At 72.5% G+C, this 44,393-nt stretch carries 44 protein-coding genes, 7 tRNA genes and 1 pseudogene (1 of these 52 cut by a window edge); 35 read left to right on the forward strand and 17 right to left on the reverse strand.

All coding sequences use genetic code 11. The annotated features are described in order from the left end of the window. From BU52_RS12050 to BU52_RS12065, 4 genes are all read right to left on the reverse strand, one after another. Nucleotides 1-402 carry the 5' portion of an FMN-binding protein gene (locus BU52_RS12050; RefSeq protein ID WP_037932449.1) on the reverse strand. 375 nt of this gene lie to the left of the window's left edge, so only the first 402 of its 777 coding nucleotides appear in the window; the start codon lies at nt 400-402; the stop codon falls past the left edge of the window. A 51-nt stretch (nt 403-453) separates the two neighbouring features. Beyond that, nucleotides 454-1,836, reverse strand: a complete 1,383-nt coding sequence (locus BU52_RS12055; RefSeq protein ID WP_037932451.1) for a ferredoxin reductase family protein — start codon at nt 1,834-1,836, stop codon at nt 454-456. A 111-nt stretch (nt 1,837-1,947) separates the two neighbouring features. Further along, the gene (locus BU52_RS12060) at nt 1,948-2,535 is read right to left on the reverse strand and encodes a pyridoxamine 5'-phosphate oxidase family protein (protein ID WP_037932452.1); all 588 of its coding nucleotides are present in this window, start codon (nt 2,533-2,535) and stop codon (nt 1,948-1,950) included. A 132-nt stretch (nt 2,536-2,667) separates the two neighbouring features. Further along, nucleotides 2,668-3,117 (reverse strand): hypothetical protein, encoded by a 450-nt coding sequence (locus BU52_RS12065; RefSeq protein ID WP_037932454.1) that lies wholly within the window; start codon nt 3,115-3,117, stop codon nt 2,668-2,670. A gap of 215 nt (nt 3,118-3,332) precedes the next feature. Between BU52_RS12065 and BU52_RS12070 the strand changes: the two genes are divergently transcribed. The 5 genes from BU52_RS12070 to BU52_RS12090 all read left to right on the forward strand — a co-directional run bounded on the left by BU52_RS12070 (nt 3,333) and on the right by BU52_RS12090 (nt 9,416). Beyond that, complete coding sequence (locus BU52_RS12070; RefSeq protein ID WP_200881183.1) at nt 3,333-4,526, forward strand: argininosuccinate synthase; 1,194 nt, start codon at nt 3,333-3,335, stop codon at nt 4,524-4,526. A gap of 103 nt (nt 4,527-4,629) precedes the next feature. After that, nucleotides 4,630-6,060 (forward strand): argininosuccinate lyase, encoded by a 1,431-nt coding sequence (gene argH, locus BU52_RS12075; protein WP_037932458.1) that lies wholly within the window; start codon nt 4,630-4,632, stop codon nt 6,058-6,060. A 195-nt stretch (nt 6,061-6,255) separates the two neighbouring features. Beyond that, complete coding sequence (locus BU52_RS12080; protein WP_037932460.1) at nt 6,256-7,227, forward strand: aldo/keto reductase; 972 nt, start codon at nt 6,256-6,258, stop codon at nt 7,225-7,227. 87 nt (nt 7,228-7,314) lie between these two features. Continuing rightward, nucleotides 7,315-7,884: a TetR/AcrR family transcriptional regulator gene (locus tag BU52_RS12085; RefSeq protein ID WP_037932462.1), complete on the forward strand. Its 570-nt coding sequence runs from the start codon at nt 7,315-7,317 to the stop codon at nt 7,882-7,884. After that, nucleotides 7,881-9,416 carry an MFS transporter gene (locus tag BU52_RS12090; RefSeq protein WP_037932464.1) on the forward strand — a complete coding sequence of 512 codons (1,536 nt, stop codon included), beginning with the start codon at nt 7,881-7,883 and terminating at the stop codon, nt 9,414-9,416. The genes BU52_RS12085 and BU52_RS12090 overlap by 4 nt, the downstream gene beginning before the upstream one ends. A 171-nt stretch (nt 9,417-9,587) precedes the next feature. Here the strand turns inward: BU52_RS12090 and BU52_RS12095 are convergent, their stop codons facing one another. Then, nucleotides 9,588-10,259 carry a lysophospholipid acyltransferase family protein gene (locus BU52_RS12095; RefSeq protein WP_037932466.1) on the reverse strand — a complete coding sequence of 224 codons (672 nt, stop codon included), beginning with the start codon at nt 10,257-10,259 and terminating at the stop codon, nt 9,588-9,590. A 418-nt stretch (nt 10,260-10,677) separates the two neighbouring features. Here BU52_RS12095 and BU52_RS12100 point away from each other — a divergent pair, with 418 nt between their 5' ends. From BU52_RS12100 to BU52_RS12110, 3 genes are all read left to right on the forward strand, one after another. After that, the gene (locus BU52_RS12100; RefSeq protein ID WP_037932468.1) at nt 10,678-11,847 is read left to right on the forward strand and encodes a glycerophosphodiester phosphodiesterase; all 1,170 of its coding nucleotides are present in this window, start codon (nt 10,678-10,680) and stop codon (nt 11,845-11,847) included. A gap of 77 nt (nt 11,848-11,924) precedes the next feature. After that, nucleotides 11,925-12,443, forward strand: a complete 519-nt coding sequence (locus tag BU52_RS12105) for a sigma-70 family RNA polymerase sigma factor (RefSeq protein WP_037932470.1) — start codon at nt 11,925-11,927, stop codon at nt 12,441-12,443. Nucleotides 12,444-12,488: 45 nt separating this feature from the next. Then, the gene (locus BU52_RS12110) at nt 12,489-12,986 is read left to right on the forward strand and encodes a GNAT family N-acetyltransferase (protein ID WP_037932472.1); all 498 of its coding nucleotides are present in this window, start codon (nt 12,489-12,491) and stop codon (nt 12,984-12,986) included. Here BU52_RS12110 and BU52_RS12115 read toward each other — a convergent pair whose 3' ends face one another. Both BU52_RS12115 and BU52_RS12120 read right to left on the reverse strand, forming a co-directional pair. Then, nucleotides 12,987-13,415: a hypothetical protein gene (locus BU52_RS12115; protein WP_037932474.1), complete on the reverse strand. Its 429-nt coding sequence runs from the start codon at nt 13,413-13,415 to the stop codon at nt 12,987-12,989. 1 nt (nt 13,416) lies between these two features. Then, the gene (locus BU52_RS12120) at nt 13,417-13,776 is read right to left on the reverse strand and encodes a hypothetical protein (RefSeq protein WP_037932475.1); all 360 of its coding nucleotides are present in this window, start codon (nt 13,774-13,776) and stop codon (nt 13,417-13,419) included. Between the two features lie 131 nt (nt 13,777-13,907). On the opposite strand from BU52_RS12120, the gene BU52_RS12125 reads away from it, so the two are divergent. The 9 genes from BU52_RS12125 (at nt 13,908) to BU52_RS12165 (ending at nt 26,308) form a co-directional block, all read left to right on the forward strand. Next, nucleotides 13,908-14,558: an HAD family hydrolase gene (locus BU52_RS12125; protein WP_037932477.1), complete on the forward strand. Its 651-nt coding sequence runs from the start codon at nt 13,908-13,910 to the stop codon at nt 14,556-14,558. Nucleotides 14,559-14,959: 401 nt separating this feature from the next. After that, nucleotides 14,960-15,997, forward strand: a complete 1,038-nt coding sequence (locus BU52_RS12130; RefSeq protein WP_037932479.1) for a methionine ABC transporter ATP-binding protein — start codon at nt 14,960-14,962, stop codon at nt 15,995-15,997. Beyond that, entirely contained in the window at nt 15,994-16,728 is a 735-nt protein-coding gene (locus BU52_RS12135) for a methionine ABC transporter permease (RefSeq protein ID WP_037932481.1), read from the forward strand. Before BU52_RS12130 ends, BU52_RS12135 begins: the two co-directional genes overlap by 4 nt. A 77-nt stretch (nt 16,729-16,805) precedes the next feature. After that, a complete protein-coding gene (locus BU52_RS12140) occupies nt 16,806-17,633 on the forward strand; it encodes a MetQ/NlpA family ABC transporter substrate-binding protein (RefSeq protein ID WP_037932483.1) in 828 nt (275 codons plus the stop codon). A gap of 131 nt (nt 17,634-17,764) precedes the next feature. Further along, entirely contained in the window at nt 17,765-18,403 is a 639-nt protein-coding gene (locus BU52_RS12145; protein ID WP_037932485.1) for a GNAT family N-acetyltransferase, read from the forward strand. 128 nt (nt 18,404-18,531) lie between these two features. Further along, nucleotides 18,532-19,743, forward strand: coding sequence for a precorrin-6y C5,15-methyltransferase (decarboxylating) subunit CbiE (gene cbiE / locus BU52_RS12150; RefSeq protein ID WP_037932487.1), 1,212 nt, complete (start codon nt 18,532-18,534; stop codon nt 19,741-19,743). 369 nt (nt 19,744-20,112) lie between these two features. After that, a complete protein-coding gene (gene cobT, locus BU52_RS12155) occupies nt 20,113-24,039 on the forward strand; it encodes a nicotinate-nucleotide--dimethylbenzimidazole phosphoribosyltransferase (protein WP_037932489.1) in 3,927 nt (1,308 codons plus the stop codon). A gap of 180 nt (nt 24,040-24,219) precedes the next feature. After that, nucleotides 24,220-25,452: a uroporphyrinogen-III C-methyltransferase gene (gene cobA, locus BU52_RS12160; protein ID WP_037932491.1), complete on the forward strand. Its 1,233-nt coding sequence runs from the start codon at nt 24,220-24,222 to the stop codon at nt 25,450-25,452. Between the two features lies 1 nt (nt 25,453). Further along, the gene (locus tag BU52_RS12165; RefSeq protein ID WP_037932493.1) at nt 25,454-26,308 is read left to right on the forward strand and encodes a TrmH family RNA methyltransferase; all 855 of its coding nucleotides are present in this window, start codon (nt 25,454-25,456) and stop codon (nt 26,306-26,308) included. Between the two features lie 441 nt (nt 26,309-26,749). Here the strand turns inward: BU52_RS12165 and BU52_RS12170 are convergent, their stop codons facing one another. Continuing rightward, nucleotides 26,750-28,033: a serine/threonine-protein kinase gene (locus BU52_RS12170; RefSeq protein WP_037932495.1), complete on the reverse strand. Its 1,284-nt coding sequence runs from the start codon at nt 28,031-28,033 to the stop codon at nt 26,750-26,752. Nucleotides 28,034-28,228: 195 nt separating this feature from the next. Between BU52_RS12170 and BU52_RS12175 the strand changes: the two genes are divergently transcribed. From BU52_RS12175 to BU52_RS12190, 4 genes are all read left to right on the forward strand, one after another. Continuing rightward, nucleotides 28,229-28,504 (forward strand): hypothetical protein, encoded by a 276-nt coding sequence (locus BU52_RS12175; RefSeq protein WP_037932498.1) that lies wholly within the window; start codon nt 28,229-28,231, stop codon nt 28,502-28,504. Between the two features lie 198 nt (nt 28,505-28,702). Continuing rightward, entirely contained in the window at nt 28,703-28,882 is a 180-nt protein-coding gene (locus tag BU52_RS12180; RefSeq protein WP_037932500.1) for a hypothetical protein, read from the forward strand. A 429-nt stretch (nt 28,883-29,311) separates the two neighbouring features. Beyond that, entirely contained in the window at nt 29,312-30,244 is a 933-nt protein-coding gene (locus BU52_RS12185; RefSeq protein ID WP_037932502.1) for a phosphotransferase family protein, read from the forward strand. Between the two features lie 101 nt (nt 30,245-30,345). Continuing rightward, entirely contained in the window at nt 30,346-30,627 is a 282-nt protein-coding gene (locus BU52_RS12190) for a TFIIB-type zinc ribbon-containing protein (protein WP_078903206.1), read from the forward strand. 50 nt (nt 30,628-30,677) lie between these two features. On the opposite strand, the gene BU52_RS12195 is transcribed toward BU52_RS12190, so the two are convergent. The 5 genes from BU52_RS12195 to BU52_RS12215 form a co-directional block, all read right to left on the reverse strand. Further along, nucleotides 30,678-30,749: transfer RNA gene (locus BU52_RS12195), tRNA-Val, on the reverse strand. A gap of 43 nt (nt 30,750-30,792) precedes the next feature. Continuing rightward, nucleotides 30,793-30,864: transfer RNA gene (locus tag BU52_RS12200), tRNA-Val, on the reverse strand. Between the two features lie 19 nt (nt 30,865-30,883). Further along, nucleotides 30,884-30,955: transfer RNA gene (locus BU52_RS12205), tRNA-Val, on the reverse strand. Between the two features lies 1 nt (nt 30,956). Beyond that, nucleotides 30,957-31,030: transfer RNA gene (locus BU52_RS12210), tRNA-Cys, on the reverse strand. Between the two features lie 37 nt (nt 31,031-31,067). Next, nucleotides 31,068-31,140 (reverse strand) — tRNA-Gly (locus tag BU52_RS12215). Between the two features lie 177 nt (nt 31,141-31,317). Here BU52_RS12215 and BU52_RS12220 point away from each other — a divergent pair. The 3 genes from BU52_RS12220 to BU52_RS12230 all read left to right on the forward strand — a co-directional run bounded on the left by BU52_RS12220 (nt 31,318) and on the right by BU52_RS12230 (nt 34,092). Next, nucleotides 31,318-32,370, forward strand: a complete 1,053-nt coding sequence (locus BU52_RS12220) for a chorismate-binding protein (protein WP_037932506.1) — start codon at nt 31,318-31,320, stop codon at nt 32,368-32,370. Next, entirely contained in the window at nt 32,367-33,188 is an 822-nt protein-coding gene (locus BU52_RS12225) for an aminotransferase class IV (RefSeq protein WP_037932508.1), read from the forward strand. The genes BU52_RS12220 and BU52_RS12225 overlap by 4 nt, the downstream gene beginning before the upstream one ends. 79 nt (nt 33,189-33,267) lie before the next feature. After that, the gene (locus BU52_RS12230) at nt 33,268-34,092 is read left to right on the forward strand and encodes a GNAT family N-acetyltransferase (RefSeq protein WP_037932510.1); all 825 of its coding nucleotides are present in this window, start codon (nt 33,268-33,270) and stop codon (nt 34,090-34,092) included. An 8-nt stretch (nt 34,093-34,100) separates the two neighbouring features. Here the strand turns inward: BU52_RS12230 and BU52_RS12235 are convergent, their stop codons facing one another. Next, the gene (locus BU52_RS12235) at nt 34,101-34,631 is read right to left on the reverse strand and encodes a DsbA family protein (RefSeq protein WP_037932512.1); all 531 of its coding nucleotides are present in this window, start codon (nt 34,629-34,631) and stop codon (nt 34,101-34,103) included. A 182-nt stretch (nt 34,632-34,813) separates the two neighbouring features. Here BU52_RS12235 and BU52_RS12240 point away from each other — a divergent pair, with 182 nt between their 5' ends. Both BU52_RS12240 and BU52_RS35630 read left to right on the forward strand, forming a co-directional pair. After that, a complete protein-coding gene (locus BU52_RS12240; RefSeq protein ID WP_037932564.1) occupies nt 34,814-35,251 on the forward strand; it encodes a hypothetical protein in 438 nt (145 codons plus the stop codon). 151 nt (nt 35,252-35,402) lie between these two features. Further along, a complete protein-coding gene (locus BU52_RS35630; RefSeq protein ID WP_167343513.1) occupies nt 35,403-35,555 on the forward strand; it encodes a hypothetical protein in 153 nt (50 codons plus the stop codon). A gap of 95 nt (nt 35,556-35,650) precedes the next feature. Here BU52_RS35630 and BU52_RS12245 read toward each other — a convergent pair whose 3' ends face one another. Beyond that, the gene (locus BU52_RS12245) at nt 35,651-36,211 is read right to left on the reverse strand and encodes a CGNR zinc finger domain-containing protein (protein WP_037932514.1); all 561 of its coding nucleotides are present in this window, start codon (nt 36,209-36,211) and stop codon (nt 35,651-35,653) included. Between the two features lie 309 nt (nt 36,212-36,520). Beyond that, nucleotides 36,521-36,934: an SsgA family sporulation/cell division regulator gene (locus BU52_RS12250; RefSeq protein ID WP_004002642.1), complete on the reverse strand. Its 414-nt coding sequence runs from the start codon at nt 36,932-36,934 to the stop codon at nt 36,521-36,523. Nucleotides 36,935-37,125: 191 nt separating this feature from the next. Between BU52_RS12250 and BU52_RS12255 the strand changes: the two genes are divergently transcribed. The 5 genes and pseudogenes from BU52_RS12255 (at nt 37,126) to BU52_RS12270 (ending at nt 38,835) form a co-directional block, all read left to right on the forward strand. Next, nucleotides 37,126-37,584 (forward strand): TIGR02611 family protein, encoded by a 459-nt coding sequence (locus BU52_RS12255; RefSeq protein ID WP_037932516.1) that lies wholly within the window; start codon nt 37,126-37,128, stop codon nt 37,582-37,584. A gap of 79 nt (nt 37,585-37,663) precedes the next feature. Then, nucleotides 37,664-37,735: transfer RNA gene (locus BU52_RS12260), tRNA-Val, on the forward strand. A 150-nt stretch (nt 37,736-37,885) separates the two neighbouring features. Further along, nucleotides 37,886-38,164 (forward strand): annotated as a pseudogene (locus BU52_RS37135) (sugar ABC transporter substrate-binding protein); the annotation flags it as partial. A gap of 107 nt (nt 38,165-38,271) precedes the next feature. After that, nucleotides 38,272-38,721, forward strand: coding sequence for an SRPBCC family protein (locus BU52_RS12265; RefSeq protein ID WP_037932518.1), 450 nt, complete (start codon nt 38,272-38,274; stop codon nt 38,719-38,721). A 39-nt stretch (nt 38,722-38,760) separates the two neighbouring features. Beyond that, nucleotides 38,761-38,835 (forward strand) — tRNA-Val (locus BU52_RS12270). Between the two features lie 109 nt (nt 38,836-38,944). Here the strand turns inward: BU52_RS12270 and BU52_RS12275 are convergent. After that, the gene (locus BU52_RS12275) at nt 38,945-39,670 is read right to left on the reverse strand and encodes a 3'-5' exonuclease (protein WP_037932520.1); all 726 of its coding nucleotides are present in this window, start codon (nt 39,668-39,670) and stop codon (nt 38,945-38,947) included. A gap of 168 nt (nt 39,671-39,838) precedes the next feature. Here BU52_RS12275 and BU52_RS12280 point away from each other — a divergent pair, with 168 nt between their 5' ends. The 4 genes from BU52_RS12280 to BU52_RS12295 all read left to right on the forward strand — a co-directional run bounded on the left by BU52_RS12280 (nt 39,839) and on the right by BU52_RS12295 (nt 44,353). Next, the gene (locus BU52_RS12280) at nt 39,839-40,405 is read left to right on the forward strand and encodes a DUF4365 domain-containing protein (RefSeq protein ID WP_037932522.1); all 567 of its coding nucleotides are present in this window, start codon (nt 39,839-39,841) and stop codon (nt 40,403-40,405) included. Next, nucleotides 40,402-41,634, forward strand: a complete 1,233-nt coding sequence (locus tag BU52_RS12285) for a hypothetical protein (RefSeq protein WP_037932524.1) — start codon at nt 40,402-40,404, stop codon at nt 41,632-41,634. The genes BU52_RS12280 and BU52_RS12285 overlap by 4 nt, the downstream gene beginning before the upstream one ends. 93 nt (nt 41,635-41,727) lie before the next feature. Further along, nucleotides 41,728-43,704, forward strand: coding sequence for a threonine--tRNA ligase (gene thrS / locus BU52_RS12290; protein ID WP_037932525.1), 1,977 nt, complete (start codon nt 41,728-41,730; stop codon nt 43,702-43,704). An 82-nt stretch (nt 43,705-43,786) separates the two neighbouring features. Then, nucleotides 43,787-44,353: an HIT family protein gene (locus BU52_RS12295; RefSeq protein ID WP_037932527.1), complete on the forward strand. Its 567-nt coding sequence runs from the start codon at nt 43,787-43,789 to the stop codon at nt 44,351-44,353. The last annotated feature ends 40 nt before the right edge of the window (nt 44,354-44,393 follow it).

The following is a 44,393-nucleotide window of genomic DNA, read 5'->3' on the forward strand; positions in this document are numbered from 1 at the left end:
GGCGCTGGTGTACGTCGCCCCGGACACCGCGTCGATCTCTCCGCCCTGCGCCGCGACCGCCGCCTGGTTGAGCCGGGGCACGGCGGTGGAGGTGATCTGGTCGCTCTGCCCGCCCTTGGGCGCCTGGACGGCCTCCGCCCTGGTGATCCTCCCGCCGCTCACCGTCAGCCGCACCTGCACCGCGCCGTACTGGGTGCTCGCGGCGTCCCCGGTGACCGTGCCGTCACCGATGGGCCGGGAACCGCCCTGCGGGGACTGGGCCGCCGCGGGCGGGGCCGCGCCGCCCGCCGCCGCGGCCGAGCCGGGATCGGACGCCGGCTTGAGCGACAGCAGCAGCACGATCCCGGACACGGTGGCGGCGGTCGCGAGTACGGCACGCCGGACGGGGTGACTCTTCCTCATCGTTCTTCAAGCTCCTGATGGTGTGGATGGCCCGGGTGGATGACCCGTCGCTCACATCTCGAACGACTCGTGATGGATGCGGCGGGCGGGGACCCCGGCGCCGCGCAGCGCGTCGTACACCGACTGGGCGAAGCCGGGCGGCCCGCACATGAAGACGTCGTGGCGGTCGACGTCCGGGATCTTCCGTTGCAGGCTCTCCGCCGAGATGTCGGGACGTTCCCCGTCGGGGCTGTTCACCGCGTACATCAGCCGCGCGCCGCGCTCGTCGGCGATCTTGGCCAGTTCGCTCCACAGCGCCAGGTCCTGTGTGCTGTTCGCCCGGTAGAGCAGCGTGATGTCACCGGCCGCGCCGGGCAGCGTCTCGAACAGGGCCCGCATGGGGGTGATGCCCACCCCGCCCGCGACCAGCAGCACCTTGCCGCGGCTGCGGCGCTGCGCGGTCAGGGCACCGTACGGGCCCTCCGCCCACACCCGCGTGCCGGGCTCCAGCTCGCGCAGCCGCGAGCTGTGGTCGCCGATCGCCTTGACGGTGATCCGCAGCATGTCGGGACGGGGCGCCGCCGACAGCGAGTACGGGTGGGAGCTGAACCGCATCCCGGGGGCCAGGAACCGCCAGCGGAGGAACTGCCCCGCCTCCGCGCCCATCCGGTGCAGCCTGCGGCCGCTGATCAGCACCGACACGATGCCCGGCGTCTCCTCGACGACCGCCGCGACCCGCATCCGGTGCCGCAGGTTGAGCCGCACGGGGGTGATGATCCGGTACCACAGCACCAGGGCGGTCACGACGCCGTAGAGCCCGTACCAGACGGTCTTCGCGGCCGGTTCGACGGCGAACTCGTTGCCGGTGGTGATCTGGTGCCAGAACGTCAGGAAGACCGACGCGTACGTCAGCAGGTGCACGTGGTACCAGCCGTCGTACGGCAGCCGGCGCCGGACCGGGCCGATGGAGAGGAAAGCGATCACGAACAGCAGTCCGGTGCCGATGGCGGCCTTGCCCATGTCCGGCAGCGTGGTGACGGAGGTGACGGTCTGCTGCACGATGTCGCCGAGGCTCTTGCCCGCCTGGCGGGCGTAGCCCCACATGATGAGGAAGACGTGCGCGACGACCAGGCTGACGGTGTAGCGGCCGCTCATCGCGTGCCAGCGGGCGACCCGGTCCGAACCCACCCGCCGCTCCAGCGCGGGCACCCGCGCCATCTGGAGGACGACCAAGGCCATCAGGTAGCCGGCGAGCAGCCCGGTGATCCGGCCCGCGGCGACGATCTTCCCGGTGGTGTCCGCGATGGACGGTGTGTTCGTCCACCACAGCCACAGCACGGCCACCGCGCCCGCGCCCACGGCGAGCAGCAGGGGAACGGCGGGGGAGCGGCGCGGACGGATGCGGCGCATCGTCTGGCGGCGGGCGGCACGGCCGCCGGCGAGCGTGGTGGTCACGGTTCCTCCGTGGGGACTTGGCCCTTGGCCCACAGATACGTGCCGTCACGCTGGAGCGTTCAGAGGAGTTCCCGGTTCGGGGCCATCCGATCGCCGTGCCCGTGCCCCGGCTCAGACGCCGGACGGGGGAAGCGGCAGGGGCAGCCCGGGCAGTCCGTCCAGGCTGGTCGCGACGTGTTCCTTCTTGGTGAAGTAGGCGTCGAGCGAGGCGTCGTCCTCCCGTGCGAACCGCTTGGCGTGCAGGTCGCGTTCGCTCTCGTACGCCATGAAGGGCACCGCGTACCCGCAGGTGTCGCGGATCAGTTCGGCCGTCACGACGATGACGGCACGCAGGCCGTGCGTGCCGTGGTCGATGCCGGGGAAGCGGGTGAGCAACTCGGCGAAACGGGGGTCGTCCCGGAAGACGGGCTCGCCGCGGCCGTGGACGCGCACGATGTTGGGCGGGCCCTGGAAGGCACACCACATCAGGGTGATGCGGCCGTTCTCGCGCAGATGGGCGATCGTCTCGGCGTTGGAGCCGGCGAAGTCGAGGTAGGCCACCGTGAGCTCGTCGAGGACCGCGAACGACCCCTTGAGCCCCTTGGGTGAGAGATTGACCGTGCCGTCGGCGGACAGGGGGGCGGTGGCGGTGAAGAAGACCGGCTGCTCCTCGATGAACGTGCGGAGGCGGCCGTCTATGCGCTCATACGTCTTTCCCATGTCCAACGATTATGGGAGCAGTTCGTTCGTTTGTCTAAGGAATTACGGAGGATCTCGGAAGGCCCGCATCCCACGGGAAGACCGTGGCCGCCCCGGCCGGCGCTGAACGGGGCGGCCACGGCGCCTGTCACCTCACTCGGTGAGTGTGCAGGCGGCCAGGGAGTCGAGCCCCGAGGGGCGTTCGGCGGTGCGGCCGATGGCGGTGGCGATGCGGTCGAGGGCGGCGACGCGCTTGCCCTCGAGGGGGCCGAGGACGGCGTTCTGGACGAAGTGGGGTCCGCCTTGTCCGACGGTGTCGACGAGTCGCTTGTTGGCCTCGGCGATCTGCTGGTCGAGGTCGCCGAGGTTGCGGTCGACCCCGGCCCGTGCGGAGGCGGGGGCGGCGGGCGGTTCGGGAGCCACGGCGGGGCAGGAGATCGTGCCCGGCCCCGCGAGCGTCCGGGCGTCCGCCTCGCCGCCGTCTCCGGAGGACTCACCGGCGAGGGCGGTGCCGGCGATCACCACACCGGTCAGCGCCGGCGCGGCGGCACCGCCGGCGAAGCCGACGCGGCGCTTGTTGTACGTCGGAAGAGCCCTGGACATGCGGATGCCTCACTCGGGTCGGGGGTGTCTCGGTGGAACGACGCGGCGCCTGCGTCCGGTGAGGGATACGGGAAAGCGATTTCACCCGTTCACCCGTCCACCGGTTCCGGCCGCACCCCGGCCGGAACCCCCGGCCTCCGTGGAGGCGAATTGACGAATCATGCGGACTACTGCATACTCATGCATATCAGCGAATGCACTGTGAGGAGAAACCCGTGACCGAGCGCGTCGTACTCGCCTACTCAGGCGGTCTGGACACCTCCGTCGCCATCGGCTGGATCGCCGAGGAGACGGGCGCCGAGGTCATCGCCGTTGCGGTCGACGTCGGCCAGGGCGGCGAGGACCTGGACGTCATCCGCAAGCGCGCCCTCGCGTGCGGCGCCGTCGAGGCCGAGGTCGCGGACGCCAGGGACGAGTTCGCCGACGAGTACTGCCTCCCGGCGATCAGGGCCAACGCCCTCTACATGGACCGCTACCCGCTGGTCTCCGCGCTGTCCCGGCCGACGATCGTCAAGCACCTGGTCGCCGCCGCGCAGAAGCACGGCGCCACCACCGTCGCCCACGGCTGCACCGGCAAGGGCAACGACCAGGTCCGCTTCGAGGCCGGCATCGTCGCCCTCGCCCCCGACCTCAAGTGCATCGCCCCGGTCCGCGACTACGCCATGACCCGCGACAAGGCCATCGCCTTCTGCGAGGCCAAGGGCCTGCCGATCGCGACGACCAAGAAGTCCCCGTACTCCATCGACCAGAACGTCTTCGGCCGGGCCGTCGAGACCGGCTTCCTCGAGGACATCTGGAACGCGCCGATCGAGGACGTCTACGAGTACACGCAGAACCCGGCCGTGGCGCGCGAGCCCGACGAGGTCGTCATCACCTTCAAGCAGGGGGTGCCGGTCGCCATCGACGGCAGGCCCGTCACCGTCCTCCAGGCCATCCAGCAGCTCAACGAGCGCGCGGGCGCCCAGGGCGTCGGCCGGATCGACATGGTCGAGGACCGCCTCGTCGGCATCAAGTCCCGCGAGGTGTACGAGGCGCCCGGCGCCATCGCCCTGATCACGGCCCACCAGGAGCTGGAGAACGTCACCGTCGAGCGTGAACTCGCCCGCTACAAGCGGCAGGTCGAGCAGCGCTGGGGCGAGCTGGTCTACGACGGCCAGTGGTTCTCCCCGCTCAAGCGCGCCCTGGACGGCTTCATCACCGAGGCCAACCAGCACGTCAACGGCGACATCCGGATGACCCTGCACGGCGGCCGCGCCGTCGTCACCGGCCGGCGCTCCGAGTCGTCGCTGTACGACTTCAACCTGGCCACCTACGACACGGGCGACACGTTCGACCAGGCCGCGGCCAAGGGCTTCATCGACATCTACAGCCTGTCGTCGAAGATCGCCGCGAAGCGGGACCTGGCCTAGGCCGCACCGCCCGACGACCCCTCACACGCACTAGCCTGACAGCCGCCTCCTCACTCACGGGTGGGGAGGCGGCGGCACATCCGGAACCTCCGAGGAGCACCAAGTGAGCAGCAACAGCGGTGACGTACGGCTCTGGGGCGGCCGTTTCGCCGACGGCCCGGCCGAGGCCCTGGCGAAGCTGTCCGCGTCCGTCCACTTCGACTGGCGGCTGGCGCCCTACGACATCGCCGGCTCGCGGGCCCACGCGCGCGTGCTGCACCGGGCGGGGCTCCTCACCGAGGACGAGCTGAGCCGGATGATCGCCGGCCTCGACCGGCTCGAGGCGGACGTCGCCGACGGATCCTTCACCGGCACCGTCGCCGACGAGGACGTGCACACCGCCCTGGAGCGCGGCCTGCTGGAGCGGCTCGGCCCCGACCTCGGCGGCAAGCTGCGCGCCGGCCGGTCCCGCAACGACCAGGTGGCCACCCTCTTCCGCATGTACCTGCGGGACCACGCCCGGATCGTCGGCGGGCTGATCGCCGACCTGCAGGACGCCCTGATCGGCCTCGCCGAGGCCCACCCCGACGTGGCCATGCCCGGCCGCACCCATCTCCAGCACGCCCAGCCGGTGCTCTTCGCCCATCACGTCCTCGCCCACGTACAGGCGCTGTCCCGGGACGCCGAGCGGCTGCGCCAGTGGGACGAGCGGACGGCCGTGTCCCCGTACGGCTCGGGCGCGCTGGCCGGCTCCTCCCTCGGCCTGGACCCCGAGGCCGTCGCCGAGGACCTCGGCTTCGAGCACGGCAGCGCCGCCAACTCCATCGACGGCACCGCCTCCCGGGACTTCGTCGCCGAGTTCGCCTTCATCACCGCGATGATCGGTGTGAACGTCTCCCGGATCGCCGAGGAGATCATCATCTGGAACACGAAGGAGTTCTCCTTCGTGACCCTGCACGACGCCTTCTCCACCGGCTCGTCGATCATGCCGCAGAAGAAGAACCCGGACATCGCCGAGCTGGCACGCGGCAAGTCGGGCCGCCTCATCGGCAACCTGACCGGCCTGATGGCCACCCTCAAGGCCCTCCCGCTCGCCTACAACCGCGACCTCCAGGAGGACAAGGAGCCGGTCTTCGACTCCATCGACCAGCTGGAGGTCCTGCTCCCGGCCTTCACCGGCATGATGGCCACGCTCACCGTGCACCGCGAGCGCATGGAGGAACTGGCCCCGGCCGGGTTCTCCCTCGCCACCGACATCGCCGAGTGGCTGGTCAAGCAGGGCGTTCCCTTCCGCGTCGCCCACGAGGTGGCCGGCGCGTGCGTCAAGGTCGCCGAGTCCGAGGGCAAGGAACTGGACGACCTGACCGACGAGCAGTTCGCCGAGATCTCCGCCCACCTCACCCCCGAGGTGCGCTCCGTCCTGAACGTCCCGGGGGCCCTCGCCTCCCGCGACGGCCGGGGCGGCACGGCCCCGAGCGCGGTCGCGGTCCAGCTGGCCGAAGCGAAGACGGACCTGGCGGCCCAGCACGCCTGGGCGACGGCGAAGAAGCACTAGGGCAACGCCCCCAGGGGCGCGGGGCCGTATCGATGTGCGGGCTCCGCCGCGTGGGGGCGAGCAACCACAGCGCACCCGCACTCGCCGCTGCGCGGCAAGATCCGAACCCGAAGGCGCCCCGGTTCCCCGAGCGGAGCGGCGTCGCGGGTTACGTTGGTCGGAACGCCGCACCGGAACCGACCGACGGAGCCCGCGATGCCCTTCGCCCGCCTGGCGACAGCGACGACCCCCACCTGCCACATCGGTCTCGGCCTCGCCGCGATCGGCCGGCCCGGCTACATCAACCTCGGCCGCGACCACGACCTCGGAGAGGACCGCAGCGTCGAGGCACTGCGCGGTCGCACCCACGAACTCCTCGACGCCGCCTACGCCCAGGGCGTGCGCTACTTCGACGCGGCCCGCTCGTACGGCCGCTCCGAGGAGTTCCTGGCCGACTGGCTGAACGGCCACCCCGAGGCCGACGACGTGGTCGTCGGCAGCAAATGGGGTTACACCTACGCCGCCGGCTGGTCCACCGACGCCGAGCGGCACGAGGTCAAGGACCACTCGCTCGCCGCGTACGAGCGTCAGCGCGCCGAGTCCCACGCGCTGCTCGGCGACCGGCTCGACCTCTACCAGATCCACTCGGTGACCCCGGAGAGCCCCGCCCTCACCGACAAGGAGCTGCACGTCCGGCTCGCCGAGGCCGCGGAGCGCGGACTCACCGTCGGCTTCTCCACCAGCGGTCCGGCCCAGGCGGACGCCATCCGCGCCGCGCTCGCCGTCACGGTCGACGGCGAACCCCTGTTCCGTACCGTGCAGTCCACCTACAACGCCCTGGAGACCTCCGCAGGGCCGGCGCTCGCCGAGGCGCACGAGGCGGGGCTCACGGTCATCGTCAAGGAGGGCATGGCCAACGGCCGGCTGGCCGCGCCGAACGCCCCCGAGGCGCTGCGCGCCGTCGCCGAGGCGGCGGGCGTGGGCCCCGACGCAGTCGCCCTCGCCGTGGTCCTGCGACAGCCGTGGGCCGGTGTCGTCCTGTCCGGGGCCGCGACCGCCACCCAGCTCGCCTCCAATCTGCACGCCGCCGCCGTCGACCTCACCGACGACCAGGTGTCGCGCCTCACCGCCCTGGCCGAGGAGCCGGGCGTCTACTGGGAGCGGCGCGGGCAACTGCCCTGGCACTGAGCGGCCGCACTCCGGGAGCCCTCCACGCCGTGAGACTCGTACGCCTTGAATGAGACATGAATGTCTCATCTGCGGTACTGTTGTTTCATGGCTGTCGACCGTGACCACGTGCTGCGCAGTGCCGCCGCCCTGCTGACCCGTAAATCCACCGCGACCATGGACGAGGTCGCCAAGGCCGCCGGGATCAGCCGCGCCACCCTGCACCGGCAGTTCGCCGGACGGGACGCGCTGGTCCGGGCGCTGGAGGCGCTAGGGATCGCGGAGTGCGAGGCCGCCCTGGAGGCGGCCCGGCCCGGCGAGGGGCCCGCCACCGACGCCGTGCGCCGTCTGGTCGCCGAGGTCGAACCGCACGCCGGCCTGCTCGCGTTCCTCTACAGCGAGAACCAGCTGTTCGAGGGCGAGGAGCAGAACGAGGGCTGGACCAGGATCGACGAGGCCGTCGCCGGCCTCTTCCGGCGCGGCCAGGCGAGCGGCGAGTTCCGGATCGACCTCACCCCGGCCTGGCTCACCGAGGCCCTCTACGGGCTGCTCGCCTCCGCCGCCTGGGCGGTCGCCGAGGGCCGCGTCGCCCCCAAGGACTTCACCCACATGATCGTCGAGCTGCTGCTCGGCGGCGTACGACGCCAGGGCGACCCGGCGCGGAGGAACGCGTCATGACCAGCGCACTGCACCCGGCGACCACGGCCGAGGAGGCCAAGCGCCCGGGCCGGTGGCTCGCGCTCTCCGTCCTGGTGCTCGCCGTGCTGCTGGTGGCCGTCGACGCGACCGTCCTCGGTCTGGCCACCCCCTACATCAGCGAGGACCTCGCGCCCACCGGCAGCCAGTTGCTGTGGATCGGTGACGTCTACTCCTTCGTCATCGCCGGTCTGCTCGTCTCCATGGGCAGCCTCGGCGACCGCGTCGGCCGCAAGCGGATCCTCCTCTGGGGCGCCACCGCGTTCGGCGCGATATCCGTGCTCAACGCCTACGCGCACACACCCGAGGTGATGATTCTCGCGCGCGCCCTGCTCGGTGTCGCCGGCGCCACCCTCATGCCCGCCACCCTCGCCCTGATCCGCAACCTCTTCCACGACCCGCGCGAACGCAGCCTCGCCATCGGCATCTGGGGCGCGACCGCCTCGGCGGGCACCGCCCTCGGGCCGATCCTGGGCGGCTTCCTCCTCGAGCACTTCTGGTGGGGCTCGGTCTTCCTGATCAACCTGCCCGTGATGGCCGTCCTGGTGGCCGTCGGCGTCAAGCTGCTCCCCGAGTCCCGCACCCCGAACCCGGGACCGTGGGACCTGACCAGCGTGGTCCTGTCACTGGTCGGCATGATCGGCGTGGTCTACGCGGTGAAGGAGGCCGCCAGTCACGGCCTCGGCTGGTCCGTCCCGGTCGCGGGACTGCTGGGCGGGGCCGCCCTGTACGGCTTCGTACGCCGTCAGTTCAGCCTTCCGGCGCCGCTGCTCGACATGCGGCTGTTCCGCCACCGCGGCTTCAGCGGCGCCGTACTGGCCGACCTGCTGACCATCCTCGGCCTGTCCGGACTGGTGTTCTTCCTGTCGCAGTACCTGCAACTCGTCCAGGGCCGACGCCCGTTCGAGGCGGGACTGGCCGAACTGCCCGCCGCGATCGGCGCGGTGGCGGCCGGACTGGTCGCGGGCCGGGCCGCCCGGCGGTTCTCGGTGCGCTCGGTCGTCGCCGGAGGACTCGCGGCGATCGGTCTGGCGCTGGCCGCGCTGACGGTGATCGGGCAGTCCACCGGCTACCCCCTGCTCGGGGCCGCACTGCTGGTGGTCGGCCTGGGCGCCGGCTTCTCCTTCACGGTGACCGCCGACGTGATCCTCTCCAGCGTGCCCAAGGAACAGGCGGGCGCCGCCTCCGCCGTCTCCGAGACGGCCTACGAACTGGGCGCGGCCCTCGGCATCGCCGTGCTCGGCTCCGTCGTGACCGGTGTCTACCGCGGTTTCACCGGCCCCGCGGGCACCCCGGCAGCCGCGCACGAGTCGCTGGGCGGCGCGGTGGAAGCGGCGTCGTCCCTCCCCGCCCACACCGCCGGGCCCATGCTGGACGCGGCGCGGCAGGCCTTCGTCGACGGCCTCACCCTGGCCGCGGGAGCGGGAGCAACGGTCCTCCTGGCAGCGGCAGCGGCGTCGTGGTTCATGCTCCGGGACCAACGCCTGGACAACGCCCCCCACTCGGCCGACTGACGGTCACCCGGCGGGCGCGGGGGACCGCGCCACGGCAGTGTCTCCCGGCCCATTCGGGTCCAACGGCTGTGCGGCCGACCCGGGGGCGCGGGGAACCGCGCGACGAGCCACGGACGCACCCGGGACCGAAAGGCGGCCCGAGCCCGCCCGGCTCCCCTCGGGAAGCCGCCGCTACGCCGCCTTCGCCTTGCTCGCGTACATGTCGACGTACTCCTGGCCGGACAGCCGCATCACCTCGGCCATCACCGAGTCGGTCACCGCGCGCAGGACATAGCGGTCGCGGTCCATGCCCTCGTAGCGGGAGAACTCCATCGCCTCACCGAAGCGGACCGTGACCCTGCCGGGCCGGGGCAGACCCGCGCCTCCGGGCTGGAGCTTGTCCGTGCCGATCATGGCGAACGGCACCACGGGGGCGCCGGTCATCAGAGTGAGGCGGGCGATGCCGGTACGGCCCCGGTACAGCCGCCCGTCGGGGGAGCGGGTGCCCTCCGGGTAGATGCCGAAGACGTTGCCCTCCTCCAGCACCCGGCGCCCGGTCATCAGCGCCGCCACCCCGCCCCGGCCGCCGTCGCGGTCGACCGGGATCATGCCGACGCCGGTGAAGAACCACGCCATCAGCCGGCCCTTGAGACCCTTGCCGGTCACGTACTCGTCCTTGCCGATGAAGAAGACCTGACGGTCGCAGACGATCGGCAGGACGATCGAGTCGATGAACGTCAGATGGTTGCCGGCGAGGATCACGGGACCGTCGCCCGGGATGTTCTCCGCACCCTCCACCCGTGGGCGGAACATCAGGCGCATGATCGGACCGAGCACTGCCTTGATGAGTGCGAAGCGGGACAACGGACCCTCCGGTGGGGAACGGACGTCGAACGAATGCGGTATGAGTCTGTGCAGGTGAGGACATTACTCGCGGCCCGGGGGGTTGCGCACATCGGGCTCGTGGGAGTTCACCAGGGTCTTACTCACTTTTGACCCGGGTTCACCCGCGGTGGCCTGCCCGTGGGCGGCGCGCGACACGGCCGTCACGCCGTGACGCGCGTCGCCCGGGCCGGCGCGCCGCACGGGTGCCCCGGACCGGCCGGCCCAACCGGACGAGCCGTCACATCCCCGCAGGAATACGACGGGGGTACGTCATCCGCATGAGGGGCGTACGACACGCGACATCACCCGTCTGTTCGGTCCGGGGTCTCCCGCCGGTCATCCACGCCCACCTACGATCGGCCCGCACCGGACGAGCCGACACCAGGAGGACCCACTCATGGCAACGCGGGAGTCGAACGAACAGGCGGACGGAACCGGACGGCGTGCCCTCCTCGGCGCGGCCGTGCTCGGCGCCTCGGGAACGGTCCTGGGGCTGGGCGGCACGGCACGAGCGGCGGACGCCCGGCACGGCGGCGGCAGAGGGCTGAAGGGCCTGCCCGTCCCCACGATCATCGGCCACCGCGGAGCCAGCGGCTACCGGCCCGAGCACACCCTCGGCTCGTACCAGCTCGCCCTCGACATGGGCGCGGACGTCGTCGAGGCAGGCGACCTGGTACCGACCAGGGACGGTCACCTCGTCTGCCGTCACGAACCGGAGATCGGCGGCACCACGGACGTCGCCGACCACCCCGAGTTCGCCGGCCGCCGGACCACCAAGACACTGGACGGCGCCTCCGTCACCGGCTGGTTCACCGAGGACTTCACCCTCGCCGAACTGAAGCGGCTGCGCGCCGTCGAGCGCATCCCCGCCAACCGCCCGCACAACACCCTCTACAACGGCCGCTGGGAGATCCCCACCTTCGAGGAGGTGCTGCGCTGGCAGGACGAACAGACCCGCAAGCGCGGCAAGCAGGTCTGGATCTACCCCGAGACCAAGCACCCCACCTACTTCCGCGGTCTCGGACTGGGCCTGGAGGAGCGGGTCGCGGCGATCCTGCGCAAGCACGGCAAGCACCGCAGGAACTCGCCGGTCATCCTCCAGTCGTTCGAACCGACCGGCGTCCAGCGGCTCCGCGGGCTCGTGGACAACCCGCTCGTGGTCCTCCTGTCCGGTGCGAACAGCCGTCCCTGGGACTTCGTCGAGTCGGGCGACCCGCGCACCGTCGCCGATCTCGTCACGCCCGAGGGCCTGAAGGAGATCGCCTCCTACGCCCAGGGCATCGGCCCCACCCTCGACCTGGTCATCCCGCGCGACGCGGGCGGCAGGCTCACCCGGCCCACCGCGCTGGTGCGTGACGCCCACCGGGCCGGTCTGATCCTGCACCCCTACACCCTGCGCAACGAGAACCCCTTCCTGCCCGCCGACTTCCGCCGGGGCACCGACCCCGACGCCTACGGGGACGTCTTCGGCGCCTACCGGACGTACTTCGCCACCGGCATCGACGGTGTCTTCACCGACCACCCGGACACCGGGCTGCTGGCCCGCGAGGACTTCGTCAACGACTGAGGCGCCGAGCCCCCGGTGGGGGTGAACCGCGGGCCGCCCCGGGCAACCCCGCCCGGGGCGGCCGAGTCGTTGCGCGTATGACACACGAGCCGGCGTACGAACTGGTCGTCTCCCTCCGTCCGCTGCTGCGTGCGGAGGCCGCGGCCGAGGCGCCCGACTGCGGAGCCGAAGCGGGCGATCTCGAACAGGCGGTCTGGCTCCGCCTGCTGGAGCGCCTCGCCACCGACGGCCCGCCGCCCGACCCGCCGGGCTGGCTCCGCCGGGTCGTCCGCGCCGAGGCCCGCCGCGCCCGCCGTACCGCCCGCCGGGAAACGGCGCTGAGCGGCGAGCCCGCCGACACCGGCCGCCCCGGCCCCGAGGAGGTGGCCCTGGCCGCCGCCCGCCGGCGCGCCCTCCGGGACGCCGTACGGCGGCTGCCCGGCCGCTGCCCCCGGCTGATCGAGGCCCTGCTGTCCCCACGAGATCCGACATACCGGGAAATCGCAGGGGAGTTGGGTATCTCACAGGGCAGCCTCGGCCCGGAACGTTCCAGATGCCTGGGATGTCTGCGGCGTTTGCTCACACCGGAGGTTGCGGCGCGCCGAGGACGGGGATAGGAGTGGGGGACGACAGGTGATCAGGTGAGCGGGAGGCATGCGCACATGGGCATGAGCGTGACCATCTCTGCGGCGGCCGAGCAGGACGCGGAGCAGATCTTCAGGTTGCAGTACCTGTGCTTCCAGAGCGAAGCGGCGCTCTACGGCAACTACCGCATCGATCCCCTCGTCCAGACCCTCGACTCGGTGCGCGAGGAGGTCGCCGGCGACTGCGTGGTCGTCGCCCGTCTCGGCGACGAGATCGTCGGCTCGGTCCACGGCAGGATCACCGAGGACGGCGCCGCCGCGATCGGCAAGCTCTGCGTCCACCCGCGCCTCCAGGGGCACGGCATCGGCGCGCGTCTGCTGCGGGCCGCGGAGTCCGCCCTCGCCGGAGAGGGCGGCGCCAGGACGTTCCGCCTGCACGCCGGGCACCGCAGCGAGAGCAACCTGCGGCTGTACAGCAGGGTCGGCTACCAGCGGGTGGGCACGTCCCGGGGCGCGGACGGCGTACCGATGATCGTCCTGGAGAAGGACGCGGAGACCTACGCGACGACCGCCTGATCAGTCCCCGGGCCGCCGCGGCCGCGCGGCGCGCAGCCAGTACACGGCGGTCAGGGGCAGCAGCACGGGGATGAAGAGGTACCCCATCCCGTACTCCGACCACACGGTCGCGTCCGGGAAGGCGGACGGGTCCAGCAGCGTCCAGGTGCCCACGGTCAGTACGCCCACGAGCTCGGCGGCGCAGCACACCAGCGCCGCCCTGCGGGCCGTCTCCCCGCCCCGCACCAGCGTGTAGGTGATGAAGCCGTAGACCACCCCGGCCAGCGCGGACAGCGTGTAGGCGAGCGGAGCGCGGTCGAACTCGGTGGCGATCTGGTACGCCGAGCGCGACACCGCGCCGACGACCATCACCCCGTACAGCCACACCAGCAGCAGCCCGGGCCCGCCGATCAGCCGCGTGCGGTTCGGCTTCTGCTGTGTCGCGGCCATCTCAGCCTCCCCAGATGTCGAAAAGGCGCACCTCGAGCACGGCCAGCACGACACCGCTCGCGGCGACCGTCAGCGATCCCCAGCGGGAGCGCTCGCCCAGCGACAGGAAACCCGCCGCGGGGACGCACGCGAACGAGCCGAGCAGATACGCCACGAAGACGGTCGTGCCCTGTTCCGGCTTCTCGCCCTGGGCCAGTCGCACGATCCCGACGACGAGCTGCACGAGCGCCAGCAGCGTGACCACGGCCATGCCGATGAAGTGCCAGTCCTTCGTCGGCTGATCACGGTAGGCGGCCCACCCGCACCAGGCGGCGAGCGACAACGCGGCGACACCGGTCACCACCGTCAGGACATCAAGCATGGCAGCGACCCTATTACGCCGGAAAAGCCCCGCCGCGCCCGCCCCCGGGGGCGACCGCTCCGGCGTCCCGCGGCGAGCGGCCCGGCGGTCGCCGCCCGGCACGGTCCGGCCGACCCCGTAGGGTCGATGGCATGACCATTCATGCGCGCGCCCTGCTCTTCGACAACGACGGGACCCTCGTGTCCTCCCTCGAGTCCGTGAACCGGTGCTGGACGCGGTGGGCCGTCGAGTACGGCATCACGGCCGAACAGTTCGGGCGGATCGAGCTGCACGGGCGGCCGGCCGCCGAGATAGCCGCCGACCTGCTGCCCGCCGACGTCGTCCCGGAGGCCGTCGCGCGGATCGAGAACCTGGAGGTGGAGGACGTACCGGGCGGCGGGGTGCACCTGCTGCCGGGCACCCGGGACGTCCTCGACGCCCTGCCGGCCGAGCGCTGGGCCGTGGTCACCTCCGCCACCCGGCGGCTGGCCGAGGCCCGACTCGACGCCGTCGGCATCCTGCCCAAGACCCTCGTCGCCGCCGACGACATCACCCGCGGCAAGCCGGACCCCGAGCCCTACCTCCTCGCCGCCCGCGCCCTCGGCGTCGACCCGGCGCACTGCGTCGTCTTCGAGGACGCCCCGGCCGGGCTGCAGGCCGGGCGCGCCGCCGGCATGAGGACCGTGGCCTTGGCCACAACCCACCAGGCCCACGAGCTGACCGCCGACCTGGTGGTCGAGGACCTCTCGGCCCTGTCCGTGCTGGTCACGGACGGGGGAGTGGAGATCTCCGTACGCCGCTGACGTGCGGGCCCGGGTGTCTCACGACTGTCCAGCATCCGGACAGCCGGCCCGGGTAAGGACCAAACGTCTGCTTTACTGATCGCATGACCAGGACGAGCGACCGCATCCCTGCGACCGAGGCGACCATGACGCCCGGTGCTCGTTGTATGTGTCAGTGCCGAATGTGCGCCTTCTAGAGGGCCCCCGCACCATCTGAGCCTCGCGCCCCGAAGCGAGAGCCGGCTCGCGTCCGCCCGCATGCCCCGCATGCCTGACCGGGCCACGCCCCCGCGCGCACGTTTCCCCACGGTCTGCTTCGCCCTGCCCCGCGAGAGCCGTGCCGCCCGGCTGCCTTTCGACCCTGCACGCCTCGTGCCCGGCGCACACGACGCGCCGCGCACTCGACAGTGACGGATATCCACGTGATCACCACCTCGGGCCTGACGAAGGTCTACCGCTCACGCGGCCGCGAGGTCACCGCCCTGGACGGCGTCGACCTGCACGTCCGCGAAGGCGAGGTCTACGGCGTCATCGGCCAGTCCGGCGCCGGCAAGTCCTCCCTCATCCGCTGCGTCAACCTCCTGGAACGCCCCACCTCCGGCACCGTGACCGTGGCCGGCCAGGACCTCACCGCGCTCGCCGGCCGCGGCCCCCGCGCCGGCCGGGAACTGCGGCAGGCGCGCAGCCGCATCGGCATGGTCTTCCAGCACTTCAACCTGCTGTCCTCGCGCACCGTGCAGGACAACGTCGAACTGCCCCTGGAGATCCTCGGCACGTCGGGGAAGGAACGTTCCCGCAGGGCGCTGGAACTGCTCGACCTGGTGGGCCTCGCCGACAAGGCCAAGGCCTACCCCGCCCAGCTCTCCGGCGGTCAGAAGCAGCGCGTCGGCATCGCCCGCGCGCTCGCCGGCGACCCCAAGGTCCTGCTCTCCGACGAGGCCACCAGCGCCCTGGACCCCGAGACCACCCGCTCGATTCTGCAGCTCCTGCGCGACCTCAACCGCCGGCTCGGCCTCACCGTCCTGCTCATCACCCACGAGATGGACGTCGTGAAGCAGATCTGCGACTCGGCCGCCCTCATGGAGCGGGGCCGCGTCGTCGAGTCCGGAACGGTCGCCGACCTCCTGGCCACCCCCGGCTCGGAACTGGCCTCCGCCCTGTTCCCCGTCGGCGGCGAGGCCTCCGGCGACGACCGCACCGTCCTCGACGTCACCTTCCACGGCGACAGCGCGACCCAGCCGGTCATCTCCCAGCTGTCGCGCACCTACAACATCGACATATCGATCCTCGGCGCCGCCATCGACACCGTCGGCGGGCTCCAGGTCGGCCGGATGCGCATCGAACTGCCCGGCCGCTACGAGGACAACGTCGTACCCGTCGGGTTCCTGCGTGAACAGGGCCTGCAGATCGACGTCGTGAACCGGGAAGAGCCCGCGCTGGTGAAGGAGGGGGCCAAGTGACCTGGTCCGAGATGCAGCCGCTGCTCGAACAGGCGTGTGTCGAGACGCTGGTCATGGTGGGCTGGTCCACCCTGATCGCCGTCGCGGTCGGCCTTCCGCTCGGCATCCTGCTCGTCCTCACCGACCGGAACGGCCTGCTGCAGAACACCGTGGTGAGCAAGGTCCTCGGGCAGATCGTGAACGTCGGCCGCTCGATGCCGTTCATCATCCTCATGGTCGCCCTGACGAGCTTCACCCGCTGGGTCACCGGCACGTCCATCGGCAGCGAGGCAGCGATCGTGCCGCTCGCCATCAGCGGCATCCCGTTCTTCGCCCGGCTCGTGGAGACGGCCGTCCGCGAAGTGGACCACGGGCTCGTCGAGGCCGTGCAGGCCATGGGCGGCAACACCTGGACGCTCGTCCGCAAGGTGCTCGTCCCCGAATCGCTGCCCTCGCTGATCGCCAGCACCACCACCACGGTCATCGCCCTCATCGGGTACTCGGCCATGGCCGGTGCCGTGGGCGGCGGCGGCCTCGGCGACTTCGCCGTCCGCTACGGCTACCAGCGCTTCGACAGCGAACTGATGTGGATCACCGTCGCGATCCTCGCCGTGGTCATCTCGCTCATCCAGTTCGCCGGCGACCTCGCGGCCCGGGCCCTGCACCGCCGCGGCGCCCGCTCCGGCCCCGGCCCGAAGCTCCTGTTCCTCAAGGCCGCAGAGCCCGCCGCCGACGTCGGCAAGGTCGCGTAACGCCCCGCCCCAGACTCCCCGCACCCCGGGGCCGCACCACCGCACCACCGCACCACCACCAAGGAAAGGCACTTTTCGTGCGTAACACCGCCAAGATCACCACCGCCGTCCTCGCCGCCGGAGCCCTCACCCTCGGGCTCACCGCCTGCGGCTCCGGGAAGGACGCCGCCTCCGACACCTCCGGCCCGCTGATCGTCGCCGCGAGCCCCGTGCCGCACGCCGAGATCCTCACCTTCGTCAAGGACAACCTGGCTCAGAAGGCCGGCCTCGACCTCGAGGTCAAGGAGTTCACCGACTACGTCACCCCGAACACGGCCACCGAGGACGGCTCCGTGGGCGCCAACTTCTTCCAGACCCAGCCGTACCTCGACGACTTCAACAAGAAGAACGGCACCCACATCGTGTCCGTCGTCGACGTGCACCTGGAGCCGCTCGGCCTCTACTCCAACAAGGTGGGCAAGGCCGAACAGCTGAAGAAGGGGGCGACCGTCGCGATCCCCAACGACACGGTCAACGAGGGCCGCGCCCTGCAGCTGCTCGCCGCCAACGGGCTGATCACCCTCAAGGACGGCGTCGGCACCGCCGCGACCCCCGCCGACATCACCAAGAACCCCAAGGACCTCACCTTCAAGGAGCTCGAGGCGGCCCAGACGCCCCGCTCCCTCGAGGACGTCGACGCGGCGGTCGTGAACGGCAACTACGCCATCGAGGCCGACCTCAAGCCCGCTGAGGACGCCCTCGTCCTGGAGGCCGCCAAGGGCAACCCGAACAGCAACCTCCTCGCGGTCAAGGAGGGCCAGGAGGACGACCCGCGCGTGAAGAAGCTCGCCGAGCTCCTCACCTCCCCCGAGGTGAAGAAGTTCATCGAGGACAAGTACGCCGGTTCCGTCCTCGCGTCCTTCTGACCGGACCGTCCGCCGGCCACGGGGTCCAGTCCTTTTCCGGGAGTGGACCCCGTGGTGCGGCTGAGTCCTTTCATGCTGCATGCTGGGCAGTTCAGCAGCACCCGACGGTCTCTCAGGTAACGGAGCGGCGCATGACGAGCACCTTCCCCGACATCTCCATCAGCACGGAGCGGTTGGTGCTGCGTTCTCTCGACACGGACGACGTCCCCGCCCTGGCCGCCATGATGAACGACGAGCAGGTCGCCGCCTGGACCTCCGTCCCCCAGCCCTTCACCGAGCAGGCCGCCCGCACCTGGATCACGGAGTACGCCCCCGCCGAGCGCGCGGCCGGCCGCGGCCTCGACCTCGCCGTCACCGAGTTCCTCACCCAGCGTCCGGTCGGTGTCATCCAGCTCGGCAGGACCAACTGGCGCGTGCGGTCCGCGGAGCTCTCGTACATCATCGCCCCCTGGGCGCGCGGCGAGGGCTACGCCTCGGAGGCGGCGCTCGCCACCGCCCAGTGGCTCTTCGGCGATCAGAAGTTCGAACGGATCGAACTGCGCACCGCCGCCGGCAACACCGCCTCCCAGCAGGTCGCCCAGAAGATCGGCTGCATCAGCGAGGGCGTGCTGCGCAACGCCTGCATAGCCCGCGTCCGCACCGAGGACGGCGGCTGGAGCGACGTGCGGACCGACTACATCGTGTGGAGCCTGCTCCCCGAGGACATCGAGGGCGCGGACGGCCAACTGGCCGACAGCAACGGCTTCACCGGCTACACCGACTGGAACTGACCTCCGGGGAACGCGCTGCCGGTGCCACCGGCGCAGCGGTCCACGGCCGCACCGGGTAGTCTCAGCAGACCCGCCCCACGGCGGAACAGCCGACGACGACCTGCGCAAACCCCAGGAGACTGACGACGATGGCCGACCGGGTCACGGTGATCGGCTGGGACGGTTCGCCGCTGACCGACGCGGCACGCGCCGCGCTGGGCGCCGCCACGCTGGTGGCCGGAGCCGCCCACCACCTGGCGCTCCCCGAAGTGCCCGCCGGCGCCGAACGCGTCCGGCTCGGGTCCGTCGCCCTCGCCGCCCGCCGCATCGCCGCCCACCGCGGCACGGCGGTCGTGCTCGCCGACGGCGACCCCGGCTTCTTCGGCGTCGTACGCACCCTGCGCGCACCGGAGTTCGGCCTGGAGGTCGAGGTCGTGCCCGCCGTCTCCTCCGTCGCCTCCGCCTTCGCCCGCGCCGGCATGCCCTGGGACGACGCCCACGTGGTCGTCGCACACCCGCGAACGCTGCGCCGCGCGGTGAATGTGTGCCGCGCCCACACCAAAGTGGCGGTTCTGACCTCACCCGGCGCCGGTCCCGCCGAACTCGGCCTGCTGATGGAGGGCATCCACCGCACCTTCGTCATCTGCGAGGAACTCGGCACCCCGGGCGAGCAGATCAGCGTGGTGACCTCCGACAAGGCCGCCGACCACACCTGGCGCGACCCCAATGTCGTCATCGTCATCGGCGGCCCCGTGGGCGCCGCCGAGTCCGGCGGCTGGATCGCCGGACGCGACCCCTCGGGCGGTCCGCGCGGCTGGTCGCTGCCCGCCGGGGAGTACGGCGGTGAACTCGGCGAAGGGGAACGGGAGCCCCTGCGCACCTCGCAACTCGCCCGGCTGGGACCGCGTCTCGGCGACCTGGTCTGGGACATCGGCTGCGGCAGCGGTGCCTTCGCCACCGACGCCGCCCGGGCCGGCGCCGCCGTCATCGCCGTCGACAGCGACTCGCGGGCCTGCGCCCGCACCGACGCCGCCGCCCGCCGGCACGGGGTGCAGCTCCAGATCGTCCACGGCACCGCTCCGCACGCGCTGGAGAACCTCCCCGAGCCGGACGTCGTCCGCGTCGGCGGCGGGGGAGCGGCCGTCGTCTCCGCGGTCGCCGACCGCCGTCCGCAGCGCATCGTCGCGCACGCCGCCACCCGTGACGCGGCCGAACTCATCGGCCGGGACCTGGCGGAACACGGCTACGAGGTCGAGTGCGCCCTGCTGCAGTCCGTCGAACTCGACACCAGGGCCTGGACGGAGAAGGAGCGGAGCGTCGCCTTCCTGCTCAGCGGGGTGCTGCCCGCGCGCGGCAACTGATCCGATTGCCGTCCCCGTGATCGGGTTGTCGTACCGGGCCGGGTAGGCTGGCCGATCGTTGTACCGCACCGGACACCCGACGCTTCGTCGGTCAATGTCCGGAAAACGCGCCCGTTTTAGGGTGGGTCGTGGTACGGCAGGAACCGGAGGACGCGCAACGTGGCGCAGTCCACAGCGGAACCGTCGCCGATCAAGCTGACGCGACGGCGGTGCGGCCGCGACAATGCCAGTGAATGGCTTTGTCGCCTTTTTCGGGCGGGCCGTTCGTGCCGCTGGGGACGCACGCTCGTTCTTCAGTGTGGGGCGGTCGGTGCGCCGTTCCGGGTGAGCTGGTCGTAGGAGCACTAACCGATGGGGCGAGGGGTACGCATGACCGACACCGGCCAGGTCCCGGGCGAGGGACTGCCGGAGAACGCAGGCATGGTGGAGCAGCCGGGCGTCTCCGCGCCCGACGCGTACACCTACCTCTCCGACACTCCCGCCGAGGACGAAGACCTGTTGCTGCCCGGCGCCCAGGGCGCCTGGGGCAACGAGATCGCTCCGCCCCCGCCCGAGCCGGTCGTCGAGACCGTGCACGAACCGGGCCCGCACGAGATGTCCGGCCGTGACAGCGGCTCGGTCGACCTCAGCGGTGTCCGGCTCCCCGATCCCGCCCAGCCCCGGACGGCACCCGTCGCGCCGCGCCGACCGCTGCACCTCGGCCCGCCCATTCCGGACGTCTCCGCGAGTCCGGTCCGCTCCCTCGCCGACCGCGGCCCCGCCGACCTGCCGGCCCGCCACGCGGGCCCGCCGACCCTGGGCCCCGAGTACCTCGACGTCCCGCGCGCGCGGGAGGCGGCGGCCCCGCAGGCCGCGGCGCCCTGGGGCGCGCAGGCCACGGTGGGCGCGGGGGCGCAGGCTGCCGAAACGGCTGCCCCGGCGGCGGAGCCGCCGGCCGCGGCCCGGGCGGTCGTCACCCGCGTCGCCACGGAGGCGGTCGCGGCGCAGGACACGGAGGGTGCGGGCGTCGGGGGCGCCGAGTCCGTGGCGCGGTACGCGCAGACGGCCGAGGCGCCGCCGGCCGCGGTGCCGGAGCACGTGCTCGCGGAGGAGCAGTCCGCGTCCGTCCAGGCCGCCCCGGAACCGGTCTCCGTGAGCGTGCCGTCCGCGGAGGCCCCGGTCGCCGCGTACGCGGGCGGTACCGAGGGCACGCAGGCCGCCGAGGCACCGGGCGCGGGGGCCGTGGCCCCGGAGCACGTGCCCGAGCCGGAGGCCGCCCCTGCCGACGCTCCGGGTGTGGTCCCCGACGCGTCGGAGCACCCCCGGGTGCCCGAGGCGCAGGGGACCGGCCAGGTGACGGAACCCGTGGCCGCAAGAACGGCTCCCGCCGAACCGCCCCGGGCCGCCGAGACCCCGGTCGAGGGGGCCCCGATGCCGGGTGCGGAGGCCGAGACGCCGGGTGCGGAGGCCGAGGTGCCGGGTGCGGAGGCCGAGGTGCCGGGTGCGGAGGCCGAGACGCCGGGTGCGGAGGCCGAGGTGCCGGGTGGCGTTGTCCCGACGCCGGGCGCGGAGGCCGAGGTGCCGGGCGAGGCGCTCCCCACGCCGGGTGCCGAGGCCGAGGTGGCGGACATCGCCCAGGTGTCCGAGGAGCCCGGCGCCGCCTCCACGCCGGGTGCCGAGGCCGCCGCCGTGGCGGAGCACGCCGCCCAGGACCCGGAGGCTTCCCACGCCGTCGCCGGGCCCGGGACCGCCCCGTTGGCGGAGGAGCCCCCCGCCGCCCAGGCACCGGACGCGGAGAACACCGCGCCGGACGGCACCCAGGTGCCGCGGCACCCGCAGGTCCCCGAGGTGCCGCAGACCGTCGAGGTCCCCGGCGGCCAGGACGCCGCGCCGGAGTACGCCCCGGCCGACGACGTGCCGCAGGCACCTGCCGTCGTGGCCGCTCCGTCGCCGGACACCACCGTGCCGCAGCCCGCCCACGTGCCCCCGGCGGGAGCGCCCGCGCTCCCCGAGGCTCCCGTCACCGGAGCGGACGCGACACCTTCCGCCGCCCCCGAGCCCGCACCCGAGCCGGTCCCCGAGCCGACGGCCGGGGACGACGCGGCTCCGACCACCCCGGAGCCCGTCGCGACCGTCCCCGCCACCACCGGTGACGAGGCCGTCGCCGGGCCCTCCGCCGAGGCGCCCGCGCACCCCGCCCCCGCCGCGCACGGCCAGGACGCACCCCCCGCCCCCGACGGTGGGGTGGCCGCCACCACACCGCCCCCGGCACCCGCCGACGACGCGAGCCCCGTCCAGGACCCCCGGCAGACCCCTGTCACCCCCCTCCCCGGCACCGTGCCCCTCGCGCCAGGGGCGGACCAGCCTCTCGGCCGGTTCGTCCCCGTGGACGGCACCGTGCCCACCGCCCCGCGGCTCGCGCCCACCCCGCCGCAGGGCGTGACCGTCCCCGCGGACGGGCCCCACGAGGCGGTGGCCGAGGCCGTCCCGGCGACGCCCGACCCCGAACCCGCCCAGGACCCGAACGACCTGGACACCCAGGGCGCCGGCGTGGAGCCGGAAGAGGGAGCGGCCCGGTCGACCGGTCCGGCCGCCCCCGGCTACGACGACGCCGAGCGCGAGGCCGTGCTGAAGGTCATGCGCGAGCGCCGGGACATCCGCAACGGCTTCCGCAGCGACCCCATCCCGCACGAGGTGCTGCTCCGTGTCCTGGAGGCCGCCCACACCGCGCCCTCCGTCGGCCACTCGCAGCCCTGGGACTTCGTCGTCATCCGCTCCGCCGAGACCCGGCGCGCGATGCACGAACTGGCCATGCGCCAGCGGGACGCCTACGCCAAGTCCCTGCCCAAGGGCCGGGCGAAGCAGTTCAAGGAAATGAAGATCGAGGCCATCCTCGACACTCCCGTCAACATCGTCGTCACCGCCGACCCCACCCGCGGCGGGCGGCACACCCTCGGCCGGCACACCCAGCCGCAGATGGCGCCGTACTCCTCCGCGCTCGCCGTGGAGAACCTCTGGCTCGCCGCCCGCGCCGAGGGCCTCGGCGTCGGCTGGGTCAGCTTCTTCGACGAGCGCGAGATGGTGCGGGCGCTGGAACTGCCCGAGCACCTGGAGGTAGTCGCCTACCTGTGCGTCGGCTACGTCGACGAGTTCCCGGCCGAACCCGAGCTGATGCAGGCCGGCTGGTCCAAGCGACGGCCCCTGTCCTGGGTCGTGCACGAGGAGACGTACGGCCGTCGCGCCCTGCCCGGAGAGGATCCCCACGACCTGCTCGCCGAGACCGTCGCACAGATCCGCCCGCTGGACGCCAAGGCGCTGGGCGAGGCGTGGGAGCGCCAGAAGCGGATGACCAAGCCGGCCGGCGCGCTCGGCATGCTGGAGATCATCTCCGCCCAGTTGTCCGGCCTGTCCCGCCAGTGCCCGCCGCCCGTGCCGGAGCCCGCGGCCGTCGCGATCTTCGCCGGCGACCACGGGGTGCATGCCCAGGGCGTCACCCCCTGGCCGCAGGAGGTCACCGCCCAGATGGTGGCCAACTTCCTCGGCGGGGGAGCGGTCTGCAACGCCTTCGCCGCACAGGTGGGCGCCGAGGTCTGCGTCGTCGACGTGGGTGTCTCCTCCGACCTGCCGGCGACGCCCGGTCTGCTGCCGCGCAAGATCCGCGCAGGGACCTCGGACATGACCACCGGCCCCGCGATGACCCGCGAGGAGGCCAAGCAGGCCGTCGAGGTCGGCATCGAGACCGCCCGGGACCTGGTGGCGGCCGGCAACAAGGCGCTCCTCACCGGCGAGATGGGCATCGCGAACACCACCGCGTCCGCCGCCCTCATCTCCGTCTTCACCGGCGCCGACCCGGCCGAGGTCACCGGCCGGGGCACCGGCATCAACGACGAGACCCTCGCCCGCAAGACCGAGGTCGTGCGCCGCGCCCTCGAACTCCACCAGCCGGACCCGGCCGACCCCCTCGGCGTCCTCGCAGCCGTCGGCGGCTTCGAGCACGCGGCCATGGTCGGCCTGCTCCTCGGCGGGGCGTCGCTGCGTACGCCGGTGATCCTCGACGGCGTCAGCGCCGGCGCGGCCGCCCTGGTGGCCCGGGCGATCGCCCCCGAGGCCCTGGCCGCCTGCATCGCGGGCCACCGCAGCGCCGAACCCGGTCACGTGGCCGCCCTCAACAAGCTGGGCCTGCGCCCCCTGGTCGACCTCGACCTCCGCCTCGGCGAGGGTACGGGCGCGCTGCTGGCGCTCCCGCTGGTCCAGAGCACGGCCCGAGCCATGCACGAGGTGGCGACCTTCGACTCGGCGGGGGTCACGGAGAAGTAGGGCGTCCGTTCGGCACGGCGGCGGTCGCGACCGTGCCGGGTGCGGGTCATGGGCGCTGCCGCCCAGGACCCGCACCCGACGTCCCTTCCCACCCACCGGACACCGGATCCGCCCGAACCGCCGCCACCGTAAAATCCGCACGTCAGGGCCACCGCACGCCGTAAGAGGAGCCGTACCCTCATGGCCGAACACCCCGCCTACCCCGTAGGCCTCCGCCTCACCGGCCGCCGCGTGGTCGTCCTCGGCGGCGGCCAGGTCGCCCAGCGCCGCCTCCCCGCCCTCATCGCCGCCGGCGCCGACGTCCACCTCGTGTCCCCCGGGGCCACTCCCTCCGTGGAGGCCATGGCGGACGCCGGCGAGATCACCTGGCACCGGCGCCCCTACGCCGAGGGAGACCTCGCGGCCGCCTGGTACGCCCTCATCGCCACCAGCGACAGCGAGGCGAACACCCGCGCCTCCGCCGAGGCGGAGGCGCACCGCGTGTGGTGCGTCCGTTCGGACGACGCCGACGCGGCCACGGCGTGGACCCCGGCCACGGGATCCAGCGAGGGCGTCACGGTGGCCGTCCTCACCACGGAGGCACGCGACCGCGACCCCCGCCGCACCGCGGCCATCCGCGACGCCGTGGTCGAGGGCCTGCGCGACGGCACCCTGGTCGCCCCGCACCACCGCACCCGCACCCCGGGTGTGGCCCTCGTCGGGGGCGGCCCCGGCGATCCGGACCTCATCACCGTGCGCGGACGCCGGCTGCTCGCGGAGGCCGACGTCGTCATCGCCGACCGGCTCGGCCCGCGCGATCTGCTCGCCGAACTCCCGCCGCACGTCGAGGTGATAGACGCGGCGAAGATCCCCTACGGTCGTTTCATGGCCCAGGAGGCCATCAACAACGCGCTCGTCGAACACGCCCGCAGGGGCAAGTCGGTGGTCCGGCTCAAGGGCGGCGACCCGTACGTCTTCGGCCGCGGCATGGAGGAACTCCACGCGCTCGCCGAGGCGGGCATCCCCTGCACCGTCGTCCCCGGTATCTCCAGCTCCATCTCGGTGCCGGGCGCGGCCGGCATCCCCGTCACCCACCGCGGTGTGGCGCACGAGTTCACCGTGGTCAGCGGCCATGTCGCCCCCGACGACGCGCGCTCCCTGGTCGACTGGCCGTCCCTGGCGAAGCTGACCGGCACCCTCGTCGTCCTCATGGGCGTCGACAAGATCGGCCGCATCGCCGAGACCCTGGTGGCGCACGGCAAGTCCCCCGACACCCCCGTCGCCCTGGTCCAGGAGGGCACCACGGCCGCCCAGCGCCGCGTCGACGCCACCCTCGCCACGGTCGCCGAGACCGTCGTCGCGCAGGAGGTCAAGCCGCCGGCCGTCATCGTCATCGGCGAGGTCGTCGGCGTGGGCCGCAACGGGACGGCCTGACATGGCCGACATCATCACCGTCGAGGACGCCGGCGACCCTCGCCTGCACGACTACACGTGCCTGACCGACGTCGAACTGCGCCGTCGGCGCGAGCCCGCCGAGGGCCTGTTCATCGCCGAGGGCGAGAAGGTCATCCGGCGGGCCGGGGACGCCGGCTACGCCATGCGGTCCATGCTCCTGTCGGCGAAGTGGGTCGACGTCATGCGCGACGTCATCGAACGCTCCGACGCCCCGGTGTACGTCGTCGACCCCGAGCTCGCCGAAGAGGTCACCGGCTACCACGTGCACCGGGGCGCGCTCGCCTCCATGCAGCGCACACCGCTGCCCACGGTGGCCGACCTGCTCCGTACCGTCGGCCGGGCCGCCGGCGCGTCGCCGCCCGCAGACCCGCAGAGGGCCGCGGTCCGGCGCGTCGCCGTCTTCGAGGACCTGGTCGATCACGCCAATCTGGGGGCTGCCTTCCGCAACGCGGCCGCTCTGGGCGTCGACGCCGTCTTCCTCACCCCACGCTGCGCCGACCCTCTCTACCGCCGGGCCGTGAAGGTGTCGATGGGCGCTGTCTTCCACGTCCCCTGGACGCGGCTGACCTCCTGGCCGAAGGATCTCGCGGTCTTCCGCGAGCACGGGTTCGTGACGGCTGCCCTGTGCCTCCACGAGAAGTCGATCACGCTGGACGAACTGGCTGCCCGCCGGTACGAGAAGCTGGTGCTCATGCTCGGCACCGAAGGCGACGGTCTGTCGGCCGACGCCCTGCGCACGGCCGACGAGTGGGTGCGGATCCCGATGGCCGAAGGGGTGGACTCCCTCAACGTCGCCGCGGCGTCCGCCGTCGCCTTCTACGCGACGAGGCGCTGAGAACCTCCACGGAACGCCGCGCCGGACCCGGGTGAGAGGCCCTGGGCGTCGACCCGGACGTCGACTGGCTCGCCGATGCCCGCCCGATCCTGGCGATGCCGTGGGAAGGCCGTTTCCTGGCGGGACCCCACAGTCTGCGGATCACTTCACCGGTACGCCTCGCGGCGTGCCGGGTCCTCGCCCTGCTGATGTTCCCCCGGGTGCCGGGTGCCGGGTGCCGGGCGGCGCGCGCCGACGGGTGCGCCGTAGCCATGAGGACGCCGTGCCGTCCTCCCCGGACTGCGCCTCTGGATGCGGTCCTCCGGTCACCGGCGCGGAAGGGGCCGGTCCGTCCGGCCGCGCCCTGGCCGCCGCCGGCGAACGGGTCCGCACACCTCTGCGCGGTGGCCGCAGGGCGTCCCCGGGAGCAGCGGCCCGGACGCATCCGACGCCGCCGGGTCCTCACCCGGGGCCCTGGCAGCCCTGGACCAGCGCGATGCCCAGCGCGACGACCAGCGTCACGACGACGAAGACGAACAAGCGCTGCCTGAGCAGTCGCGGATTGGCCGGGCGGAGGCCGGTCCCGGTCGACCGGGCGCCCGGACGACGGGAGCCGGTGCCGGACCGCGTCGTGTTCCGCGACGTCGGCGTGCGGCGCACACCGCCGCGGGACGGCGAGCCCTCGCGCGGTGAGCTGTCACGGGCGGTCCCGGCGCCCCGGGAGGGCGGCACACCCCGGCCGGCGCGTCCGGGGGCCGAACCGGTGTTCCTGGGCGCGGGTCCCCGTCCGCGCGGCGGCGGGGTGCCCTGGCCGCCCTGGCGGCGCTGCCCGCGCTCCGGATGGGTGTCCGCGAGGCGTCCGGTGGGCCGGTCCGCCTCGGGGGCGCGCGGCGCGGGCGGCCGGACGTCGGCGAGGCCCTGGGCCTCCCGCGCGGCGATCTCCTTCAGCCGCAGCGACAGTTGGAGCGTGCTGGGCCGCTCCTCGGGGTCCTTCGCCAGACAGGCGCGCACGAGCGGGGCCAGCGCGTCGGGAACGCCGTGCAGCTGGGCCTCCTCGTGCACCACGCGGTAGAGCATCACCTCGGAACTGCCGTGCCCGAAGGGGGAGTCGCCCATCGACGCGTACGCGAGCGTGGCGCCCAGCGAGAAGACGTCCGTCGCCGGGGTGACGGCCGCGCCGCGCACCTGCTCCGGGGCGAGGAAGCCGGGGGAGCCGACCGCGGTGCCGACGTGCGTGAGCGTCGAGGCGCCCGTCGCCCAGGCGATGCCGAAGTCGATGATCCGGGGTCCCTTCGGGGACAGCAGGATGTTGGACGGCTTGAGGTCCCGGTGCACCACACCGGCCTCGTGCACGGCGACCAGTCCCTCGGAGAGCGCCGCTCCGACGGCGGCGACCTCGGCCGCGCCGAGCGGTCCCTCGCCGGCGACCTTGTCGTGCAGCGACGGGCCGGGCACGTACTGCGTGGCGAACCACGGCCGCTCCGCGTCAAGGTCGGCGGCCACCAGCCGGGCTGTGCAGCCGCCACGGATGCGCCGGGCCGCCGAGACCTCGCGCGCGAACCGTGAGCGGAACTCCTGGTCCTCCGCCAGATCGGGGCGGATGACCTTCAGCGCGACCCGCTGCCCCTTCTTGTCGGAGCCCAGGTAGACCACGCCCATTCCGCCCGCGCCGAGCCGTCGGTGAAGCCTGAAAGAGCCGACGACGCGCGGGTCCTCGCGCCTCAGGCGCATCATCGCCATGTTCATCCCCGCTGCCCGGTCCTGTGACGTGCCACAGCTTACGTTTCCACGGCGGCCCGTGCGCAGAGGCCGCGCCCTCTCGAACCGATCGATTGTCAGTGGTGGGTGGGAGACTTGAAGGGTGGTCAGGGAGCCTGCGAACAGGCCGGGTTCGTGCGGCGGGTGATCCCAACCACCCGACACCGGAGGGGGATTGATCGCGTGAAGGGTGACCGTGTGGAGATCGTCGTGGATGCGGGGGACACGACGCGTACGTACGAGGTGGTGGCGAGCAGGGCGGGGCGCAGGGTGGAGACGGCGGTGCGCCGGGGGGTGGTCGAAGTGAGCGAAGTCACCCGAACCGGGGCTGTCGTGCGGACGGCGCGGTTCATGGCGAACCGGGTGCTCGCGCTGGTGGAACAGCCGGTGCCGCGGGAGGACGGGTCGGAGAAAGCGGGGCGGACCGGGCGGCCCTTCGGGGATGTCCCTGAGGCGTAGGAGCCCGTCTCCAACCAGGGGAGTACGGCGCAGGTCGCGGCTCATCCTCCGGGAGGCCCGGCAATCGGTACGAGGGCATGACGCCCGGGGAGCGCCGGGCCCCTAGATTTGAGGTCAAGCGGCGGGTGCGGTACTCGTCCCCCGAGGTCGGACACCCGCCGCTGCCAGTGACACAACAGAACGGTCAGGAGAGGGGCCATGGCGTACACGGCACCGCGGACTGCGGTCCGCACGCGGGAACACGGCGAGGGCCGTCGCCACCCGCTGGTGGCGACGCTGATGGCCCTCCCCCTGGCGGTCCTGCTCCTCCTCGTCTTCGACGGGTGGGAGACGGTGACCACACAGGCGTCGTCCGTGGGAGAGATGCTGGGGCGCTGAGCGGCGACCCCAGGCCCGGAAGAGCGGTCCGGGCGGGGACATCCACCCATGAAACCCCGTGGGGACGGGGGTGCGGCGGACGGCAAAATGCCGGCGCAGCTGGGGAGCTGCGCCGGCATTGCTCTGTCGGTGGGGGCTCGGGCAGCGCCTGCCGGCCGCCCCGCCGTACGCCCCTGCCTGCCGCCGCTACTGCCGCTCCCGCCGGCCGCCGCCGCTTCCGCGGGCAGTCGTGCCGCTGGGGCGGCACGGGTGGGCGCGACGGCACCCGGCACGCGCCGGGTCGCGCAACCCCCCGCCGTACCTGCACGGGGGCACCCCGCACGCGCCGGGCCGCGCCAACGCCCCCGGTCGGCACCCGCACGGGGCACACCCCGCGCGCGGCCGGATCGCCGGGCACCGCGCGGCCGCGGCACGCGTACCCTCACCCCCGTGACCACGGACCTCCTCCCCGCCCTGACCACCCATGTCACGGCGACGGCCCACGCCCGCGACAACGCCCACCCGTGCGGCTGCACAGCGGTCACCCTCACCGCACGCGACGACACCACCGTCGTCCGCCACGCAGGCACCGTCGCCAAGGCCCACGCCCCCGGCACCGACCCCGCCCGGCTGACCCTCCGTGTCACCGCCGCCGCCCGGCTGCACGGCATCCTCCTCCCTCCGCTCGCCCCCGCACCCGTCACGCTGCACGGACGGCTCGTCACCCACTGGCCGTACGGCACCCCCGTGGACCCGGACGACCCCGACGCCGCCCCCTGGGAGGCCGTGGCCACCCTCCTCGCGCGCCTCCACCGCACCCCGCCCCCCGTCGCCGTACCCCCCATGCGCGGCCCCGAGAAGGCCGCCCACGCCATCGCCCGCCTCCGGGAGACCGCCCCCCACCACCCCGGCACCGAGCCGGTCCTGCACGCCTGGTCCGCCCTCCCGCCGTGGGCCCGCGGCGAGGTCCCCATGCCGGACACCACCACGCTCTGCCACGGCGACCTCCACCTCGGCCAGCTGATACGCCACCCGGCGCCCGGCGGTCCCTGGCTGCTGATCGACGTCGACGACCTCGGCACGGGCGTCCCGGCGTGGGACCTGGCCCGTCCGGCGGCCTGGTACGCCTGCGGACTGCTCACCCCCGACGAGTGGCACCGCTTCCTGACCGCCTACCGCGCGGCCGGCGGCCCGGCCGTACCGGCCGACGGTGACCCCTGGGCCACGCTGGACGTCCCGGCCCGCGCCCTCACGGCGCAGACCGCCGCCCGGGCCGTCACCAAGGCGGTCGTGGCCGGACGGCCGCTGGGCGAGGTGGAGCAGTCGCTGGTCGACGCCTGCGCGCGCATGGCCGCCGTCGACCCCGTCGGCCCGCCCGGTTGAGGCGAAGTTTCGCGACGTAGGGTGCAACCGACCCGCGGCCGGACGGAGTCTGTCCCGGCGATACGCGAAGCGGAAACCACCGGCGAGGAGTTGACCCGATCATGCAGTGTCCGAAGTGCCGTGCTCCGATGCACACCTACAACCGCAACGGCGTCCAGATCGAGCAGTGCAGCGGATGCCGGGGGATCTTCCTCGACTACGGCGAGCTGGAGTCGCTGACCCGGCTGGAGTCCCAGTGGGCCCAGCCCGCGCCCCCCGCCCCGCCGGCCGCCCCGCAGGCGTACCCGGCGGCCCCGCAGCCTCCCGCCTGGGGCGCAGGGCACGGTGGCCACTACGGGCACCGCCGCCACAAGAGCTTCGGGCACATGCTCTTCTCCAGCTGACCCGCACACGCCGAAGCCCCCGGTCCACCGACCGGGGGCTTCGAGTGGTGTGGACGATACTGGGATTGAACCAGTGACCTCTTCCGTGTCAGGGAAGCGCTCTCCCGCTGAGCTAATCGTCCTCGGGACCACGATCACCGCATGAAGCCGATCGCGGGCACTGCGTGCGCGATACTGGGATTGAACCAGTGACCTCTTCCGTGTCAGGGAAGCGCTCTCCCGCTGAGCTAATCGCGCGGGGGATCCGGAGATCCAGTGGACGATACTGGGATTGAACCAGTGACCTCTTCCGTGTCAGGGAAGCGCTCTCCCGCTGAGCTAATCGTCCTTGGAGGTGGAGACGGGATTTGAACCCGTGTAGACGGCTTTGCAGGCCGTTGCCTCGCCTCTCGGCCACTCCACCAGGAGTGTAGGGGACCGGGATGCCCCCTCTTCCTTCGAGCGGACGACGAGGCTCGAACTCGCGACCTCAACCTTGGCAAGGTTGCGCTCTACCAACTGAGCTACGTCCGCCTGTCGTTTCGGTCGGCTTGCGCGTCCCGGCGACGAAGTGAACTCTAGCGGATTCCGGGGCCAGCACAAAAACCCGTTTGTGCAGCGTGCTGCGCTGCGCCTGCTCACGGACGTGCCCGGCGGCCCCGTGACGGGCGTGACCACGTCATCGAGGCGCGCCCGCCATAGACTCGTCACGTGCTCGACCTCCCACCTCTCGCCCGTTTCGGCAACCGCGTCGCCACCGGACTGCTCGACGTCACCGACGACCCCGCGGCCCTGGACTCCACGGGTTTCTGGGCGGTCGCCGCCGACTTCGAGGGCCGTCTGACCTGCGCGCGCTTCCGGGAGGTCGGGGAGCAGCCGGTTCCCGTCCCGGTGCCGGGTGCCTGGCGGGGACCGGCGGCAGGTGACTGGACGTCCTCCCTGGACCGCGCCGCGTACACGGCGGGCGTCCGCCGCGTCCGGGACCACATAGCCGCCGGCGACGTCTACCAGGCCAACCTCTGCCGCGTCCTGTCCGCGCCCGTGCCGTCCGACGCCGACGTGGACGCCCTCACCGCCCTGCTGGCCCGCGGCAACCCCGCGCCGTACGCCGGAACGATTCGGCTGCCCGGGCGGGGAGTGGAGATCGCGACCGCGTCCCCCGAACTGTTCCTGCGCCGGGAGGGGCCGGTCGTCGAGTCCGGGCCGATCAAGGGGACCGGCCGGACCGAGGCCGACCTGCTGGAGAAGGACTACGCCGAGAACGTCATGATCGTCGACCTGGTCCGCAACGACATCGGCCGGGTCTGCGGCACCGGCACGGTGACGGTGCCCGACCTGTGCGCCGTCGAGAAGCACCCGGGCCTGGTCCACCTCGTGTCGTCGGTGCGGGGCGAACTGCGCCCCGGTGCGGGCTGGCCGGACCTCCTCGCGGCCGCCTTCCCGCCCGGCTCCGTCACCGGCGCGCCCAAGTCGAGTGCCCTGCGGATCATCGAGGCCCTGGAGACCGCGCCCCGCGGCCCCTACTGCGGTGGCATCGGCTGGGTCGACGCCGACCGCCGCACCGGCGAGCTGGCGGTGGGCATCCGCACCTTCTGGATCGACCGGGACGCGGACGGCGGCGCGGTCCTGCGGTTCGGCACCGGCGCCGGGATCACCTGGGGCTCCGACCCCGAGGGGGAGTGGCGGGAGACCGAACTGAAGGCCTCCCGGCTGCTCGCGGTAGCGTCGGGAACGTACGAGGTGAGTGAAGGGACCTACAGGTGAAGATCTGGCTCGACGGCGGGCTGCAGGACATCGAGTCCGCCCGTGTCTCCGTCTTCGATCACGGACTGACCGTGGGCGACGGCATCTTCGAGACGGTGAAGGCCGTGGACGGACGGCCGTTCGCGCTCACCCGGCATCTCGACCGGCTGACCAGGTCGGCCCGGGGGCTCGGGCTGCCCGACCCCGACCTGGACGAGGTCCGCCGCGCCTGCGCCGCCGTCCTGGAGGCCAACCCCGTGCCGCTCGGCCGGCTGCGCCTCACCTACACCGGCGGTCACGGCCCGCTCGGCTCGGACCGCGGCGAGCACGGCCCGACCCTCGTGGTCGCCCTCGGCGGGACCGCCCGCCGCCCCGACTCCACCGCCGTCGTCACCGTCCCCTGGACGCGCAACGAGCGCGGTGCGCTCACCGGCCTGAAGACCACCTCGTACGCCGAGAACGTCGTCGCTCTCGCCCGCGCCCGGGAACAGGGCGCCTCGGAGGCGCTGTTCGGCAACACCGTCGGCCGCCTCTGCGAGGGCACCGGGTCCAACGTCTTCGTCGTCCTCGACGGCGAGCTGCACACCCCGCCGGTCGCGTCCGGCTGTCTCGCGGGCATCACCCGTGCCCTGGTCGTCGAATGGACCGGCGCCAAGGAGACCGATCTGCCGATGGACGTCCTGGGGCGGGCCGAGGAGATCTTCCTCACCTCCACCCTGCGCGACGTGCAGGCCGTGCACCGCGTCGACGACCGTGAACTGCCAGGCGCCCCCGGCCCGGTGACCGCCAAGGCCATGCGGATCTTCGACGAGCGCTCCGGGGCCGACCTGGACCCGTGAGGAACCGGAGGTTCGGCCGGTCCCGGGTCCCCGGTCGAGGGCGGTGGTGGGCGGCGGGCGGAAGGGTAGAACATCCGTGATGACCACCACCCTGCGGCCGGCCGAGCCGCTTCAGCAGAACCCCGACGGCACGCGCTCGCGCCGCTACCAGGTGTGCGTGAACAGCCGGCCCGTCGGGACCGTCCACCTCGGCACGCATCCCGTTTTCGGTGACGCCGTGGCCCGGATCATGACGTTGCGCATCGACGAACCGGACCGGCGGCGCGGCAGGGGCACGGTGGCCGCCCTCGCCGCGGAGGAGGTGGCGCGCGGCTGGGGGTGCCGCCGCATCGAGGCGGCGGTCCCGGCGGACTCCGGTACCGCCCTCGCGCTCGCCACGGCACTCGGCTACGTCGTACGCAACCGGAACCTGACCAAGCCCCTCGGCGACATCCCGCCCGCCCTGCCGGAGGGCAGCGCGGCGCGGCCGATGACCGACACCGAGTTCGGACCCTGGGTGGCCAGGGCCCAGCGGGACTACGCGCGACACTGGACCGAGCGCGGAGTGCCGGAGGCCGAGGCACGGGCCAAGGCGGTGGACGACCACGTCGTGCTGCTGCCCGGGAGCCGCGCCACCGAGGGCATGCTCTTCAGCGTCCTCGAACACCGGGGCGACGCCGTGGGCACCTTGTGGCTGTCGGTGACCGGGGAACATGCCTACGTCTTCAACGTCGAGACCGACCCCGCCCACCGCGGCCGGGGGCACGGACGCAGCCTCATGCTGCTCGCCGAGGCCCAGGCGGTCGCCGCGGGGAAGCGGGCCATCGGGCTGAACGTGTTCGCCGGCAACGCGCCGGCCGAGCGGCTCTACGACTCGCTCGGGTACAGCGCGACGGAGTTCTCCGTCTACAAGGCGCTGCTGTAGCGGCCGGGTCAGTCCCGCTGCCCGGCCCGCGGCAGGCGGTCCAGGATCTCCTCGATGCGCTCGCGCAGACCCTCCTGGCTCTTGCCGCCGTCGAGGCGCTCACCGCCGACGACGTACGTCGGAGTACCGGTCACTCCGATCGCCTTGCCCTCGGCCTGGTCCGCGTCCACGATCAGGATGTGCCGTCCGTCGATCAGCGCGGTGTCGAACTCCTCGGCGTCCAGTCCGAGTTCCCGGGCGACCTCGACGAGGAAGGCCTCGCCCCGGCGGTCCAGTTCCTCGACCCGCTCCAGCACGGCCTCGACGTACGCCCATCCCCGTCCCTGCTCCAGCGCTTCCTCGGCGGCCTGGGCGGCGGCGAAGGCGTGCTTGTGCTTCTCGAGCGGGAAGTGCCGCAGCCGCACCTCCAGCCGGTCGCCGTAGCGGGCCCGCAGCGCGCGGAGGTCGTCGAGGGCGCTTCGGCAGTCCGGGCACTGCAGCTCGCACCAGACGTCGAGGACGGCGGTGTCCGCGGCGCGGACGGGGGAGGGGTCGCTCATGGTCCACAGTCTCCCAGCCCGGCCCGGCACCACCCAACCGGGCCCCGGCCGTACCGGCACCTGCGAAGGACCCGACCCGGAGATGTCCCTGATGTCCGGCCGGAGCATGGCCCCGGGAGGTCCGGCAGGTGCAGGATGGAAGGGACAGCACCGAGGCGACCGCACCCTGCCTGGAGGACCGGATGATTGCCGAGACCGTCTGCTCCGCCGTTTCCGCGGCAGGCCTGGGCATCGCGGTGGTCACGGCCTACCGCAAGCGCTTCCTCGCCGCGGTCCGCATCGCCGCCTACTCGCTCGTGCCCGTCGGACTGGTGATGACCGGCGTCGTCGACTGGCTCGCGGACACCGCCTTCAGCCCGACGGCCTGGGCGGGCTTCGGACTGCTGGGTCTGTCCTGGGTGCTCTTCGCGACCACACGGACGGTGGAGCGCCGTCGTGGCGGCACCCGCAAGGAGCGCAGGGCCGCCGCCAAGTCGGCACAAGCCCCCGGCGCGGTGGCCCCGGGCGCCTCGGCCCCGGCACTGGGCCAGTCCCGGCCGGCGACCCGCCAGGCGCCGGCGTCGAAGGGTGACGACGACTTCAGCGACATCGAGGCCATCCTCAAGAAGCACGGCATATGACGCCGGTGACCGGCGGAAACGTCACAGGACGTCCAGGACCGCCCGGAAGTGATCACAACCCGGACCGTTGATCGCGTATTCGGCGACGTCGCACGCTTTCCGTGAGTGTTGATCGCGTCGGGCGCTTCCGATGCGTCATCATCGCCGCGAGATGCTGGACACGACACAGAGCGATGCCGCGCAGCAGCAGGACGAGCCGCGTGGATGTCTCTTCGCCCTTTCCCAGCCACCGCTGATGATCTTCCTTGCGGTGATCGGGTGTCTGCTGCTCACGGCTGCTCTGCACGACCTGCTGTGGCTGTGAGCCGTACCCGCGGTGCCCGGCGTCACCCGTCGGGACCGCGTCGGCACGGAACCGACGTCACTGGGTCGGCGGGAGCATCGGGCGCGTGCCTGCGGTCAGCCCGCCGCCTCCTTGCGTCGTGCCCGGTAGGCGGCCACGTGCAGGCGGTTACCGCAGGTGCGGCTGTCGCAGTAGCGGCGTGAGCGGTTGCGGGAGAGGTCGACGAAGGCGTGCCGGCAGTCCGGCGCCTCACAGCGGCGCAGCCGCTCCTGCTCCCCGGCGACCACGAAGAACGCCAGCGCCATCCCGCAGTCGGCGGCGAGATGGTCGGCCACGGAGGCGCCGGGTGCGAAGTAGTGCACGTGCCAGTCGTATCCGTCGTGGTCGGTGAGCCGCGGGGTGGTGCCCGCGGCCGCGATCAGCTCGTTGATCATCCCGGCCGCGGCGCGGGCGTCGGGCGCGGCGAAGACCGCCGCGAAGCGGGCGCGGATCTTGCGCACCGCGGCAAGGTCGAACTCGGTGAGCACCCCGACCTCGCTGACCTGGTGGTCCCGCACGAAAACCTCGAGGGCGGCGACGTCCGCCAGTCCGTCCGGTGTCGTGTCGTCCTCCGGCGCGGTGTTGACCAGATCCACCACGGTGTCGAGTGCGCACCGGGTGTCGTGGGTGATCAGCACGATTCGCTCCCTGGCCTGGGGGGTCGGGCGGACGCCCGCCGATGCTGGCCGATGGTAGTGGCTCCGGCGCGCACCGCACCTCCCCGCTCCGCACATGGCTTCGAATCAACGCCGGAGCGCCCCCGGTCGTTCCCGGTCACACCGAGTCACGCCCCCGTCCCGCACGCGCACAGCACGACGGCGCCGCCCGCGGAACTCCGCGGCGTCGGCGCCGTCGTGTGTGAGCCGTATGCGGCTGCCCGTATGCGGCTGTCCGGGCCCGCGCCGTCTCCCCGAGTCGACGGCGCCGGGCGGCTTGGTGAGCCTCGCCTAGCTTTCCGCCAGGATGTGCGAGAGCTCCTGGTCGAGATCGAAGTGCCGGTGTTCCGTGCCGGGCGGCACGGCGGCGTCTGTGCGCTTCAGGAAGGACTCCAGGGCCCGTGCGGGGGCCTCGAGCAGGGCTTCCCCCTCCGGCGAGCTCAGGGCGATGCACACGACGCCCTGGCCGTGACTGCGCGACGGCCAGACGCGGACGTCGCCGGTGCCCGTGGGGCGGTGAAGTCCCTCGGCCAGGAGGTCGCGGGCGAACACCCACTCGACGGTCTCCTCGGCTCCGGTGTGGAAGGTGGCGTGCACGGCGTAGGGGTCGGCCGTGTCGTACCGCAGGCCTGCGGGGACAGGCAGGGAGGACTCGCTCGACACAACGAGGCGCAGGTGCAGCTCGCAGCTGACCGTGGTGTTCATAAGCGCCAGGGCCTTTCGCTCAGTGTGCGCTCGGGGATTCGCACGTCGGCGAAATCGACATGCCACCTACGGTGCCGTTGTAAACCCCTCTGAGTGTTTTGCGTGGGATTACGTAACTCTTCCGGCCGAGAGATCGTTCGCGGCGTGCGCCCATTCCGGTGATGTGATTCGCTCGGGTAGGGTTTGGCTGTATGAACACGGGGAGTAACAAGTCTGGCGAGGCCGTGCTGACGGCCGACGGGGTGACGGTGGACGAGAGCGGAAGCCGGGAGGAGCGGGCGCTCGGATCGCGGGCGCCGGAGTTCGTCAGGGCACGCCGGGCACTGCACCTCAGCTGGCAGGTCGGTGTCTTCGTGGTCGGCCTCGCGGTCGTGGCGGCAGGCGCCGCGATGCTGGTCCTGCCCGGTCCCGGCTGGGTCGTGATCTTCGGCGGGATGGCGATCTGGGCGACCGAGTTCGTCTGGGCCCAGCTGGTGCTGCGCTGGACCAAGCGCAAGGTCACCGAGGCGGCTCAGCGAGCCCTGGACCCCAGGGTGCGGCGGCGGAACATCATCCTGACCTCCGTCGGCCTGGTGATCGTGGCCGCGCTGGTCGCGGTCTACCTGTGGAAGTTCGGCCTCGTGATGCCCTGGAAGATCGAGAACCAGTGAGCCGCGGCGGAGGGTGCGCGCACCGCCCTCCGCCGGTCACGGGCACTGCCTGACATGGGGTAATGTTCTTCCTGCGTCCGGGCGATTAGCTCAGTGGGAGAGCGCTTCGTTCACACCGAAGAGGTCACTGGTTCGAACCCAGTATCGCCCACCGGATCACAAGGCGGCCCGGCTCACGAATCGTGAGCCGGGCCGCCTCGTCGTGGGGCGGGGACCCCGGTGGCTTCCCTGTCCGGCCGTTCCGCCCGGAGACGGGGCGGTCACACTCCGTCACGCCCGGTGAGGTGGTGAGCCCCGCGCCATCGCCATCGCCATCAAGAAGACCGTCGCGCTCTTCGAGAAGAAGTTCCCGGAGATCGGTATCGAGCCTGAATTCACCGACTACGGAGCGTTCGGGGGGACGTTCCAGGCCCAGGCCCCCGGCGGCAATCCGCCGGACGCTTTCCGGAATACGGTCTGCTTCCTGTGCAAGTACGACAAGCGCGGTGTTCTGCTGGACCTCAAGACGCAGGCGGACGCGGGGAATCCGAGCCTGGAGAACTTCCGCGACGGCCTGCCGGCGAACGGTCAGGCCGACGGCAGCGGTGGGAGGACGGCTACAAGCGCGTGTGCTCTCCGCGGGCCTCGCTCTGCCGGGGGACCGGATCGCGTAGGCACGACCCGGGCGCGGACGGGCACACTCCGTAGATGGACTGGAACCATTACCGCTTCCGCAGTCTGTGGACCCTGTCCGCGCCCGCCCCGACGGTGTACGGCGCCCTGGAACGGATCGAGGAATACCCCCTGTGGTGGCCTCAGGTGCGCGAGGTCACGCGCCTCGACGACACCACCGGGATCATCACGATCCGCTCCCTCCTGCCCTACGACCTGACCTCGACGCTGCGCGAGGGGCGGCGCGACCGGGAGACCGGGGTCCTGGAGGCCGGTCTGTCCGGTGACATCGACGGCTGGGCCCGCTGGACCGTCACCCGCCTGGGAGTCCATGGCTGTCTCGCCCACTACGAACAGGAGGTCGACCTCCGCAAACCGCTGCTGCGTCTCCTCGCCGTACCCGGCCGGCCCGTCTTCCGTCTCAACCACGCGGTGATGATGCGGGCCGGCCGGCGCGGACTTGCCGCGCACCTGGAAGCGGTTTGAAGGAAGCGTCCCCGGGCCTGTATGGTTCAGTGCGTTCCCGGGCGATTAGCTCAGTGGGAGAGCGCTTCGTTCACACCGAAGAGGTCACTGGTTCGAACCCAGTATCGCCCACCAGCCGGGACCGGCGCCCTCACCCTTCCAGGTGAGGGCGCCGTTCGGCGTTCCAGGGGCCGAGAAGGGCCGCTGACCGCGGTGGGAGAACCGTGCGCCCGGCCCGGCGGGCTCACGCCGCCGCCGGCAGGTCCGGGCGCAGGGGCCAGGCCGGGTCCACCACCTCCTCCGTGCCGTTGCGCGCGAACCACGCCTGCAGACCCCGCGCCTGAGCGGCGTGCCACACCGCCTGGAGGGTGTGCAGCTCACCGGGGGACAGCCGCTCGAGCCGCGACGCGAAACGCCGTCCGACCGCCCTGGCGACCTCCAGCGCGGCCGCCGCGTCCGCCGCCGCGTCGTGCGCCGCCTCCAGCTCGACGCCGTAGTGCGCACACAGGTCGGTCAGCGTGCGCCGGCCCTTGCGATAGCGGTCAAGGTGCTTGTCGAGCACCCACGGGTCCAGCACCAGCAGCGGTGTCCGCTCGAACCAGCGTCCCAGCGACGAGGCCCGGTGCCGGCGCAACTCCCGGTCCAGCAACGTGAGATCGAAGGGCGCGTTCATCACCACCAGCGGCCGGCCCACCCGGGCCTGCTCCGCCAGCGCCTCGGCCACCTCGTACATCACCGGCGCCGGCCAGCGGCCGTTGCGCCGCAGATGCTCGTCCGTCAGCCCGTGCACCTCCGTCGCGCCGGCCGGCACCGGCACCCCCGGATTCACCAGCCAGCGGGTCACCCGCGGCCGGGTGCCCGGCGCGTCCTGGACGACGAGAGCGGCCGACACGATCCGGTCGGTCTCGACGTCCACGCCCGTCGTCTCCGTGTCGAAAGCGGCCAACGGCCCTTCGTGCCAGCACGCCATGCCCAACAACCCCTCGTACACCAGTGGCAGTTGACGCTCCGTCCACTGCCCGGTCCGGTGATACCCGGGCTGTTTGCCCCGTACGCCGGAAGGAGACAACAGGATTACGGGTCCTTGCAGTTCAGCGACCCGCACCGGGGACACGACTGTTTCGGAAGGCTGTTGGCCATGGCCATCGCGCAGCCCGAGCGGGGCGGGCTGCTGCCCGAGCGCCCGCCACCCTCCCGCGGCACCCTCGCCACCACCGCCTGCATGGAGACCCTGCAGGTCGGCTATCTGCACGCCGTCGCGGCGGCCGCGGGCTGTTCACTCTCCCAGCCCTTTCCGGACAACGGCATCGACTGGCACGTCAGCCACAGCGCCGCCGGGCACACCGTCGACGACGAGGTCACCGTCAAGGTGCAGTTGAAGGCGACCTACCAGATCGCCCCCGACCCGCCGGGCCGGTTCTTCTCGTTCACCCTCGACAACGCCCACCTGGCCAAGCTCGCCCGCACTCCGGTGTCGGTGCACAAGATCCTGGTCGTGATGATCGTGCCGCGCTCGCAGGACGACTGGCTGCGCGCCGGCCACGACCGGCTCGATCTGCGGCACTGCTGCTACTGGACGAACCTCGCCGGTCACCCGGTGACCGGCCGGCGCCGCACCACCGTACGGATCCCCACCTCACGCATCTTCGACGACCGGGCGCTGTGCGAGATCATGACGCGGGTCGGGACGGGAGGAAAACCGTGACGCACCGCCCGACCGGGGAACCCCCGAGGTCCGTACGCCCCCACCCCGCTGACGCCTTCGACGCGGGGCCGCCCGACCCCACCGGGACCGACCCGGCCGTGCTCACCGCCCTGCTGCACCGGCACGGCTGGCAGCGGCGCGGCGGTGCCGCCGGACGCTACGGCCGCTGGACCCCGCCCGGACCGGGCACCGGCACCAGTCTGCTCGTCCCGGTGAGCCGCGCCCTCCCCGACAGCGAAGACCTGCTCACCGAGGCACTGCAGGCGCTGTCCCGCAGCGGCACGCCGTCCGCCCGGGAGATCCTGCTCTCCCTCGCCGTGCCCAGCGACGAGATCCACTGGTGGCGCGACACACCCGCCGGCCCCGGCGGCGCCACCGTCTGGACCGCGGAGGAGCAACTGCGCTCCGCCGCCCGCCGGACCCTGCTCGCCGCCGCCCTCGCCACCCGCGCCCGGACCGGTTTCCACGGCGCGCGGCACCGCCGCCCGGCCGCCGCCGCGCTGGACACCGTCCTGGTGGGACCCGCGCAGGGCGGACGCCGGCTGACCGCGTTCGCCCCCGTGACCACCGGCCGGTCCCTCGCCGTACGCCTCCATCACGCCCTCCACGCCGCCCGCGAGGCCATCGACCACCGCCGGGCCACCGGTGGCGCGGACGCCTTCGACACCGCCGTCGCGGCGGGCGTCAGCCACGAGCTCACCGAGGCCCTCGTCGCCCTCGTCCAGGGCTCCGAGGGTGCCCGCGTCGGCGTGGCCTGGGCTCCGGCGGCCGGTGTGCCCGAGGGTTGCGCGACCGCCGCGGAACCGGTCGGGTTCTCACCCGGCGACCTGCCCTTCCTGCGCGAGGCCGGTCTGCGCTACCGGCGGGCGGAACCGTCCGTCACCGTTCGGATCACCGGCACCGTCGTCCGGATGCACCGGTCCGGTGCCCGCGGCGAGGGCACGATCCGGCTCCGCGTGCTCGCCGGTGCCGAGGTCGGGCACGTCCGGATCATCCTCGGCGAGGAGGACTACCGCGTCGCCGGGCACGCGCACCTCGTGGGCCTGCCGGTACGGGTACGGGGGCGTCTGGAGAGCCGCGGCGGCTTCCGCCGGCTCACCGACGTCACCGAGCTGGTACCGGTGCAGGTCGACGAGGCCGAGCGGGACCGGCTGCTCAAGGCGCTCCAGGCGAATGCCGAGACCGCGGCCTTCTTCGGCGAGGCCTGCGGTCCCGACTGCGGAGACTGATTTCGCGGAGGGCGGTCCCGGGTCGGTACGATCGCACCCATGCGTGCGCTCCGGTATGGCGCCGCACCTCAAGCCTTCAGTCAGGAGAGACCGGTGTCAGACGTCCGTGTGATCATCCAACGCGATTCCGAGCGGGAAGAACGCGTGGTGACGACGGGCACTACGGCCGCCGAGCTCTTCGCCGGCGAGCGCTCGGTCATCGCCGCGCGCGTGGCCGGCGAGCTCAAGGACCTCTCCCACGAGGTCCAGGACGGCGAGACCGTCGAGGGTGTGCAGATCTCCTCCGAGGACGGCCTGAACATCCTGCGCCACTCCACCGCCCACGTCATGGCCCAGGCCGTGCAGGAGCTGTTCCCCGAGGCCAAGCTGGGCATCGGCCCCCCGGTGCGGGACGGCTTCTACTACGACTTCGACGTGGACAGGCCGTTCCACCCCGATGACCTCAAGGCCATCGAGAAGAAGATGCAGGAGATCCAGAAGCGCGGCCAGCGCTTCTCCCGCCGTGTCGTCACCGACGACGAGGCCCGCGAGGAGCTCGCCGACGAGCCGTACAAGCTGGAGCTGATCGGTCTCAAGGGCTCCGCGTCGCACGACGACGGCGCGGACGTAGAGGTCGGCGCCGGCGAGCTGACGATCTACGACAACCTCGACGCCAAGACCGGCGAGCTGTGCTGGAAGGACCTCTGCCGCGGTCCCCACCTGCCCACCACCCGGAACATCCCGGCGTTCAAGCTGATGCGCAACGCGGCCGCCTACTGGCGCGGCAGCGAGAAGAACCCCATGCTCCAGCGCATCTACGGCACCGCCTGGCCCTCCAAGGAGGAGCTGAAGGCACACCTGGAGTTCCTCGCCGAGGCCGAGAAGCGCGACCACCGCAAGCTGGGCTCCGAACTCGACCTGTTCTCCATCCCGGAGCAGATCGGCTCCGGCCTCGCCGTCTTCCACCCCAAGGGCGGCATCGTCCGCCGGGTCATGGAGGACTACTCGCGCCGCCGGCACGAGGAGGAGGGCTACGAGTTCGTCTACACCCCGCACGCGACCAAGGGAAAGCTCTTCGAGACCTCGGGCCATCTGGACTGGTACGCCGACGGCATGTACCCGCCCATGCAGCTCGACGAGGGCGTGGACTACTACCTCAAGCCCATGAACTGCCCGATGCACAACCTGATCTTCGACGCGCGCGGCCGTTCGTACCGTGAACTGCCGCTTCGCCTCTTCGAGTTCGGAACCGTGTACCGGTACGAGAAGTCGGGCGTCGTGCACGGCCTGACCCGGGCCCGCGGCTTCACCCAGGACGACGCGCACATCTACTGCACCCGCGAGCAGATGTCCGAGGAGCTCGACAGGACCCTCACCTTCGTCCTGAACCTGCTGCGCGACTACGGTCTGACCGACTTCTACCTGGAGCTGTCCACCAAGGACCCGGAGAAGTTCGTCGGTTCCGACGAGGCCTGGGAAGAGGCCACCGAGACGCTGCGCCAGGTCGCCGAGAAGCAGAACCTGGAGCTTGTGGCGGACCCGGGCGGCGCCGCCTTCTACGGCCCGAAGATCTCCGTCCAGGCCAAGGACGCCATCGGCCGCACCTGGCAGATGTCGACCATCCAGCTCGACTTCAACCTGCCGGAGCGCTTCGACCTGGAGTACACCGCCGCGGACGGCTCCAAGACCCGCCCGGTCATGATCCACCGCGCGCTGTTCGGCTCCATCGAGCGGTTCTTCGCGGTGCTCCTCGAGCACTACGCGGGCGCGTTCCCGGCGTGGCTCGCCCCGGTCCAGGCGATCGGCATCCCGATCGGTGACGCCCACGTCGAGTACCTGGAGAAGTTCGCGGACGCGGCCCGCAAGCAGGGGTTGCGCGTCGAGGTCGACTCCTCCTCGGACCGCATGCAGAAGAAGATTCGCAACGCCCAGAAGCAGAAGGTGCCGTTCATGGTCATCGCGGGCGACGAGGACATGGCGAACGGCGCGGTCTCCTTCCGTTACCGCGACGGCTCGCAGGAGAACGGCATCCCCGTCGACGAGGCCATCGCGAAGATCGCCAAGGTCGTCGAGGAGCGGACGCAGGTCTGACCGCGCGCACGACCGCGAGGCCCCCGGGAGTGAACCCGGGGGCCTTTCCCGTGGTCCCGCGGTGACGCCATATGCTGCACACATGACGAGTGAGCCGGAGCAGCAGTGGGGAGTGGGCACGCAGGACGCGTTCCAGCGTCTGTGGACGCCCCATCGGATGGCCTACATCCAGGGCGAGAACAAGCCGAGCGGCCCGGGCGCCGACGACGGCTGCCCCTTCTGCTCCCTCCCCGCCAAGTCCGACGAGGACGGGCTGGTCCTCCGGCGCGGAGAGCTGGTGTACGCGGTGCTCAACCTCTACCCGTACACGGGCGGGCACCTGATGACGGTGCCCTACCGGCACGTCGCCGACTACACGGACCTCACGCGGGCGGAGACGGCCGAACTCGCCGAGCTCACCAAGCAGGCGATGACGGCGCTGCGCACGGCGTCGGGCGCGCACGGCTTCAACATCGGCATGAACCAGGGATCGGTCGCGGGCGCCGGCATCGCCGCGCACCTGCACCAGCACATCGTCCCGCGCTGGGGCGGCGACACGAACTTCATGCCGGTGGTCGGCCACACGAAGGTGCTGCCGCAGCTGCTGGCGGACACCCGCAAGATGCTGGCGGAGGCCTGGCCGGCATCGACCAGCCCGTCCCGCGCTTGAGAACGAGGCCTCTTCAGGGCCGACGGGGGTCCGGGGCGCG

The sequence above is a fragment of the Streptomyces toyocaensis genome, assembly GCF_000725125.1.
GTDB lineage: Bacteria > Actinomycetota > Actinomycetes > Streptomycetales > Streptomycetaceae > Streptomyces > Streptomyces toyocaensis.

Bases quoted from the DNA above. Each gene is read 5' to 3' on its own strand.
- BU52_RS12060 (WP_037932452.1), bottom strand. From the start codon at position 2,535: ATGGGAAAGACGTATGAGCGCATAGACGGCCGCCTCCGCACGTTCATC.
- BU52_RS12065 (WP_037932454.1), bottom strand. From the start codon at position 3,117: ATGTCCAGGGCTCTTCCGACGTACAACAAGCGCCGCGTCGGCTTCGCC.
- BU52_RS12080 (WP_037932460.1), top strand. From the start codon at position 6,256: ATGCCCTTCGCCCGCCTGGCGACAGCGACGACCCCCACCTGCCACATC.
- BU52_RS12085 (WP_037932462.1), top strand. From the start codon at position 7,315: ATGGCTGTCGACCGTGACCACGTGCTGCGCAGTGCCGCCGCCCTGCTG.
- BU52_RS12090 (WP_037932464.1), top strand. From the start codon at position 7,881: ATGACCAGCGCACTGCACCCGGCGACCACGGCCGAGGAGGCCAAGCGC.
- BU52_RS12100 (WP_037932468.1), top strand. From the start codon at position 10,678: ATGGCAACGCGGGAGTCGAACGAACAGGCGGACGGAACCGGACGGCGT.
- BU52_RS12105 (WP_037932470.1), top strand. From the start codon at position 11,925: ATGACACACGAGCCGGCGTACGAACTGGTCGTCTCCCTCCGTCCGCTG.
- BU52_RS12110 (WP_037932472.1), top strand. From the start codon at position 12,489: ATGGGCATGAGCGTGACCATCTCTGCGGCGGCCGAGCAGGACGCGGAG.
- BU52_RS12115 (WP_037932474.1), bottom strand. From the start codon at position 13,415: ATGGCCGCGACACAGCAGAAGCCGAACCGCACGCGGCTGATCGGCGGG.
- BU52_RS12120 (WP_037932475.1), bottom strand. From the start codon at position 13,776: ATGCTTGATGTCCTGACGGTGGTGACCGGTGTCGCCGCGTTGTCGCTC.
- BU52_RS12125 (WP_037932477.1), top strand. From the start codon at position 13,908: ATGACCATTCATGCGCGCGCCCTGCTCTTCGACAACGACGGGACCCTC.
- BU52_RS12145 (WP_037932485.1), top strand. From the start codon at position 17,765: ATGACGAGCACCTTCCCCGACATCTCCATCAGCACGGAGCGGTTGGTG.
- cbiE (WP_037932487.1), top strand. From the start codon at position 18,532: ATGGCCGACCGGGTCACGGTGATCGGCTGGGACGGTTCGCCGCTGACC.
- cobT (WP_037932489.1), top strand. From the start codon at position 20,113: ATGACCGACACCGGCCAGGTCCCGGGCGAGGGACTGCCGGAGAACGCA.
- cobA (WP_037932491.1), top strand. From the start codon at position 24,220: ATGGCCGAACACCCCGCCTACCCCGTAGGCCTCCGCCTCACCGGCCGC.
- BU52_RS12165 (WP_037932493.1), top strand. From the start codon at position 25,454: ATGGCCGACATCATCACCGTCGAGGACGCCGGCGACCCTCGCCTGCAC.
- BU52_RS12170 (WP_037932495.1), bottom strand. From the start codon at position 28,033: ATGAACATGGCGATGATGCGCCTGAGGCGCGAGGACCCGCGCGTCGTC.
- BU52_RS12180 (WP_037932500.1), top strand. From the start codon at position 28,703: ATGGCGTACACGGCACCGCGGACTGCGGTCCGCACGCGGGAACACGGC.
- BU52_RS12190 (WP_078903206.1), top strand. From the start codon at position 30,346: ATGCAGTGTCCGAAGTGCCGTGCTCCGATGCACACCTACAACCGCAAC.
- BU52_RS12230 (WP_037932510.1), top strand. From the start codon at position 33,268: ATGACCACCACCCTGCGGCCGGCCGAGCCGCTTCAGCAGAACCCCGAC.
- BU52_RS12235 (WP_037932512.1), bottom strand. From the start codon at position 34,631: ATGAGCGACCCCTCCCCCGTCCGCGCCGCGGACACCGCCGTCCTCGAC.
- BU52_RS12240 (WP_037932564.1), top strand. From the start codon at position 34,814: ATGATTGCCGAGACCGTCTGCTCCGCCGTTTCCGCGGCAGGCCTGGGC.
- BU52_RS35630 (WP_167343513.1), top strand. From the start codon at position 35,403: ATGCTGGACACGACACAGAGCGATGCCGCGCAGCAGCAGGACGAGCCG.
- BU52_RS12250 (WP_004002642.1), bottom strand. From the start codon at position 36,934: ATGAACACCACGGTCAGCTGCGAGCTGCACCTGCGCCTCGTTGTGTCG.
- BU52_RS12255 (WP_037932516.1), top strand. From the start codon at position 37,126: ATGAACACGGGGAGTAACAAGTCTGGCGAGGCCGTGCTGACGGCCGAC.
- BU52_RS12265 (WP_037932518.1), top strand. From the start codon at position 38,272: ATGGACTGGAACCATTACCGCTTCCGCAGTCTGTGGACCCTGTCCGCG.
- BU52_RS12275 (WP_037932520.1), bottom strand. From the start codon at position 39,670: ATGGCGTGCTGGCACGAAGGGCCGTTGGCCGCTTTCGACACGGAGACG.
- BU52_RS12280 (WP_037932522.1), top strand. From the start codon at position 39,839: ATGGCCATCGCGCAGCCCGAGCGGGGCGGGCTGCTGCCCGAGCGCCCG.
- BU52_RS12295 (WP_037932527.1), top strand. From the start codon at position 43,787: ATGACGAGTGAGCCGGAGCAGCAGTGGGGAGTGGGCACGCAGGACGCG.